Consider the following 57,671-nt stretch of genomic DNA (forward strand, 5'->3'; position numbering starts at 1 on the left):
GGCCTCGTCTATGCGAGCGCTCCGATGTCGCCGACCGACTGTGAGTCGGCGAGCGCGGACACGAGGCGGTCGTGCTCAGCCTGGGTGCCGATGGCGTCTCGGTGCTCAGGATGGTCGAGGTACCACCTGATGGCGGCCGCCACGAACCGTGGGTCGGCGTCCCAGCCTTCAGCTGGGTCGCGGTCGCGGGCGCGGTCGCGGTCGCGGCGCGACCGCTCGGGTTGTCGCGCCGCGGCTGAGGAGGAGGCCTCGGAGGTCGGCGGGAACTGCCGGCGCAACTGAGGCCAGGGTATTTCCCTGCTGCGCAGCAGGCTCAGTCGGACGCCGTTCGGGCGCAGCTCCAGCCTCGGCACGTCGCACCACATCATCGCGCCGAACATGCCGACGCCCGCGAGGATCAGCAGGCCGACGACCAAGCCGTAACGTGGTCCGCGGTCGAGCTGGTTGGCGATGGCGTGGACCTGAACGAGCACGAGGACGAAAGCCCACCTGCGCCAGGACCGGGACGAGGTGGTGAAGCCGTGACCTGTCACGGCGAACCTGGCGTCGCTTCCCGAGGGCCGCAGGTTCACGTACACCAACACCGCCAGGCCCACCACCGACGGTCCGAACCTCAGCGAATCCTCCAGGACCAACTGGCTCTCCGGCACGTTGACCGCGGCGACCTGGGATGCCGCCGCCGCCAGGGCGATCAGGACGAACAGCAGGGCGCGTCTGCGTGGCCGGGTGAGAAGCACGGGCCGGACCGTAGCAGCGTTGCGCCAATTTCGTGTGTTCGTCGGGGGCCGATCTCGGTGTGGCCGGAGCGGCTAACGTCTCGGGGCGCGCCGCGGTGGTGCGGTGCCCGCGATCGCGGCCAGGCGTCTGCGGTAATGGGTCGCGGTGCTCGCCAGCGTCTGGGCCAGCGGGCAGGGCAGTGCCCGGCCGCAGGTGCACACGCCGTTGACACGGGCGTGTTCGTGCAACAGGGCCGTGGCCGCGTCGATCCTGCCCCGAGCGTATGCGACGAACTGCTCGCGGTTGAGAACCCGGCCGGTTCCGGCCATCGATGTCGAGTCGTCATACATGACTGCCTCCCGACATCTGTATGCCTCAGGAGTGGGCCGAACTAACCAGGACGGCCGAGATGGGTGCCACCGGTTCGAGCCTGGAGGTGGAATGCCTTTGTCCTCGACCTGGCGTGCTGGTTAGCATCCACAAATGAGTGCAATCCGGAACAACGGCGTGCGCCTGCGGTTCTTCACCGAGCCCGGGGAGTTCCTCGCCTCCGTCGGAGACCATCTGGCCGCCGACCCGGTCGTCAGCACGGTCGTCACGACGGCTGCCCACCGAAGGCTGTCGCAGCTCGCCGCGGGGATGCCGACCCCCGACCGTGACTGGTGGCTGGCGGTGTACGACGACTCGGGCGCCGTGGTCGGGGCCGGTATGCGGGCGGCGCCCTCCGCGCCGTACCCGCTGTTCCTGCTGCCGATGCCGGACGAGGCGGCCGTGGCGCTGGCCCGGACGCTGCACGAGCGGGGCGAGGAGGTGCTTGCGGTCAACGGGGCACTGCCCGGCGTCGAGCTGTGCGCCGCCGAACTGGTGCGGCTCGGCGGTGGCCGGGTCGAGGTCGGTCGCCACACCCGCCTGCACGAACTCGGCGAGCTGGTGGGGCCAAGGCCCGTGCCCGGCCTGCTCGTCGCCGCCACCGGCGATGACCTGGATCTGGTGGCACGATGGTTCGACGCGTTCGTGGGTGACGCCGACGAGCAGGCGGGCCGCACGCGCGGCGACGGCGCGCACGAGATCCATGACCGCGCCGAGCTGCTGCGCCGGATCGAATCCGGCCGCCTGTGGTTCTGGGTCGACGATACCGGTGCGCCGGTGCACCTGACCGGCGCCAATCCGCCCTCGTTCGGGGTGGCCCGGATCGGTCCGGTGTACACGCCACCGGGGCAGCGGGGCCGGGGCTGGGCCGGCAACGCGGTCGCCGAGGTGTCCCGGCGGATCCAGGCGGAGGGCGCGCGGGCCTGCCTGTTCACCGACCAGGCCAACCCGACGTCGAACAAGATCTACGCCGCCCTCGGCTACCGGCCGGTGGTCGACATGGCCAACCTCGTGATCTCCCGCTGACCACCCGCACGGCCCCGCAGCTACCGGATGCCGGTCCGTGGGACGGACCCAGCCGCGCAGCCGGACCTGTCGGCCTTGGGCAGCCGGACCTGTCGGCCTTGGGCAGCCGGACCTGTCAGCCTTGGATAGCCGGACCTGTCAGCCTTGGATCGGGGCGGAGAAGATCAGACGGACCTCCGTCGTCCGGTATCCGGCCAGCTCGAACGCCTTCGCCATCGGACGGTTGCCCAGGTCGGTGGTGGCAGTGATCACCTCGGCTCCGGCCGCGGCGTGAAAACGTGTGATGGCGGCCAGGAGCTCCGTCACGTACCCGTGTCCACGCAGCTCCGGCACCACGCCGAGGTAGCCGACGTTGCGGTGGTAGGGCGTGGCGGACGGGATCGCGAGTCCGGCCAGGGCGCCGTCGCGGGTGTGTGCCAGCCGCCACCACTCCCGCTTGCCGGGCCGGTCGAGGTAGAACGCCAGCGCCTCGCGGGCAGTGGCCTCCGCCCCCTGCGCGGCCTCGCCCTCCCGGGTGTGCGCGTCGAGCGAGCCTTCGGCGACGCGCAGCATCGCCGCCAGGAACACCTCGTCGTCGGGTTCGGCTGTGAAGACCAGCCGCTCGGGCTGCTCGGGAACACCGGCTTGCGGCGTCCACTCGTACTGCAGCCGCTCCACCTCGACGGTCAACCCGGCCCGGCGGGCGGCCTCCTGCCGCCAGGTGACCGCGGTGACGTACGCCGAATCGTCGCGCCAACCGCCCGGCAGCCGCATCAGGTTGTACAGCGGCGGCTGCGGCGCGCCCGCCTCGCCGAACGCGTAGTGCGCAGCGTCGAGCAGCCCGGCCGCCAGCGCGGCCCGGTCGGCGGCGGGGACCTCGTCGGCTGTGGTCAGACAGTCCAGCGCCAGCGGGTGGGTGCTGTCGTGCTGCCCCCACCACAGGGCGCGGGCCAGAATCCGACCGTCGCGGTCCTGGGCGACCCAGGTCCACTCGGGACGGTACTGGCGCTGTGCGGCCTCGGCGCGGTAGCGGTCGGCGGGCAGCCGCCAGACCGGCTCGGCCGAGGTCAGTGCCAGGGCTTGGTCCAGGTCTGGTCCGGTGGTCGCGGTCCGGAACCGCACGGTCTGGGCTGCGTCGGGGCTCACGCGGGGTCCTCTCGGGGTACGTGTGACAGCCGGAGCCGTCATACGTTCGTCACCGACCTTCGGACCATCCAAGATCAGTTAGGCCCTCCAGTATCCGTGCCGTATCTCGCATGGGCAAACGGGTTCTACCGGTGTGCTCCGTAAGAAGGGCACCTTCTACTACGGGAAGCGATAAGAAGGTGCCCTTCCTTGCGGCGGAGCCGTGCGGCTGGGGGCTACGTTGTCGGGCGCGGCTGGCTTGTGCCGGGGGTGGGCCTGCGGCGTCGCGAGAGGATCAGCCCGGCCGCGCCGAGCAGTGGCAGCGCGATCAGCCACCACCAGGCGAACGCGTCGGGCGCGGACCGGGTGTCCGCGACCGGGGCGATGGGAGCCGGGGACGGCGAATCCTCGGTCGGCGCGGGGGTGGGCATGGGCGACGCGGAGGGCGACGACGTGGCTGCCGCAGGGGTCGTCGGCGGGGCGGCCTTCGGGCTTGCCGCCGAGCGGGGACGGCTGCTCGCGACAGGGGCCTTGGTGGTCGAACCGGTGCCGATCCGGAACTGCCGGTCGCTGCCCACGTGCGACCTGACGTCGTACTGCACCTGGTTGCCGTTGGCGTCCAAGGCGTTGCCGACCCCGGCTCCGGTGGGGGAGAGCTTGTAGGTGCCGGACCGGAACCCTTTCAGGCTGACCCGTACCGGCACCTGGAGTTGCTGGCCGGGAGACAGGAGCGGCTGATCCGGGTAGAACTCGACCGGGTACGTGTTGGCCTCGGCGGGCAGGGTCGTGTGCCAGGTGTGCGTCGTCGGGTCGAGGAAGCTGGCGGTGGTGCCGGTGGCGTCGTCCGGCGCGCACATGCAGGTGTTCCAGATCTGGAACGGCAGCTGGATCAGGTGGAGCCGGTATTTTGACTGCTGGCTGACGGTGAGCGTGAACGACAGCGTCGCGCCGGGAGTCACGCTGCTGGGCGCGCCGGTGATCGCCGCGTAGGTGTCGATCGGCGCAGGTGCCGCCGTCGCCGATGTGGCGGCCGTCAACGCCGCGACGCACGCGGTTACCGCGATACCGAGTCTGCGTGTCAGCCGCAGCACCATGTCGAGACCTCCCCAGGATCTGGTCCGGGCAGGGTAGCAAGGACCGACCCGGCAGGTGCCCCGGCCGCTGAGCCCGACTCCGTGGCGCTCTCCGTGGTGGGCACGGATGTGTCAGGTCGGCCGCTGCGTGAGGCTTGTCCTGTGGCCGGGAAAGGCCTCGGCAAGGACGAGAAAGGGTCGACGCGGCCCATGACCTCAGGAGTGACCATGAGCGGCACCACCACTGCGAAGAGCAAGAAGCACGACGGTTTCAGCGACGACGAGCGCGCCGCGATGAAGGAGCACGCCCGCGAGCTGAAGGCTGCCGCGCGGCGCGACCCGAGCACGGCCCGTGCCGAAGCCGAGGGCGAGGTGCTCGCGAAGATCGCCGAGATGCCGGAGCCGGATCGGGCCATGGCGCGGCAACTGCACGAGATCGTCACCTCCAGCGCCCCGGAGCTGGCCCCGAAGCTGTGGTACGGCATGCCCGCGTACGCGAAGAATGGCAAGATCGTGTGCTTCTTCCAGAACTCGCAGAAGTTCAAGACGCGGTACGCGACCCTCGGCTTCAACGACGCGGCGAACCTCGACGAGGACACCATGTGGCCGACCGCCTTCGCGCTGACCGAGCTGACCCCGGCCACCGAGGCCAGGATCGCCGAGCTCGTGACCCGCGCGGCCGACTGACCGGTCGCACCCGAACCTCATCGCGAACAGGAGCCCCGACCGCCATGACGACCTCGCCCCGTACCGCCGAGCAGCGCAAGCAGGACACCCTGCACCGGCTCGAACACGACGTCGACGCCTGGGTGGCCACTGCGGACCCCACGGGCACCCCGTACCTGGTGCCGCTGTCCTACCTGTGGGACGGCGAGACGCTGCTGATCTCGACGGCCGCCGCCAACCCGACCGCCCGCAACCTGCGCGCCAACGGGCGGGTCCGGCTGACGGTCGGGCCGACCCGCGACGTGGTGCTCATCGAGGGAGCCGCCGAGATCGTGGCGGAACTTCCGGCCGGGGTCGGGGACGAGTTCGCGGCCAAGACCGGGTTCGACCCCCGCAGGTCACGGAACTATCCGTACTTCCGCATCCGGCCGGAGCTGGTCCAGGCCTGGCGCGAGGCCGACGAACTGGCGGGCCGGGACCTGATGGTCGACGGTCGGTGGCGGGTGTGACGGCTGCCGACCGGCCCGCGCGGCCGGAGTATGGTGTGGCAGCATTCGCGCTCGCCGTTCGACTGGATTAGAGGTCGGTGTATGACCACCGTCAACCAGATCATGGTGTCCTTCCACGGTGAGGGGTCGGGCACCGGTGAGCTGTCCTGGGGGCAGCGGGAGATCTGGTCGGCGATGCGGCGGCAGCAGTCGGCCATTCCGGTCGGCGGCTGCCTGCCGCTGCCCCCGGGCACCACCTTGGACGACATGGTGGCCGAGCTTCGCTTCAACATGAGCCGCCACCAGTCGATGCGTACCCGGCTGCGGTTCGACGCCGACGGTCGGCCGCGGCAGGTGGTGTCGGCATCGGGCGAGATCGCCTTGGAGATCGTGGACTCCGATGGCGAGGACCCCGCCGAGGTCGGCGAGCGGGTGCGACAGCGCTACTGGACCACCGAGTACGACTACACCGCCGAGTGGCCGCTGCGGATGGGCGTGGTCATGCGCGGTGGCGTGGCGACGCATGTCGTGGTCGTCTTCCACCACCTGGTCAGCGACGGGTTCGGCAGCCTGGTGATCACGTCCGATCTGGCCGAACGCGATCCGGTCACCGGACAGGCCGGGTCACCGGCGGCGTTGATGCAGCCGCTGGAGCAGGCCAGATGGCAGGCGACTCCGGCGGGCGTGCGGCAGCACGAGATGGCGATGCGGCACTGGGAGGGGCTGCTTCGGGCCATCCCGGCGCGACGGTTCTCGGGGTCGGACGACCCCCGCGAGCCGCGCTACTGGGAGGGCGAGCTGACCTCGCCCGCGATGCACGCCGCGGTGCGGATGATCGCGGCGCGGACCGCGACCGACGCCGGCACCGTGCTGCTGGCCGCGTTCGCGGTGGTGCTGGCCCGGCTGACCGCGGTCAACCCGGCGGTGGTCCGGACCGTGGTGAGCAACCGGTTCCGGCCCGGCCTGGCCGATGTCGTCAGCCCGGTGAACCAGACCAGCCTGTGCGCGCTCGACGTCGCCGACGCCACGTTCGACGAGGTGGTCCGGCGCACCCGCCAGCGCTCGATGGCCGCCTACAAGTACGCCTACTACGACCCGGAGCAGTTGGCCGAACTGGTGGCGCGGGTGGAGTCGGAGCGGGGCGAACCGCTGGACATCTCGTGCTTCTTCAACGACCGGCGGGTCCGCCACCGGGACGCCCCCGGGCCGGAGCCGACGGCCGAACAGGTCCAGGCGGCCGCCGACCGCACCGCGTTCCGCTGGCTGCGCCGCCAGGACCGGCCGTTCGAGCGGCTGTTCGTGCACGTCGAGGACGAGCCGGACACGCTCGTGCTCACGGTCTGCGGCGATACGCACCACGTGTCGCCCGCGGACCTGCGGGCGTGTCTGACCGGCATGGCGGCGCTGACGACCGAGGCGGCGCTGGACCCGGCGACCCGGACCGGCGTCTGACCGGCCTCGTTCCGCTCAGCGCGACACCGGCGTCCCGGCTTCGAGAAAGGCGCCGACCGGCGCGACGATGCGCGGGTCGCCCAGGATCCGGCGGTGGCCGAGCCCGCGCGTGACCAGCAACCGCGACCCCGGGTACGCCGCGTGCAGGCGGCGGCCGTGGCCCACCTCGACGACGTCGTCGTCCTCGTCGTGCACGACCAGCAGCGGCACCGTCACGGCCGCGGGCTCGTAGGTGCTGGAGAACCGCGTCCACAGGTCGGGCACGCCGATGTCACGCACCGACTGGACGCGCAGGTGCTCCGACAGTGACGGCCGCAGGCGCAGCTGCCGGGTGAACTCGGTGACCAGGTGGTCGAACTCGGCGGGGCCGCTGACGGCGACCAGCCGGTCGGCGCGCAGCCCGTTGCGCAGGGCATGGAAGGCGCACGGGACCCCGAACGAGTGCGCGATGACCGCGGCGAAGTCGCCGTGCCGGTCCTGCAGCATCCGCATGATCCGCTCGTACTGCAGCAGGTTCGTCGAGGTGCCGCCGGAGGCGCCGTGGCCGGGGGCGTCGAAGGCGACCGGGCTGAAGCCACGATGGAGCAGGTCGGCGATCATCCCGGCGTACCGGGAGGCGCGCGAGCTCCAGCCGTGCACCAGCAGCACCGGCCGCTGCCCGTCGCCCCAGACGTAGGTGGCGACCGGCACCCCGTCCAGCTCGAGTTCGCCGACCGTGGCGGCCGCGTGGACGTCCTGCTCGCGGGGGTGAACCTTGGCGCGTCCGGTCGGGCGGAAGAACAGCTTGTACGCGACGGCCCGGCCGATGGGCGGGGCGACGGCGGCCGTGGCGTTCAGCAGCCGTCCGGTGAGGAGGATCGCAGCGTTCATGTCGGCAGGCTAGCAATAAATAAGAACGACCGGTCGGTTAGTTATCTCACAGCGTGCCGCGACGTCGGCGACCTCCATCGCGGACAGTCCGCCCGGGGCCGCGAACAGCCGCCGAGCTGCGCCGACAGCTCCGTGTCGTCGACGCGGCGCTATCCTCCCCCGATGACGCACGAACCCGAGCTGACCTCGCCGGTTGACCTGTGCCTGCCTGACGGTCGGCTCAACCCGGCGGCGGTCGGCTGGACCCGCCGCCCGCTGCACACCGCCAACCTGCGCGGCTGGGGCCGGGCCAAACGCTGGGAGTACTGGGGCGTCGTGACCCCCTCGCACATCATCGGACTGGTCGCATCCTCGCTGGACTACGCCGGTGTGCACAGCGTCTACGTGCTGGACCGGGCCACCGGCGAGGAGACCGCGACCGACGCGGTGGTGCCGCTGGCCCGCGCGGTGGTGCTGCCGCCGCGCGGTGGTGCGGGCGACGTGTCGGTACGCGGCGGAGGGCTGGAGATCAGGATCGGGCAGCGCCCCGACGGCACCACCATCCACGCGACCGGGCGCGGAGTGCGGCTGAACCTGGAGGTGCCGCTGCCGGAAGGGCACGAGTCGTTGGGCGTGGTCGTGCCGTGGAGCAGCAGGCGGTTCCAGTACACGGTCAAGGACGTCGGCCGTCCGGTCCACGGCACATTGGAGCTGCACGGGCGCAGTCATGAGATCGGCGGCCCGGACGCGTTCGCGGTGCTGGACCACGGCCGGGGCAAGTGGCCGTACGCCATGACCTGGAACTGGGCCGCCGCAGCGGCCCCCGGCCGGGCGATCCAGCTCGGCGGCAAGTGGACCGACGGCACCGGGAGCACCGAGAACGCCCTGTTCGTCGACGGCCGCCTACACAAGATCGGTGCCGAACTGCGGTGGAGCTACGACCGGTCCGACTGGCTGCGTCCCTGGCGGATCAGCGGCGACCGGGTCGAGGTCGAATTCCATCCGTTCCACGAGAAGGTCGCCCGGACGAACCTCGGCGTCGTCGCGAACGAGACCCACCAGTGCTTCGGCCACTTCACCGGCTGGGCCGCGACCGACGACGGAACCCGCACCAGCCTCGACGGGCTGGTCGGCTGGGCCGAGGAAGCCCGCAACCGCTGGTAGCGGTCACAAGCAAGGAAGGGCCCCTTGTTATCGCTTCGGGTAGAAGAAGGGGCCCTTGTTCACGTCTGGTGTCAGTGGGGTGGACGTTGGCCCAGGCCACCGGCGGCCTCGGCGGCCGTGCAGCTCATCTCGCCAGGTTGGAGGTACACCGAGTCAGGCCGCCAGACCTCGGGCTTGCCGCCCTGGCCGGTGTCGGTGCGGGCGAGGCGGCAGTCGAACGTGGCTCGTTCGGTGTCGACGGCCCGCAACGCCAGACCCACCGTGGTGCCCCGCGCGACCACGTCCACCGTGATGCGTGGCTCGAGGGCGAGCTTCGCCACCGCCGCCCGCGCGGTCGCCTCGTCGGTCACCCCGGCGAACACCTTGGCCACGGCGTCGACATCCGGCAGCACCGGCGCTGGAGGCAGCGGCGGGTAGGTGACCGCCGGACCGGCCGGGCAGTCCACGGGGTCGGGGTAGGCGGCGTCGTACAGCATGACCTTGATGGTGTAGCAGAAGTCGTAGGTCGCCGAGTCGCTGGTGCCGCCGAACATGTTCTGCTTCGCGCCGGTGCCGCTCACCTTGACGGTGAGCGTCACCCCGCCCGAGACGTCCTTGCCCGCCACCCCGAGCAGCGTCATGTCCTCGCGTCCGGCCGCTCGGCGCCCGATCTGCTCGGCCGTCCAGTTGGCGTTGCGCGTGCCGTGGATGTCGCGACCGATCCTGGCCGCCTTCTGGATCGCGTCCTCGGCCGCCAGGTCTGCCAGCGACGACGCGCAGCCGCCGAGCAGCAGTGCGGTCGCCACGCCCAGCGTGATCACTCCCCGTTTCATGCCGAGCAGCCTCTCAGACCTGCTCGGCAGGCGCATGCGGCGTGCTACTCAACTACGGCTGAGTAGGCCGACGGGCCCGAATGGGTGGGCACCGTCGCGACCGGAGGCGATGTGGGTCAGTCGCGCTGGATTGCCTCGCCCCAGACATTGATCGTCGTGGTGAAGGAGCCGGGTGTGTGCGCGGTGATGACCACCGCGACCGGGATGAAACTGTCCCCGGCGTACTCGGGCGTCGCCGTGTACTGGGTGACGGTGCCGTCGGCCACCAGTTGCCGGACGATGCCGAGGTCGATCTGCTGCTTGATCTGTCCGACGCCGACCGGGACGAACACGTAGTTCTGCGGGATGTCGTGGCCGCCGAACTCCAGCGGCAGCAGGAACAGCTTCTCCAGCATGCCCTGGGCGGCCAGCCGGGCCGCCTCCGCCTCGGAGGTGACGTGCGAGAAGTCAGGACCGAGTGGCTTCTTGCGGCGCAGACCGAACATGACGTCCCCTTCGTCGGGCGGGCATGATCGCGACAGCGTAACCGAGGCCGTCCATGCCGGGGGACCGGGTTAGTTTGGCGAGGCGCAAAAATTCGCGCACGCAGTGACCTATGGGCCATAGCTGTCGTGAATGGACGGGCGCTCCCGTGGGACCGTCACACGCCGAGGTGCGCCGGTGGCTGCGGGTGGCGGCCGGGGCCGGGCTGACCAACGCCCAGTGGGACCTGGCCCGCCTGATCGACTAGGTGGACGGTGTGGCGGCGACCAAGCCGTGGTTCGTCGCGGCGGCCGAGGGCGGGCACGCGGGTGCCAAGTACCTGCTGCGGCCCGGAGGGGCGTACGACACCCCGAGCTGACGCCCATCGCGTTCCGGCCGCCTGGCTGCTGGTTGGTGAAAGTGACCTCCGCCATGACCGGCTTCGGTATCCTTGACTCGGACAGAAAAGGTCCGAGTAATATCTCGGATATTGCAAGTCCGAGTTTGCGGAGGGTTCGACCATGAAGATCGTCATCATCGGCGGCACCGGCCTGATCGGCACCAAGCTCGCCGGGCTGCTGCGGGCCGACGGCCACGACGTCGTCGCCGCCTCGCCCAGCACCGGCGTCGACACCATCACCGGAGCCGGTCTGGCCGAGGCGGTGCGGGGGGCCGACGTCGTCGTCGACGTGGCCAACTCGCCGAACTTCGAGGACCAGGCGGTGCTGGAGTTCTTCCAGACCTCCGGCCACAACCTGCTCGCCGCCGAAGCCGCCGCGGGCGTACGCCACCACGTGGTGCTGTCGATCGTCAACGCCGAACGCAATCCCGGCAGCGGCTACATGCGCGCCAAGGTGGTACAGGAAGACCTGGTCAAGGCGGCTCCGATGCCGTACACGATCGTCCGGGCCACTCAGTTCCTGGAGTTCGCCGGTGCCATCGCCGCCACGGCCGCCCAGGGCGACACCATCGCACTGCCGCCCGCGGCGATGCAGCCCATCGCCGCCGACGACGTCGCCGCCGCGCTGGCCCGCGCGGTCCAGGAGCCGCCCGTCAACGGCAGCGTCGACATCGCGGGACCGGAGAAGCTGGGCCAGGACGAATTCGTACGGCGCTACCTGGCCGCCGTGCACGACAGCCGCCACGTGGTCACCGACCCGAACGCGCGCTACTTCGGCGCGGAGCTGGACGACGAGTCGCTGGTGCCGCTCGGCCAGGCGCGCCTGGGCAAGATCAGCCTCGCGGACTGGCTTGCCGCCCGTGACACCACCGCCTGACCGGGATTTGTCCAACGGGCCGGGAACGGCAGGGGCACGGGCCTACGCTCGGGGCTGTGAGCAGCGCCCCGGCGTACACCCATGGTGCCCGCGTGGCCGCCCGCGACCACTGCCTCAGCCTGGTGCGGGCGGTCGACCGGCCCACCGGAGCCGCCCGCTACGGACGCATGTTCGCGGACCTGGCGCCCCTGGGGACCTCCCCGCAGCTGCTGACCAAGGCCGGGGAGAGCGGCGGAATCTGCGACGCGGCCGCGTTCCTGGACCGCGTCGGCCCCGGCGGTGACGACGCCGCCGAGGCCGCGGGCTGGCCGTTCTTCGGACAGCTGATCGCGCACGACATCACCGCCGACCGCTCGCCGATCGGCGGTGAAGTCGATCCCGAGGCGCTACGCAACGCCCGCGCCCCCAAGCTGAACCTGGAGATGGTCTACTCCGACGGCCCGATCGGCTCGCCGTACCTGTTCGACCTGCGTGATCCGGCGAAGTTCCTGCTCGGCCCGGACGGCGCCGACGTGCCGCGCAACACCCAGGGCGTCGCCCTGATCGGCGACCCGCGCAACGACTCGCACCTGTTCGCCCTCACCCTGCACGTGGCCCTGCTGCACGCGCACAACCGCATCGTCGACCGGCTGCGCGCCGAGGGGGCGCGCGAAGCCGACGTGTACGACAAGGCGCGCATCACCCTCACCTGGCACTACCAGTGGATCGCGGTCCACGACTTCCTGCCCCGCCTGGTCGGGCCGGACCTGGTCGAGCAGGTGCTCGCCGAGGGCGGACGGTGGTTCGCGCCGACGGCGCCGCAGGCGTACATCCCGCTGGAGTTCGCCGACGCGGCCTTCCGCTACGGCCACGGCCAGATCCGCCACACCTACCGGCTGGTCGACGGCGGCCCGGCGGTGCCGCTCTTTCCCGACCTGGTCGGGTTCGGGCCGGTGCCGCCCGACCGTCGCCTGGACCTGACCCAGGTCTTCGACGTCCCCGGGCACCCGAGGGCCCAGCGCGCCAAACGCCTCGACGGGCGGCTCGCCGCCAGCCTCATCGGCCTGCCCGAGCAGGTCACCGGTGCGGTCGACACGCCCGCCTACCGGTCCCTGGCCGTACGCGACCTGCTACGCGGCGGCACCACCGGACTACCCAGCGGCGAAGCCGTCGCGCGGCTGCTCGGCGAGGTGCCGCTGACCGCCGACGAGCTGGACCAGCCCTGGCCGCACGGCACCCCGCTGTGGTTCTACGTCCTCAAAGAGGCCGAGCACCGCGGCGGCGGCGACCGGCTCGGCCCGGTCGGCGGCCGCATCGTCACGGAGGTGCTGATCGGCCTGCTGCGCGCCGACCCGGCGAGCTATCTCAGCCTCGAACCGGACTGGGAGGCGACCCTGCCCGCGGCCGACCAGGTCTTCGGTCTGGCGGACCTGCTCACCCTCGGGATCTGCGGCCGCCGGCCGACGGCCGCCTGATATCCGTGTTCGGCGACGAGGAGGTACCTTCCATGGCCGCGACTGACCGGCAGAGGCCGAGTTCGAACGCGTGGCAGACCGCGCTCACCACCCTGCAGGAGGCGATGCCGCCGTTCATCCCGGCGGGAGCACACGCGATGACCGTGATCGTGGAGTTCCCGCCGGGGGACCCCGGCACGCCCCCGCACCGGCACTCCGGTCCGGCCTTCGGCTACGTACTGGAAGGCGAGATGCTGTTCGAGCTCGAGGGCGAGCCAGAGCGGGTCATCCGTACCGGGGAGGCGTTCTGGGAACCCGGCGGCGACGTCATCCACTACCAGGACGGCAACAACCGTGACGACACGCGGCTGCGCTTCCTCGTCACCATGCTGTGCGAACCGGGCAAGCCGATGCTCGTCCTGGTGGACGAGGAAGAACTGGCCCAGCGCCGGGACAGGCGCGCCGGGAGCGACTCATGAGCGGCACAGCCGGTTCGCCGGGTCCATCCGGGCCGCGGTTGCCGGGGCAGACGGTGGTCGTGCTCGGCGGCAGCGCCGGGATCGGGTACGAGACCGCGCGGCTGGCCCGCGCCGAGGGCGCCGACGTCGTGCTGGTCGGCCGCGACCCCGAGCACCTGCGGCAGGCCGCCGTCGAGATCGGCGCGGTCAGCACCGCCGCGTTCGACGCGACCGATCCCGAACGCCTGCGCGAGTTCTTCGCCGAGCTGCCCGGCCCGGTCGACCACGTCCTGGTGACCGCCGGCGGCAACTACTACGCGCGCCTGGCCGACCTGGACTTCACCCGGGTGCAGGGTCTGGTGGACGAGCATCTGCTACTGCCGTTGCACCTCGCCCGTGCCGTCGTCGGCAGGATGCGGCCGTCGGGGGCGCTGCTGTTCATGGGCGGGACCGGCGGCCGCAGACCCGGCCTCGGCCAGGTCGTGTCCGGGGCGATGACCGCCGCGTTGCCCCCGCTCGTGGCGAATCTCGCGCTCGAACTCGCGCCGATCCGGGTCAACCTCATCGCCGCCGGGTTCGTCGACACACCGCTGTCGGCGCGACTGCTCGGCGACGAGCTTGAGAAACGTCGCGAACAGCTGCGCACCACACTGCCGATCGGCCGAGTCGTCGGCCCGGCCGACGTCGCCGCGCTGGCGGTCCACCTCATGGTGAACACGGCGCTGACCGGCGCCACCTACGACATAGACGGCGGCCAACAACTCACCTAACCCACGCCACAGGTAAGGAAGGGCACCTTCTTATCGCTTTGCGAGGTAGAAGGTGCCCTTCTTCACCCTGCCTGCGTCGAGCGGTGAATGCGCCGAAAAATTAGTCCGGAGATTTCCGATTTATCCTGTTTAGGGGGCATATAGGGCGGGTAGTGCCGCGTTGCGTCGAACTCGATGGAGGTACGCATGCAACGTCTCACGAAGAGACTCGCCCGGTCGCAGTCGCGACCGTTCACCGCCTACGGAGTGGCGGTGCTGACCTTCGGGGCGGCCCTGGTGGCGGGCACGGCCTTCGGCCAACAGGCTGCGCAGGCGGAGGCGAAGGCGAAGGTCAGCGTCGACCCGGCGAGCCTTGGCTTCACCGCCGCGGCCTTCCCGCGCCACGCCTGCCAGCTGGACTTCGGCGGCGGGCCCTACGTCGACCAGGATGTCTGGGTGTTCAAGCTGCCCGGTGAACACGCCGAGACCGGGGAGTTCATCAACGTCACGGCGGAGTTCGGCACCCCCGAGGGCGACACGACCATCGTGACGATCCCCGCTGATGGCGGCGGCACGCTGCTGCGCGCGAACACGGACAAGGCATGGGCCGCGCTGCCGCAGGGGCTGACCCTGGTCGGCGCCACCGCCGAGATCACCGGTACGGCCGACAGCTTCATCGTGGGCCGCACCTGCCCCGCTTCGGCCGAAGCGCCTTCGCCTTCGCCCTCGGCGTCGTCTGCCCCGTCGCCCACGGCCTCGCCCGCCCTGTTGCCCTCGGCCTCGCCGGCCCCGTCGCCCTCGGCGTCGACAGCGCCGCCGGTGGCGGCCGGTCCGCTGCCGTTGCCCAGTGGCTCGGCATCGCCGTCGGCGTCGACGTCGGCCGCACCCGGCCGACCGGGCGGCCCGTCGCCGCGGCCCAGCAGCTCGGTCTCGCCGTCGCCGCGGCCGAGTAGGTCGGTCTCGCCGTCGCCGCGGCCGGTTGGCCCGGTCTCGCCGTCGCCGCGGCCCAGCGGTTCGCCTTCGGCGGCGCCGATCGTGCTGCCGCCGTTCCAGCCCGCGCCGTCCGCGACCACGCAACCGGCTCCGCCCGCCCCGCCGCACGCTCGCGGATTCGCCGTCCACGCCGATGACAACGGGTCGCAGTGGGCGTCCGGGTTCACCGAGCTCTGGGCGCAGATCGCCAAGATCTTTGGCTGACGTGTGAAACGGCCGTGACGGCGTACGCCCCAGGCGTATGCCGTCACGGCCGCGCAGCCGAAGTCGAAGACCGAGTTCGTGCGGGTACCGGCCCAGGACGGGGCACCATCGCTACTGCGGGCGTGGGCTCAGCCAACGTTGCGCGCGGCGGAGTCGGTCTTCGTCGCCGGACTTCCTCGCCGCCGCGAGGAGACGCTCCCGCAGTCGGGGCGGGACCGTGGCGACGTCCTCGGCCTGATGATCGCGGGACGCCGAGCCGTACAGGTGCCGCACGCCACCGGCCACGACACGCTCGTCCATGCCGCAGGTCTCCAGCGCTGCGATGATGTGGGCGATCGGTGTCTGCGCGAGTGCCGGCGCCGGCAGGGATTCGTGCACCGGGTAGCCGCTGCAACGCCCTGATCCGGAGCCGTACCAGGCCAATGTCGCGGCCGTCCGTTCGACCGGATCGGGCAGTGCCTCGCCGAGACGCTGGATCGCCAGCCGCGTCAACTCCGCGGGAATCGCTCCGGTGGTGCCGCTGGCGGTCAAGGCGGCATCCAGGAGGTCGCGTACCGCGACGGGTGCGTCATCGCGCCAGCGCTGCTCCTCGAGCTGCTGCTCGCGGTATCTGCGCCGGCGCCGTTCGTGCTCCGCCAACGGACCGTCGACCCCCTGCTCGGCGAGCCATCGCAGCGCCGCGACGCCGTCGCGCAGCACGGCGAGGCCTTTCCACCCGGACCAGTGCAGGAAGCTCGCATGGTGGAAGCCGGCCGTGGCGACGAGGTCATTCTCCTGATCGAAGAACTTGAAGGAGAGGTCGCCGAAGCACATGCAGGTCCCGTCGGTCGTCTGCTCGACGGCCAGGGCCTGGATCAGGCGACGAACAGCAGCCTGCTCGGTCACCGCCAACACCAGGCCGCCCTTCGGCACATCGCCGCCGGGTGCTCTGGGCGCGGTCACCCGAACCTGGGCGGCAGCGCGAAGCACCGCATCGAGGGCGGTCGGTTCCGAGGTCATCTCGCCACTCTAGGGATGGCGAGCTGGACCCGCCCGCTATTCGTCCCTTGGCGAACGAATCAGCGCGCTCCGGAGCCGGGCAGGTCGGTCTCGTCGAGATCGGCGGTCAGTTCATCGGGAGCCCGCATGCGCCACGCGTCGAGGACAAGTTCGCTCAGCCGGTCGACGTCGACCTTCGCCAGCCGAAGCATGACCAGGGGCAGGCCGTCGTAGCCGGGCGTGGTGAAGAAGCGTTCGGGCTCGCCGAGCAGCAGCGCCTGCTTCTCCGCCTCGTCGCCGACGTAGAGGACGGCGATGTCGGTCCGGATGACGCGCGGACTGCCCGGAGTCCGCTCCGGGTAGGACCAGACGAAGCCCTTGTTCGCGACCCGGAAGTCGAAGCCCTCGCTGTCGATCTCGACCACGTGCGGCAGAGCCAGCGCCAGTCGGCGTACGTCGTCGGCGTCAGCCATCAGGATCCCCCGCACCTCGGCTCCGGCATCGCCACAGCCTAGCGCCGGCGGGCCGGGCAGTCTCGGCGCCTCGGGACGGGAAGAACTCGGCGAACCTGGCGTCACCCGCTTCGGCAGGATCCACCGCGCCCTCGAACGCGTCTTCCGAGTGGCTCGGGTCAGAGCGCGATGGCGGCGCGCAGGCCCAGGCGCGGCGAGGATACGACCGGGATCGAGACCGCCGCCTGCTTGGCGGCGGGCGCCATCGAGGCCTGGGCCAGGACGATCACGTCGGCGTCGGTGACCTCGGTCAGCGCCTCGACCACCAGGTCCAGATAGCCGGTGACGGCACCGGCTTCGAAGAGGTCCCAGGCTCCGGGGATCGCCCGCGCGGACACGGACACGCTCCGGCCCGCCCGCGCGGCCTCCTCCTCGATCAGCTGCGTGGTCGGCACGAGTGTGCTGGTCAGCGCCGCCAGCACGGTGATCCGGGCGCCCGTCGCGACGGCCGCGGCGGCCATCGGCCGGTCGACCCGCAGCACCGGGATGCCCGCCTGATCGGCGGCCTGCTCGGCGAGCCCGCCGATGGTGGAGCAGGTGCACAGCAGCGCTCGCGCGCCGATCTCGGCGGCCCGCTCGACCTCCCGGGTGACCTGCGCGGCGACGGACGCGGTGCCGTTGCGCCGAGCCTCGTCGAGCAGGTGCTCGGCCACGATGTGGTACAGCGTGCGCGACGGCGCCACCTCGTCACGGAGGCGGTCGAAGGTCGGCACGTGGACCTGGGAGGTGTGCAGCAGAGCCAGCATCGTCGATCGTTCCCGGTACGGGCGGATTTTCGGGCGGGTCAAATTAACACCACCGCACCCGCCGCCGCTGTCCCGTGGGATCGCCGTCACAGACCTCATCCCGGTATGCGGTAACCCCGCAGGTCAGGCTGTCTGTCGCAGCGGTACGGTCGGGTTGCGTATATGGTCTCGACCCGTGTACTTCGTACCCGGACAGACCGTGCTGCGCCGCTGCTGGCGTGGCGGGCAGATTACGTTCCTGCAGGCGACCCGCGTGATCGAGGACGGTGCGCGGGGCCTGCTGCTGTGGCTGCCCGCCGGCGCGACGTACTGGCGGATCATGACCGAGGACGGTCGTACCCATCACGACGGCACGGTCGAGGAGCTCGGCCCGGACGCCGTGCTGCGTCCGCTCACCTGGACCGGCACTGACCTGCTGATGTGGCAGCGCCCCGGCGAGCCCTGGTCGGTGTGGTGGTTCTTCCGCGACGGACGGTTCGTCAACTGGTACGGCAACCTGGAGGACCCGTTCGTCCGCTGGCGCGACGGCGACGTCAGCGGCGTCGACTTCGCCGACAACGCGCTGGACGTGCTGGTGGATCCCGATCGGAGCTGGCGCTGGAAGGACGAGGCGGAGCTGGCGGCCAGGACGGGACACCGGCACTACTGGGACGCGGCCGGGGCGGCGGCGATCCGGGCCGACGGGCAGCGCCTGATCGAGGTCGCGCAGGCGGGTGCGTTCCCGTTCGACGGCACCTGGTGCGACTTCCGTCCCGACGCGACGTGGCCGCTGCCGCAACGCCCGGAAGGCTGGGATCGCCCGCGCGCGGTTGCACCATTTGTACCGTAGGCGCCGGTATGCTGGCGGCTCGTGACCGCTGCCCCATCCGAGCATCCGTCCGCCGCAGGGGACCGTGGTCGCCGCCGGCGATGGGATGCCGCCGCTGCCGTGGTGATGGCGCTCGGCGCGTTGACCGTGGTCTGGAACCTGTGCCGCGACGTCGCCGGCACGATGAACGTCAACTTCGGCGACCAGCACCAGTTCGAGTTCTTCCTCGCCCACGGCGCCGCCGTCGTGCGCGAGGGGCGCAACCCGTTCCACACCACGGCGATGAACTTTCCCGACGGTGTGAACACGATGGCCAACACCTCGGTGCTCGGCCTGTCGCTGCCACTGTCCCCGCTGACCATGACCATCGGTCCGCACGCCACGTTCCTGGTGCTGCTCGGCCTCATGTTCGCGCTCACCGGCGCCGCCTGGTACGCGCTGCTGTCCCGGGTCGTGGTCACCACCCCCGCCGCGGCACTGGTCGGGGCGGCCTGGTGCGCGTTCGCCCCGGGCATGGTGTCGCACGGCAACGCCCATCCGAACATCGTCGGGCAGTTCCTCGTACCCCTCATCGTCTGGCAGGTGATCCGGGCCGCGAGCCGCCGACGGCCCTGGCGCGACGGCGCGGCCCTGGCGTTGCTCGTGGTCTGGCAGGCGTTCATCAACGAGGAACTCCTGCTGTTCACCGCGGTCGCGCTCGCGTTGTTCACCGGTCTGGCCGCCGCCATGCGGCCCGAGCTGCGCCGCCAGGCCCGGCCACTGGTCGCCGCGCTGGCCGTGACCGCGCTGCTCGCCGGTGTCGCGCTGGCCTACCCGCTGTGGTGGCAGTTCGCCGGGCCGCAGGCCTACCACGGCCTGGGCACCCACATCCCGACCTACGGCAACGACCTCGGGTCGCTGCTCACCTACTCGACCCAGTCGCTGGCCAGCGCGGTGCTGCCCGATCACCTGGCCACCCCGGCGCCCGCGCCGAACCAGACCGAGGAGACCACCTACTTCGGGCTGCCGCTGGTGCTTTTGCTGGCCGGGCTGGTGTGGTGGTCGCGCCGCGACCGGATCGTGCTCGCGCTGGCCGCCGTGGCGGTCGTGTTCGGGGTGCTGTCCTGCGGCACCTCGATCAGCTGGTGGGATCGACCGCTGCTGGCCGGGCCCTGGCAGGCCGCGGCACGGCTGCCGATCCTGGACTCGGTCGTGCCCGCGCGGCTGGCACTGGTGACCATCGCGGTGCTCGGGGTGCTGCTGGCGCTCGGCGCGGACCGGGCCCTGCGGACGGCGCCGCGTCCGGCGGCCGTCGCGCTGCTGACCGCGTACGCGGTGGCGCTGCTGCCGACGGTGCCGACCCCGCTGGAGGCGCTGCCCCGCCACCGCACGCCCGCGGTGCTGGTCAACGGCGTCCTGGACGCGCATGTCGAACCCGGACACGCCATCATGTTCATCCCGCCGACGCGGGTGACCGTGCCCGAGCCCATGGGCTGGCTGGCCGAGGGTGGACTCAAGTACCGCATGACCAGCGGATACTTCCTCGGGCCGGGAGGCGAGCAGGGGCGGGGCGTGTCCAGCCCACCGTCCAGGTTCTTCGACGCCTGGCTGTACGGGATCCGCCGCACCGGCCACGTGCCGCCCATCACCGCGCAGCAACGGGCGCTGGCCGTGGCCGACCTGCGCCACTGGCAGGTCGACGCCCTGGTGATGGGGCCGACCCAGCGGTCCGGTCGGCTGCGCGGCGCGGTCACCAGGCTGCTGGGCGTCACGCCCCAGTACTGCGGCGGCGAGGACTGGGTCTGGGACGTCCGCCTGCTCGTGTGGGGCCGGACCGGCGCGGCAGGGCCGCGACCGTAACGATTGGTCGATCGATGAGTACCGGACAGTTCCCCCGCGACGGCGACGCCGCGCGGATGGCGCGGTGCCGCGGTGCGGACGCCACAACCGGCTCAGTCGCCGGACGATGCGGAAGATGTGGTTAGCACCCGATACCTCATCGACCGCCCCCGTCTGGCTGTCTCCGCACGCGCAGCCGAGTCTGCCAGCCGATCCTTGCCACAACCTTGCCCCCGGTCCGCCACCGTCGGTAGGATCACGAATTGCTACAAATCGCGGCGGAGGTCGGCGTGCTGGATATCCGGCTCCTCGGAACCGTCGCGGTGAGCCACGACGGTGTGGACGTCGCGCTCGGCAAACGACACGAGCGCTGCCTGGTCGGCATCCTGGCGATCGAGGCCGGACGGTCCATCAGCACCGAACGACTCCTGCGCCTGCTGTGGCCGGAGGAGCCGCCCGCCTCGGCCCGGCCCACGCTGCACACGTACGTCGCCCGGCTGCGCGGCCGACTCGCCCGATGCGGCGTGTCCATCGTGACCAGGGACTCCGGCTATCTCATGCAGGTGTGCCCGTCCGATGTCGACGTCCACCGGTTCACGGGACTGCTCAGCCAGGCGATCGACGAACCCGCGGCGGCACCGCGGTTCACGCTGCTCACACAGGCACTGGAGCTGTGGGGCGGCGAGCTGATGGCGGGCACCGCCGACGACCGGCTGCGCGAGGTGCTCGACGCGAGCCTACGGCAGCGGTTCCTGCTGGCGCACGAACTGCTGGCCGAGACCGGGCTGGAACTCGGCCACGTCGAGCACACCCTGTCCTACCTGCCGGAACTCGTGCGCCGACATCCGGCCCGGGAGCGGCTCGCCGCCGCGCTGATCCGCGCGTACCACCAGTGCGGCGACGCCGCGAGCGCGCTGTCCGTCTACGAGACCGTCCGCCGACACCTGGCCGACGAGCTGGGACTGGACCCCGGCAGCAACCTGTCCAGCCTGTACGTGTCGCTGCTGCATCGCCGCGACGACGATCCGCCGATCAGCTCAGCCCCGCCGGTGGTTCCGGCCCAGCTGCCGCCCGCCACCCGCGTGTTCGCCGCCCGCGCCGCCGAACTGGCCGAGCTCGACGCCCTGCTGGCCGAGGACACCAGCGCCGTGGTGATCTCGGCGATCGCGGGCAGTCCCGGGGTCGGCAAGACGACGCTGGCCGTGCACTGGGCCCACTCGCTGGCCGACCGCTACCCCGACGGTGCCCTCTACACGAACCTGCGTGGCTTCGACCCCAACGGGCAGGCCGCCAGCCCCGACGAGGTGATCTGCGGATTCCTCGAGGCGTTGCACGTGGCGCCCGGCCAGATGCCGACGACGCTTGCGGCCAAGACCGGGCTCTACCGCAGCCTGCTGGCCACCCGGCGCATGCTGATCGTGCTGGACAACGCCCGCGACGCCGCCCAGGTGCGGCCGCTGCTGCCCGGCACCCGTGGCTGCCTGGTCGTCGTCACCAGCCGTACGCAGCTGGGCGGGCTGGTGACCGTCGAAGGCGCCGTACCGATGACGCTGGGGCTGATGGCGCCACCGGACGCCCTCGAACTGCTCAGCCGTCGCATCGGCCCGGGGCGGGTGGCCGCCGAACCCGACGCCGCCGTCGACATCGTGCACCGGTGCGCCGGGCTTCCGCTGGCCCTGGCCCTGGTCGCCGCGCGGGCGGTGGCGCGGCCCAACGTCACACTGACCAGGCTCGCCGAGGAGCTGGCGGCCTCCCCGAGCCCGCTCGACGCGCTGTCCAGCGAGGACCGGGCGACCGACATGCGGGCCGTGTTCTCGTGGTCGTATCAGGCCCTGTCGGCTCCGGCCGCCGAACTGTTCCGGCTGCTCGGCCTGCACCCGGGCCCGGTCGTCACCACGCTGTCGGCCGCGGCCCTGTCCGGCACCGACCCGGCCCGGGCCCGCGCTCTGCTCGGCGAACTCGAACGCGCCCACCTCGTCGCCGAGGACGCCGAGGACCGCTACTCGATCCACGACCTGCTCCACGCGTACGCCGCCGACCTGGCCCGCGGGTCCGCCGAGACCGAGCCCGGCGCCGCTGCCCAGGCGCGGGCCGTCGAACGGCTGCTCGACCACTTCCTCGGCTCGGCGTACCGGTGCGACTCGCTGCTCGACCCGCACCGGGACCGGGCCGCGCCCGAGCACTGCTCGCCGGACGCGCACCCGTTCCAGGCGCGCGACCATGACGAGGCGCTGGCGTGGTTCACCGCCAACCATGCCGCCGCGCTGGCCGTGACCAGGCTCTGCGAGTCCGCCGGCCAGGACCGGCACCTGTGGCAGCTGGCCTGGTGCCTGGGCAACTTCTTCGAGCGACAGGGCCACTGGCACCACTGGATGGAGAGCCAGACCCTCGCCCTGGACGCCGCGGTCCGGCTCGGCGACGAACCGGCCCAGGCGCGCTGCCACCGGGGCCTGTCGCGGGTGCGGGCCCGCCTGGGCGACCGGGCGGCCTCGTTCCGGCACCTCACCACGGCGCTGGGCATCTACGAGGCGCACCGGGACCCGGTCGGGCGAGCCTGGACCCACCTGAACATCAACGTCTGCCATGAGAACGCGGGCGCCTACGAGCTGGCCCTCACGCACGCGCACCAGGCGTTCTCGCTGTTCGAACAGACCGAGCACGTCGCCGGGAAGGCGCTGTCGCTCAACGCCATCGGCTGGAGCCACGCCAACTTGGGCGACCACCACAAGGCGCTGCGGTACTGCGAGCAGGCGCTGAGCCAGCACCGCCAGATCAACCACCGGTCCGGGGAAGCCGACACGCTCGACAGCATCGGGCTGGCCTACCTCGGGTTGCAGGACCCGGTGCGGGCGGCGGGCGCCTACGAGGCCGCGCTGCGGCTGTTCGAGCAGCTGGGGGACCGGTACAACCAGGCGTTGTCGCACCTGCGGATCGGGGACGTGCACGACCGGCTCGCCCAGCCCGAGCGGGCGCGCGAGAGCTGGACCGCCGCTTGGCGGATCCTGCGGGAACTGGGCCACCCGGACGCGGCCGCGGTGGGCCGCCGTCTGGGCGTCACCGACGACAGGCCGGTCGAAACCGCCTCCTGACACGGCGCGCCCGGTGGGGGCGTGCGTACGCCCTGATTGCGGCTGCAAGTTCAGGAAAGCGGCTGCAGTTTCAGGGAAAGTGCTGGAATTCGGCCCAAGATTCGTGCAGTTTCCCCGAAACCGCAGCCCGATCATGCCCGGGGTCGCGCGCGGCGCGCGCGGCGTGGGGGTGTGTGGCGTGGGTGGCGTGGGTGGCGTGGGTGGCCCCTCGGGGCACCCTTGCGTCCCCCGTGTGGCACCATCCGTTGTACAACGAACGTAGTGGAACGGGGTTGTCATGAAGGTGCTGATCGTCGGGGGTGGGGTGGGCGGGTTGGCCCTGGCTCGGGGGCTCGCCGGGTCCAGGCACGAGGTCCGGGTCTTCGAGCAGGCCTCGCGGCTGCGGACCGGCGGTGCCGCCGTGACGATCTTCAGCAACGGAGCGGCCGCGCTGGCCGGACTCGGCGCGCCGCTCGCCGGCTTCGGCGGACGGTTGGACGCGCTGCGGTTCGACACCGCCGACGGCCGGACGATGGTCACCGCCGACCTGACCGTGCTCGCCGGGAAGACCGGATTCCCGGTGACGTCGGTGCCGCGTGACCGACTCGTCGAACATCTGGCCCGGGGCGTGCCGGTGGAGTTCTCGCGGGAGATCGTCGACGTCGAGGTCCACCCCGATGGTGTGGTCGCGGTCGAGGCGACCGGCGCTCGATACGAGGCCGATGTCGTGGTGGGCGCGGACGGCCACCGGTCCGCCGTACGCCGGGCGGTCCTGGACCCGGCACCCGCCGCCGAGAACGAGTGGACCACCTGGCAGGGGCTGACGCCGGTGTTGCCGGAGCTGGTCGGCGGCACCACGGGTGTCTGCGTCGTCGGCGACGCCGGGTTGGTCGGGCTGCTGCCGTCGGGTGACGGGCTGCTCATGTGGTGGTTCGACGTGCGACGGCCGCTGGAAGGCACGCCCGCCGCCGCGCTCGCCGCGCGGTTCGCCGGATACGGCCCGCTGGTCGACCGTCTGCTGGCGCAGCTGCGAGACGAGGACGTGGAACCGTTCCGGCACGTCACACACCGCATCCCGGATCGGTGGGGCAGCGGCGGCGCGACGCTGCTCGGCGACGCCGCGCACGCCTTCCCGCCCACCCAGGCGCAGGGCGCCAACCAGGCACTCGAAGACGCGTGGCTGCTCAGCCGCGCGCTACGCGCCGATCCCGCCGACGTGGCGGGTGCGCTGCGGCGATACGAGGCGCTGCGCACGCGCCGGGTGCGCAAGGTGTCGCGGCGCGCCGTCAGCGAGCGGACCAACAAACCCATTCCCGCACCGGTACGGATACTGCTGGGCATGATGCCGTCGGCCCTCATCGGCAGGGCATATGTAGCGCAACTTCGCGGCGTCAGCAGTGTCCTGCACGAGGAGGCGGTCTGAGGTGCATCGAACCTTGCTGGTGCGTACCACGTGGCATCGATGACGGTAACCGCATCTCTCGCTGCTGTGTCGCCTGGCCGACCGGCGGCGGAGACTCTGCGGCCGACCAGACGTGTGGCCATGTCGGGTGGCACCGGACGAATGCCTTGTCGGCCCTTCTCTTCCGTACGCGAAATGAGCTCCTGACGTACAAAGTGTCCTGCACATGTATTGCGGTGACGCGCCTGGACGAGCCGAAAGGTTGACCTCGCGCCAGTCGCGCACGTGTCGGTATTCTGCCGTGGAATGAACTCGCGTGCTGGTGGCTGCGCGACAACGAGGGCGTGATCCGGGGAGGTGGTCAATGTTCAACGCGGATGACAACGGCGGCTGGCTCGGACAACGGTCGGTCGCGTTCTGGACTGTCGTGGCCGGGATTGCCGCCCTCGTTACGTTATGCATATCCCCCTTTCGGTTCGGGGATGGCGACAACGCTCCTTCCGGCGTGAGCGAAACGGCAGGCGTGAGTCCGAATCAGTCTGTTCCGGCCGGGCGTCCCTCCGACACCGAGCCCAGCCCTCCTGCTTCCGCCACCGGTGGCGCCTACCTGGCGGACCTGCCAATCGTCGGTGGCTGCTGTGGAGGTCGGGCGGCCGTTACCTTGTCCGGAGTCGAATATCCAACCAGCTTTGTCATCAATACCGGATATTCGCGGCTGGATGGCTCTGACGCGGAGTTCAATCTCGGCGGCAAAGGTAGCAGGCTGATCGCCATGGTGGGGGTGGATGACTCTGAGAATGCTCGCGGAATCAAGGTGGACCTGACATTTTACGGCGACGACCGAACCCTGAAGGCGGTGACCGTATCGCTGACCCACCCCGTCAAGGTGAACATCAATGTCAGTGGAGTCATCCGCCTGAGGGTCTTCCTGAAGCCGCGACAGACCGTATTCGACGGACGAGACTTCTTTGTGAGTTTGGGTGATGCGAGAGTCGAGGGTGCCTGATCGAAGCATCGTGGCTGTGGCCGCGCTGCTGCTGTTGGGGCGGTCCGCGCCGCGCTACCTCGACGGGCGCGACCGGTTCGGCCATTGGGAGCGGGTGCGACTTATCTGATTTCGTCGTGTCGTCCAGCGCTGCTGTCTACGATCGGAGCGTGTCCGGCTCGGCGGACCGGACGGTCGTGCGGCTGCGCGCCGGGATTGGACTGGTGATCCTCTCCTGGCTGCCGATCGCGCAGGTCGTCATCTGGACGACTGGGTTGAGCGGGGGCACCGCCGAGGAGTTCCGGCTGTCGGTCTGGGTCGTCCAGGTGCTCATCGGTTTCGTCGGACTTGCCCTGGCCGGGGTCGCCGCGAAGGCGGCCGTCAAGGCCGCCGGCTGGCGCCGGCTGCCCCGTACGCTCTGGCGGATGTTCTGGACCGGCCGCCTGGCGTGAGCTGTGGCCGGGCAGCTCCCGCCGCGTCGCTGGGACGGCCCGCCGGCGCCTGGCGGGACGTCTCACAGCCGTACGGCTGCTACTGGGCGGCCAGCTCAGGCTGCTCCGCCGGGGCCGGGCCGACCGGCGCCACCGGCGGGGAACCGGCCGCCCGCCACGCCGCGCACACCGCGTCGGCTGCCGTCCTGCCCTGAGCGGCGTTCAGGCCCGGTGCGCTGACCGAGCAGGTGCCGTCGGCGACGGTCAGGGTGAGCTCGCCGCCGGCGGCCAGCGGGAGGGTCAGCGATCCGTCGGCCTGCCAGCCCAGGTCCATCGGCAGCTCCGCCAGCGACACTCCGGCGGGCAGCGCCTCGGACACCGCGTCGACGGCGCTGCCCAGCGGGAAGCCGGTCGCCAGCTGCGATCCGGCGTTCGGGTCCGCCAACTGCGGAGACGCCGAAGGCTGGGCCAGCGGCCGCGGCGCCGGGGTCGAGGTCGGCCAAGCCGCCACGGCCACCGCACCGGCCAGCAGCGGCACCGCCACCAGTGCGCCGATCGTGGCGAAGCGGCGGTTGCGGCGGCGGATGCCGCGCTGCTCGATGTCGGCGGTGCCGCCGGGCAGGTCGGGTTCGTCGGCGACGAGCGCGGCCAACGCGGCACGCACCTCGTCCTCGTGGTCTGTCATGCGCGATCTCCTTCCAGGGCGCCGGAGCGTGCCAGCGCCGCGCGTAGGTGCACCAGGCCACGGGCGGCCTGGCTCTTGACGTTGCCTTCGCTGCACCCCAGGGCCGCCGCGGTCTGCTCGACCGACAGGTCCTCCCAGTAGCGCAGGACCACTACCGCGCGCTGCGACGGGTGCAGTTGCGCCAGCGCACGCAGCAGCACGTCGCGGGTGCCGTCGTCAGCGGGCCCGGCCACAGCGGTCTCCGGCAGGTCGGCGACGGCGACCTCGCGCCGCCAGCCGCGCCGGTGCGTGGCCAGGTATCCGTTGACGAGCATGCGGCGCACGTACGGGTCGACGTCGCCACCGGCGCGCACTCGCCGCCAGCGCACGAACAGTCCGGCCAGCGCGTCCTGCACCAGGTCGTCGGCGAGATGCCAGTCCCCGCACAGCAGGTACGCGGTGCGGCGCAGGGCGGCCCGCCGGTCGGCGGCGTACTCGCGGAATCCCGTGTCGGTCATGCGTTCTCCCGCCCGACCCGTTCATGGCACATGCTCATGCCTCCTCCATGCAGCCGACCCCCGCGCGGGTTGCATGGACCGCGCGGAACATCCAAGATCGCGCAAGTTGCCAGGCGACCGGGCGTATCTTGATCACTGTTGTGCCCGATTGCCCGGCAAATTGAGCGGGGCCGCGTCGTGGCCCAGTGCGTCCACATCCGCAGGAACAGCCAGTAGGAGGCGTCGGGCGCGGCGCCGGGCTGTTCCGGCTCCTGTTCGGCGGACTGATCCGCCGCTCGATCACCCTGGAGAACGAGGGCTTCCGGGCGGCCGCGCGGAAAGTCGAGAAAGGACGACTCTGACGCGCTGTCGGCCGCGCCCGCGCTGTGCCGCCGGAGCTCGCCGCACTAAAATAGCGGTCTATCTGTCGACCGAACGCACAGTCAGGCCGCGAGCATGGACGTCAGCGCACTACCGCCGAACATCGCCGCCGCCTGGGGTCTGCGGGAGCGGCCGGGCAAGGGACCGAAACCGGCGCTCAGCCTCGATCTGGTCGTGGCGGCGGGCATCCGGGTGGCCAAGGCCGACGGCATCGGCGCGGTGTCGATGAACCGGGTCGCCACCGAGGCGGGCGTGTCGACCATGGCTCTCTACCGGTACGTACGCGCCAAGGACGAACTGCTGGAACTCATGGTCGACGCGGCCATCGGCGCCCCGCCGCAGCACGATCCCGAGTTGGACTGGCGCGCCGGACTGGCCCGCTGGTCCTGGGGGGTGCGGGCGAGCTACCAGCGCAATCCGTGGGTGCTGCGGGTGCCGATCAGCGGACCGCCGGCCACGCCGAACCAGCTCGGCTGGCTGGACGCCGGGCTGCGCTACCTGACCGACACCGGGCTCACCCCGGCGCAGCAGATGTCGGTGATCCTGCTGCTGAGCGGGTACGTCCGCAACGAGGCGTCGCTGGGGGTGGACCTGCAGGCCGGGGTCCTCGGCGAGGCCGAGACCACGGCGGAGGACCCGATGGCCGGGTACGGCCGGATGCTGCGGCTGCTGGTCGACCCGGTCCGTTTCCCCTCGCTGAGCCAGGTCGTCGCGACCGGGGTGCTGGACCAGTCCGACGGCCTCGACGACGAGTTCGTCTTCGGGCTCGATCGGATCCTCGACGGCATCGCCGTGCTCACGTTCGCCTGGCGGTGACCGGCCGGGACGCCGGACGCCGGTCCCGCCGCACCGCCTCGGCCGCGGCCAGGTAGGCCCGGCCCAGCGCGGGGTGCCCGAACCGCAGCAGGTAGAGGCCGGAGGCGACCCGTTCGGTGCGCGCCCACGCCCAGACCGCCTCCGGGTCGACCCCGCAGCTCGCGGCCAGCCGGGCGCAGTCGGCGCGGACCAGGTCGGCCGGGGCGGGCGCGGCCAGGACCCGGTGCGGGTCCGTTCGGGCGACGGCGACACCGAGGTCGTACGCGGGTTCGGCGACGACACCGGCGGGATCGACCAGTACGTACCCGGTGTGCGCCCCGGGGCGGGGCGACGCGACGGCCAGCGCATTGCCGGGGTGCGGGTCGCCGTGGCACACCACGCTGCCCTCCGGCCGGTGCGCGGCCGCCCGGTCGGCCGCGGCGGACAGCGCTTCGGCGATCAGCTCGGGCGAGCACGGCTCACCCAGCCGCGCCCACAGGCTCTGGAGCAGGTGCGACAGCTGTTCGGCCTTGCCCGGTCCAGGCTCGGCCCGGACCGGGACCTGCCACGCCTCGTGCAGGGTCTCGGCCAGCACGTCGAGCCGGCGCGGCACCGGCAGCCGTGTCGCCGCGAGCGCGGATCCGAGCGGTTCCAGCAGGGCCGCGTGTTCGGACAGGTCGTAGGCGTGCAGGCGGACGTAGCCGCGACCCCGGGCGGCGGCGAGGGTGCGCAGTTGGCGGCCGAAGCCGGTGCCCGGCGCGGCGAGTTTCAGGACCGCCGGGCGGTCGGCGGTACGGACCCGCAGCACCAGGGCGGCGGTGCCGTTGCCGTACACCTCGTCGAAGGACAGCGCCCACCGGTCCCGCAGCCGGTCGAGCCGTTCGGGTAGGCCCGCCAGCCAGGCCCGCCCGGCCTCGCCGCGCTCCAACGCGGTCCGGCGTACGCCGTCCGGGATCACCACCGCCACCGCGCGGTCAGTCCGTCGACGCGCCGAGCCGCCGGGTGAAGCCGGGCGGGATGACGAGATCCTCCGGAACCAGCTCGGCGACGCTCGCACGGCCCAGCCCGAGCAGGGCCGAGTCGATGCCCGCCCGCATCAGGTCCAGCACGTTCTCCACCCCGCGCTGCCCGTTGGCGGCCAGCCCCCACAGGTACGCCCGACCGATCATGACGGCGCGGGCGCCGAGCGCCAGCGCCTTCACCACGTCGCCACCGCGCCGCACCCCGCCGTCGAGCAGCACCTCGATCTGGCCGCCGACCGTCTCGGCGATCGCGGGCAGGCAGCGGATCGCGGCCGGGGTGCCGTCCAGGTTGTTGCCGCCGTGATTGGAGACCGAGATCGCCGACACGCCCGCGTCCACCGCCCGCCGGGCGTCGTCGACCCGGGTGACCCCCTTGAGCAGGAACGGACCACCCCACTCGCGCCGCAGCCAGGCGATGTCGTCCCAGCTGGGCGGGGACGTGCCCAGCCAGGCGCCGTACGCGCCGAAGAAGGTAGGCGCGGGCTGGCCCTCGTCGGCCATGTTCGGCACGGTCAGGTCGGGCAGCCGCCCCGGTCGCAGGAAACCGCGCAGCCAGCGCGGATGCGTCAGCGCCTGGGGGGCGAACCGCACCATCTCACGTGCCGTGACGCGCTGCGGGATGCGTGGGCTGCCCCAGTCGCGGCTGTGCGAGAACGACCAGTCGGTGGTGACGATGAGCCCCACCGCCCCGGCCGCGCGGGCCCGTTCCATCCGGGCCGCCATGTGTTTGCGGCTGCCGATCCAGTACAGCTGGAAGAACGTCTTCGGGTTGGCGGCCACCACCGCCTCGACCGGCTTGCTCGCGAACGAACTGAGGCCGATCGCGGTGCCGCGCGCGGCGGCCGCGCGGGCCACCGCCACCTCCCCGTCGGGGTGCACCGCCTGCACCCCGGTGGGGGAGATGAGCACCGGCAGCGCCAGCGGCACCCCGAGCACCGTCGTGGCCAGGTCGCGCTTGGGCGAGTGCCCCACCACGTGCGGGGCGAAGCCCAGTTCGTCGAAGGCGGCGAGGTTGTCCTGTACGGTCAGCCCCTTCTCGGCCCCGGCCAGCAGTGCGCCGTACACCGAGGGGGGCAGGCGGCGGCGGGCCCGCCGCTGGGCCTCCGCGACCGTCTCGAACCATCCACTGCCCATGGCGTGCCTCCTAGCGTCGCGTCGTTCGGGCCCGCGCCGACCGGCGCAGCGCGGGGATCAGGGCGGCGGGGGTGCGTCGGCGCACGCTGGCGTGCCACACCCCGGCGCCGTAGGCGGCGCTGTCGGCCAGTGCCGCCAGCGTGTGGCGTGCCGGGTCCAGGGACGAGGAACGGGTCGCCCAGGCGTGCAGGCCCGGCGCGACGAGCAGGGCCGCGGCGGTGGTGCGAGCCAACTGGCGGCCGCGCCCGCGTCCCCCCGCGAGCAGGGCCGCGACCAGCGCGGGCACGGCGAACTGGGCGCCGTAGCGGCCCAGCCCGAGCCAGGTCTGGCCCAGGCCGCGGCTGACCGCGCCGACCACACCACCGGGCGCGACCTGGCCGCGTCGCCGGGCCCGGTCGGCGCGGACCACGGCGGCGGCCACGGCGGCCACGGCCAGCGCCGGTCGGCGCAGCAGCAGGGCCGCCACGGCGGCCACCGGCAGCGGGTCCACGACCAGCGGCGGAACGGCGCCGGGGTGGCGTACCGCCAGGTCCGGTGCGGAGGTGCCGTAGCGGAAGCGGCGGGACAGCAGCTCGGCCCAGCTGCGCGGCTGCCGGTGCGGCACGCGCACCGACGGGTCGTAGCGGATGCGCCACCCGGCCGCGTGCAGCCGCCACACCAGGTCGACGTCCTCGCCGTAGCGCAGCGCGGGGTCGAACACCGCGCCGTCGCGGGCGACCTCGGCCAGCGCGGCGCGGCGCAGCACCAGCGCGGCCGTCGGCACGTACGCGACGGGGGTGCGCGGGACCACCTGGGCCTCGTACCAGCCGAGGTCGAGGCTGCCCGCGGCGGCGTGGTATCGCTGCAGTGCCGTCAGGCGGCTGCCCGGTGGCAGGGGGCGAGGCTGTGCCACCACCCGTGGCGCGGCCACCGCCACCAGCGGGTCGGCCAGGTGGGCGGCCAGCCGCCGGATCCAGCCGGGCGGTGGCGCGCAGTCGCTGTCGACCAGCACCACGAGCTCGCTGTCCACGCGGGACAGACCCGTGTCGCGGGCCGCTCCGGGACCGCCGCAGCGGTCGCGCCGGAGCAGCGTCGCGCCGTGCGCCGCGGCCACCATGGCGATCGGCTGGGGTGCCCGGGAACCGTCGTCGACGACGAGCACCGGATAGTCCCGGCCGAGCGCGCCCAGGCACCGGTCGAGCGAGGCGGCGTCGTCCTTGACCGGGACGATCACGGTGGCGTCGAGGCGGCCGGTGACCTGCGGCGGCCGCGGATGTGCCAACCCCGCGTCGCACAGCAGCCGGGCGAGCACGCCGCCGGCGCGACTGCGCACCCGCCCGGTCCGCAGCTCCGCCAGGGCGCGGCACCCGGCGGGCGACAGCCGCAGCAGCCGGGCGGGGGCACCGCCGGTGAGGGCGGCCGGGCCGACCTGCCGGGTGTGCCGGTCGAAGACGAGGCCGAACCCGGTCGGCAGCGGCGGCGGCCTCACAGCGCCAGCCCGCCGTCGACCGGCACCACGGCGCCGGTCAGCCCGGAGGCGCGCGCCGAGACCAGGAACACGATCGCCGCGGCGACCTCGGCCGGGTCGAGCAGTCGGCCGACCGGTTGCTGCCGGGCGAACGCGCCCGCGTCGGGCAGCCCGTACAGGCGGGCGCTCTCGGCCAGGATCGGGGTGTCGGTGGAGCCGGGGCTGACCGCGTTGGCGGTGACGCCGGTGCGGCCCAGCTCGACGGCCAAGGCCCGGACCAGCCCGGCCACGCCCGCCTTGGCGGCGCAGTACGCCGCCAGCATCGGCAGCCCCCGGGTGGCGGCGGCCGAGGCGACCGCCACGAAGCGGCCCTGGCGTGGCTCGGGGCGGGCCAGCAGCGCGGGCACGGCGGCGCGGGCCAGGTTGAGCACGCCGCCGAGGTTGACGTCGAGCACCGCCTGCTGCGCCGCCACGGGCACCTGCCACAGCGGCGCCCCGCCCGCGATCACCCCGGCGCAGGCCACCGCGGCGTCCAGGCCACCCCAGTGTCGCCGGGCGTGGGCCACCGCCGCGTCCAGGGCGGCGGGGTCGCGTACGTCGGCGACGAAACCGTGCACCCGCTCGTCCAATGTGGCGACCAGCGTGTCCAGCTCGTCGCGGGAGCCGAGCCGGTACGGCAGCGCCGGATCGTCGGCGGCGGCGTCCACGGCCAGCACCGACCAGCCGTCGGCGTGCAGCGCCCGCACCGTCGCCGCGCCGATGCCCCGGGCCGCGCCGGTGACCAGCGCCACCGGACTCATCGGTGCGCGCCGGCGGGCTGCGGCCACCAGCGGGCGACGTCGGCCAGCAGTGCGGCGGTCAGCACCCGCCACAACTCGCGTCCGGCCGCGACGGTCGCGGTGGTGGGGTCGCCGAGCACGCCCGATGGGCTCACGGCACGGACCCCGCTGGCGCGCAGCAGCGGCATCAGCTCGACCAGCGGGCGCGGGTCACCGGGGGCGGCTAGGTCCATCCGTACCCGCTCGGGTTCCAGCGCCAGCTGCAGCGATGTCTCGACGTGCCCGGCGTGCGGGTCCTCGTGCCAGCGTGGCTCGTGCACGCGCACCTCGCGTCCCTCGGCCCGCAGCCGGGCCACCGCCTGCCCGACCGACTCGGCGTTGCCGCCGTGCGCCGAGACCAGCAGCACCCGCCCGAACGTGGCGCAGGCCGACCGCGCCAGCTTGACCACCACCAGCTCCATCGCCTCGCGGCCGATGGACAGCGTGCCGGCGAAACCGGCGTGCTCGTCGCTGGCGCCGTACGGCAGCGCCGGGGCGACCAGCACGTCCGGGCGGGCGCCGGCCAGCGCCCGGCACAGGCCGACCGCCACGTCGGTGTCGGTGGACAGCGGCAGGTGCGGGCCGTGCTGCTCGGTGGAGCCCAGCGGGATCGCCAGGATCGCGTCCGGGGCGCACCGCCCGGCCTCGGGCCAGGTCATCGCGGCCACGAGTCGGCTCGTGGACGTCATCGGACTTCCTTCGTGGATACCCCCGCCTTCAGGCGGGGAGGAAACGATCAACGGGACCCCTCCCGTACGGGGCGATCGGCAGTGAAACAGGAAAACCCGAGGGTGACCAAGGGAATCTCCCGCCTTTAGGCGGGAGAGGAAGTCAACGCTCTTCCGTGGTGAACATCAGACCCGCCTCGCAGAAGACGCTCACCCAGCGGTCGAGTTCCACCGTCGCCTCGGCCGTGCCGGTGCCCCAGGACTCGGCGAGCACGTCGGCGGCGTTACGGCAGCGGCCGTCGCCCTGGCGCAGCGCGATCCAGACGGCGGCACCCGAGGGATCGAACCGCAGGCTCTCCCCGTGAGCCTGGGAGTAGAGCTCCAGGCCGCCGTCCTTATGGATGTACGCCACCACGCCAGGGGCTGGGGTTACTCGCAAGGGTGCCCTCCTGCGGGGTCGAGGCGGTCCGGGGACGGCCGGGAAGCGGTAGGGGAGGGACCCCTAGCGCGGGTTGCCTACTCGTGGCAGGTGAGCAGTTGTCGGTCCACGTGCGCGGCGACCAGGTCCAGGACCGCGGGGACGTGGTCGGCGAGGAAGAAGTGCGCCCCGGGATAGACGCGCAGGTCGAATGGGCCGGTGGTGTGCCGTTCCCAGGCCTGGGCCTCGGTCAGGTCGACGTACGGGTCGCGGTCGCCGGTCAGGGCCACCACGGGGCACGTCAGCGATTCGCCCGGCCGGTAGCGGTAGGTCTCGGCGGCCCGGTAGTCGTTGCGGACCGCGGGCAGGATCATCCGGAGCACCTCCTCGTCGTGCAGCATGTCGCCGTACGTGCCGCCGACGCGGGACAACTCCGCCACCACCGCCGCGTCGTCGGCCTGGTGCACCCGCTCGTCGCGGTGACACGACGGCGCCCGGCGGCCCGAGGCGAACAGGCCCAGCAGCGGCACCCCGCGCCGCTGCAGCAGCAGCGCGACCTCGAACGCGATCGTCGCGCCCATGCTGTGGCCCAGCAACGTCACCGGCTTGTCCAGCGCACCGTCCAGTTCGGCCACGACCAGTTCGGCAAGCTGGTGGATGTCGTCGACGAACGGCTCGTGCCGTCGGTCCTGCCGCCCCGGGTACTGGATCGCCAGCACCTCGATGCGCGGCGTCAGCGTCCGCGACACCGGGAAGAAGAAGGTCGCCGACCCGCCGGCGTGCGGGAAGCAGAGCAGGCGGGTGGGAGCGTCCGGTGCGGGATGGAACCGCCGGACCCAACCTGCGGGGCGGGGGGATGCGTCAACCATGAACTGGTCCCTCGGGTCGCGGAGCGGCGCCGCGCGGGCGGCGGGCACGTGCGCCTATTCAAGCCCGTCCGCGTACGGCCCACCCACCCCCGAAAGTCGCCTGGACCCCCCTAGAGTCCCGGCGTCAGGTCCGGCGTCAGGTCACTGCGCCCGGCCACGTTGAGTTTGCGGTACACCCGGGTCAGGTGCTGCTCGACGGTGCTGACGGTGAGGAACAGCTTCCCGGCGATCTCCCGGTTGGTGTGGCCCTGGGCCGCCAGCGCGGCCACCCGCCGCTCGGCGCTGCTCAACTCGCCGGAGTTGAGCTTGAGCTGAGGGTCGGGCTCGGCCGCGGGCCGGGGCCGCTCCGGCATGGTCGGCCGCACCGCCGTGGTCTCGGTCTGCGGGGTGAGGGTGGGCAGCAGGCTGAGCGCGTTGCACTGTCGGGCGATGTACTGCGCGCTGCGCAGCCGTCCCCGCGCCTCGTGTGGCTCACCGAGGGCGTAGAGCGCCTTGCCGAGATCGGCGTAGGCGTGGGCCAGCTCCAGTTGGTCCCCGCACTGCTCCAGCGCCTGGATGGCCTCCTTGAGCAGGGCCGGACGCTTCTTGACGTCGCTGGCGGCGGCGATGGTGCGCAGGGTGCCGCCGCGCACCCGCTGGTGCTGCGGACGCGACTCCTGCAACCGCTGCAGCTGCTCGTGCAGCAGGTGCAGGGCCCGGCGCTGGTCGCCCAGGCGCAGGTAGGCGCGGGCGCTGTCGGTGCGCCAGGGCACCAGCGCGGGGGTGTCCAGCTCCCAGCTCGTCGCCTGCTGCTGGCAGGTGCGGAAGTCGTTGAGCGCGCTGCGGTAGCGGCGGGTGGACAGGTAGTGGTAGCCGCGGGCGCGTACGTACAGCAGGCCGGGCAGGCTGTCGAACATGGCCGGCGGCACCGGTGTGCTCAGGTGCGTGGCCGCCACGTCGTGTTTTCCGGCGGCGGTGGTGCTGAACAGCAAGGTGGACAGCGGGATGCCGATCATGATGCCCCAGCCGTTGACCGACAGCATCCGCAGCGCGGCCTCGGCCTCCGCCTCGGCGGCCAGCAGGTTGCCCTGGCGGAAGGCGATCTCGGCCCCCAACGCGGTGACCAGCGCCAGCCACGTCCGGGCCTCGCACTTGGCCGCCGACGCGGCCAGTCGTCGCACCCAGGACAACGCCAGCTCCAGCTGGTTGGCGATGGTGAGGGTGGCCAGCGCCGCCGCCGTGGTGTCGATCGGGTCACCCGGCTGGTGCTGCTGCAGCGTCTGCTCGGCCCCGGCGATGGTGTCGGCGGTGATCTCGCCCTTGCGGATGGCGCGCAGCAGCACGGACACGTCCGTCCGGTGGCCGAAGACGCGGCCGTGTGCGGTCTCGTCATCCGGCGCGATCAGGTGGTTCAGACGGTGGGCCTGCCCGGGGCAGACGAAGGCGAGCCACAGGCACGTGCTGCGGAACTCGCCGGCGGTCTGCGGATCGGTGCTCAGCGAGGTCTTGGCCGCCAACCGCTCGGCGAGGTCGAACGCCTGCTCGGTGCGGCCGTGCCAGAGCAGGTACTGCATCTGCGCCAGCGAGCCGGCCGGATCCAGCAGCCCGTCGCAGGCCGCTTCGGTCAGCGTGTCCAGGTGCCTGATCGCCGCGGCCGGGTCGCGCCGCCATTCGATGCGGACCAGGTCGGCCTGGACCCGCGCCTCGGTCGAGTCCGGGTCGGCGGTCTGCGCGGCGCGCAGGAAGGACACCGCGACGTCCGTGTCGCCCCGCGACAGGGCCTGCTGACCCGCCTCGCGCAGCAGCTGCACCGCCCACGGCGGGCGCACCGCGCCGTCGACGAGCTGCCGGGCCACGTCGACCGCGGGCGCGCCCTCCTGGTAGAGCAGGTGCGCCGCGCGGTCGTGCAGTTCCCGCAGCAGGCACAGGCCCATGCTGTCCAGGATCGCCCGGGTGGCCTGCGGGTGCGGCTTGCCCTGGCCGTCGGCGAGGCCGGTGCGGTGCAGGCTGAGCGCGGCCCGTTCGGCCGCGTCGGTCGGCAGCCGCGACAGCTGCGCCCGCACCGACGAGGAACCGGCGCCGTCGAGCACGGCCAGCGCCTGGGCGTACTGCAGGTTCGCGGGTTCGCCGCGGTAGAGGCAGGCCATGACCGCGCGGCCGAACGCCTCACCCGGGGTGACCTCGGTGGCGGCCGTGTCGCGCAGGTCGTCCAGCAGCGCCTTCACCAGCAGCGGGTTGCCCGCACCGGCCGCGTGGACACTGTCGGCCAGGGCGGCCGACTCGATCCCGGGCAGGTGGCGTTCCAGCACGGTGTGCACCCCGGCCAGGGAGAGCGGATGCAGCTGCACGCGGCGGCTGTGCGGCTGGTGCACCAGCTCCAGGTACTGCTCGGGGTGTGCGTAGCGGACCGAGGTGCACTCGGTCAGCACGATCAGGATGGGCGTGGCGGTGATCCGGCGTACCACGTAGGCCAGGCACTGCAGCGAGGCGGCGTCGGCGTAGTGCACGTCGTCGACCATGATCACCAGTGGGCCGGACGCGGCCAGGTCGGTCATGACCTTGGACAGCTGGTAGAGCACCGCCGGGGGCACCCGGGGGTCGGCGCCGTCGGTGGTGGTCGCGAGCTCGGGCAACTGGGTCGGGGTCTCGCCGGCGCTGTACAGCAGCTGGCCGACGACGCCAAACGGAAGGTCCTGCTCGGCGCGGGAGGCCATCGCCGCGACGACGCGCGCACCGGTCTCGGCGGCGCGGCGGGCGAACTCGGCCAGCAGCGCGGTCTTCCCGATGGCGATGGCGCTGCGGATGACCGCCACCCGCCCGAGACCCTGGCCGCAGTCGGCCAGCAGGCTCTCCAGGACGCGCAGTTCGTCGTCGCGCTCGGCAAGAAACATCGTGTCGATACCCCGCAGGACTGAGAACGAGACGGCCCCGACGAGGCGTCTGTGTTTCGTCCACGTTATGGCCGTGAATTGCGATGTCCATAAGAGCATCACATTCGCGTGTCCACAGTGGAGATACGTCTCTCAGCCCCGAGCCGGGTTCATTCTTCGTACGGCGGTCTCGGGTTGTCAAGGGTCGATGAGATGACCTTCGTGAATGTGTCAGCCTGCCGTCACTACGACAATAATGAGATGCCAATCTATTTATTGGCGACTGCGGCGCGATGCTGGGCGCCCCGGTCCCCGCGCGGGTCGCGCCATCCGGTCCGTGCCTGCGTGACGGGCGCCACCGGGGGTCGCCGGGCGTCATATCGGTGCTCACATGCGCGATTGTCCGGACGCCGGGTGGGATCACTTGACCGAAGGGGCCATCAGGCCTCGGTCGTTCGTCGCCGTGCACCCGCGAATGAAGGAGGATTGGGGCTCGAACGGCTCATCCGAACGGCCCCCGGAGTCTGTCGCGGATCGCGCCGTGGACGGCGATGATCGTGAATGTATCGGCGTGCCGCCGGGCGATGCCGATACACCATCGGCGGTCTCCGTGGTCGTTGACAACCACTATTCGGGATATTGCTCACGGGTAATTGAATTATGAACGATAAAAGCCGACAGATGAAAGTGGACACACCCGGCGCGGCCGACGTCGGCCGGAGAGTAGGGGCGGCTAAGGGGTGCCCGCGCCACCCCGCGGTCGTAGCGTGACCCGGACGACCGCCGGGGTCGACAAGCCACTGAAGGGAGCACCGCCGTGTGGGATGAGCAGTTCGAGGGTCTGCTGCGGCCGCACCTGCCATATCTGCCCGCGCAGGCCCCGCTCGACGGCGACGCCGACCTGCGGCACCTGGGGCTGGACTCGATGAGCATGGTGGAACTGCTGGCCACGATGGAGCGGCACTACCAGGTGCGCTTCGTCGACGACGCGCTGACCATGGACACCTTCGCCACGCCCGCGTCGCTGTGGCAGCGGCTGAGCACGGTGGTCGCCGGCCGCTGACAGCCCGACACCAGCGGCGACGCGCCCGTACCCGGAGATCGGGCACGGGCGCGCCGCGTTCGTGGCTCAGCGGCCCGCGTTCACCACGGCACCCGCGTCGACCTTGAGCTGCAGACCGGTCACGAAACGCGACTCGTCCGAGACGAGGTACGTCACCGCGTGCGAGATCTCGATCGGGTCCAGGTAGGGGATCGGCATCGCGTGGAAGTCCTGGAAGGACGGCGCGACCTCCTCGCGGGTGGCGTTGGTGAGGTCGGGCCGGAAGATCCGGTACATCGCCGGGTTGTGGATCATCGGGGTGTCCACGTTCGCGGGGTGAATGACGTTCACCCGGATGCCCTTGGGCGCCAGCTGCGGGGCCAGCCAGTTGGCGTACAGGGCGATGGCCTGCTTGGCGAAGACGTAGCCGGCGCCACCGGGGCCCATCGGCCCCGCGCCGTAGCTGGACAGCAGGCCCGCCGCCGAGCCGATCAGCACGATCGAACCACCCTCGCCCAGGTACGGCAGCGCGGCGTGCGCGGTGTGCAGCGCGCCGTTGAGGTTGGTGTCGACGGTGTCGCCGAACGCGGTGGCCGGGCGGTTCGCGCCGACCGGGCTGATGCCCGCGTTGGCCACGACCGCGTCGAGCCGACCGAGCTCGGCCACGCCGGCGTCGATCGCCTGCTGCATCGCGTTGCGGTCGCGCACGTCGGTCTGCGACACGAACACCCGGCGGCCGGTCTTCTCGACCAGTCGGGCGGTCTCGGCCAGGTCCTCCGGGGTCGCCATCGGGTAATCCACCACCGGGATGTCCTGGCAGATGTCGATCGCGATGATGTCGGCGCCCTCCTCGGCGAGCCGGACGGCGTGGCTTCGGCCCTGCCCGCGCCCGGCCCCGGTGACGACGACGACCTTGTTCTCCACACGGCCCACGGGGGGACCTCCTCAGTCAGGGGATTTCCGCCGGAACGGTGCGATCGGCGGCAACAGTCTTTGTACCGCCGACCCGGCAGTGGTTCGACCGAGCCGGACCCCTAACGGCGGCCGCCGCCTCGACTTAGGGGAAACCCTTAACGAGGAGGACCGCGACCGGCCCCCGCCGCGTCGACAGACCCCTGTCTTTGCCCGCACAGGTCCCCACAACCGCCCCGACCTGCTTGCCCGGCCACGTCGACGGCCCGAATACTCCAAACCCGACCCGGCCGGTCGCGCAGCCGTCCCGCACCCGGGCCACCCTTCGACGATGAGGTGAAGCGATGCGATTCGGTCTGCTGTACCACCACCAAGTGCCCCGGCCCTGGTCGGCCGAGAGCGAAGAACGAACGCTGATGGAGTCGCTGGAGCAGATCGAACTGGCCGACAAGCTCGGCTTCGACTGCGCCTGGGCCACCGAGCACCACTTCCTCGACGAGTACTCGCACAGCTCCGCCCCCGAGGTGTTCCTCGGCGCCGCGGCCGCCCGCACCAGCCGGATCCGCCTGGGCCACGGCATCGTGTCGCTGCCGCCCGCGATGAACCACCCGGCGCGGGTGGCCGAGCGGATCGCCACGCTCGACCTGATCTCGGGTGGCCGGGTCGAGTTCGGCACCGGCCAGGGCAGCTCGCAGATGGAGGTGGAGGCCTTCGGCGTGGCCAAGGCCACCAAGCGCGACCAGTGGACCGAGGCGATCAAGGTGATCACCCGGATGATGACCGAGGTGCCGTTCACCGGGCACCAGGGCACCTGGGTCGACATGCCGCCGCGCAACGTGCTGCCCAAGCCGAAGCAGAAGCCGCACCCCCCGCTGTGGGTGGCCTGCAGCAACCCGACCACGGTCGAGTTCGCGGCCCGCAACGGCCTGGGCGCGCTGGCCCTGGCGTTCGTGTCGATCGAGGAGGCGCGCGAGTACGCCGACGCCTACTACCGCGCGATCGCCTCGTCCGACTGCGTGCCGATCGGCTTCGACGTCAACCCGAACCTGGCCGTGGTGATGCCGTTCATGTGCGCCCCCGACGACGAGACCGCGCTGGACCGGGGCCTGGACGGCGCGCACTTCTTCGCCTACGCCTTCATGCACTACTACTTCATCGGCGAGCACGCCCCCGGCACCACCAACATCTCCGACCTGTTCGAGCAGGGCCGCGAGATGTTCGCCATGGTGCGCGAGCCGAACCCCGAGGTGCTGGCAGCGATGGCGGCGATGGACCCGACGCTGGAGAAGCGGCTGGACGCGCTGCGCCGGGGCATGGGCTCGCCGGAGAAGCTGCGGCCGATGATCCGGGCGTACGAGGACGCCGGCATCGACCAGATCATCTTCCAGGTGCAGCTCGGCCACGTGCGGCACGAGCACATCATGGAGTCGCTGGAGCTGTTCGCCCGCGAGGTGATGCCGGAGTTCGCGCAGCGGCGCGAGGCCCGCGACGCCGCGAAGAACGCCCGGCTCAAGGACGCGATCGAGGCGGCGCTGGCGCGCATCGAGCGCAAGGAGGTCGACGTCTCCGACTACACCGTGGACGCCGACATGGGCGTCATCCAGTACACCGCTCCCGGCTCCACCGCCGCCTGAGCACCACCACGTGACCACCGCGTACCGGGCCGAGCGCGGCCCGGTACGCGGTGCGTGACTGGGGCACCGCGCCGCCAACTAGGGGTACTGATGCCTGCGGGACCTGGCTAGTCTTTCGCCGATTGATCGGCCTCCCTGTATTCGCAGGAAAGAGGCGGTCCACGAGACCAGAGGTAAGCATGACTCTCCTGGCTCCCACTCTTTCCGCGACGGAGCGGTTCCGTGCTCTCGGGTCGCACCATCTGCGCGAGATCGCCGACAAGTACGGCCTGTCCGCGCAGCTGCGCGAGGCGGTCGAGGTCGTCTCCCTGGTGCTGCCGTTCCGGGTGAACGACTATGTCCTGTCCCACCTCGTCGACTGGGCGTCGGTCCCCGACGACCCGATCTTCCAGCTGGTCTTCCCGCAGCGCGGCATGCTGCCCGCGCACGAGGAGCAGCGCCTGGCCGACCTGCTCCGCCAGGATGCGCCCGCCGCGCAGGTCAAGGCCGAGGTCAACCGCATCCGCCGGGCGCTCAACCCGCACCCGTCGGGCCAGATGCAGCACAACGTGCCCCAGCACAACGGCACGGAACTGCCCGGCCTGCAGCACAAGTACCGCGAGACGGTGCTCTACTTCCCGGGCCACGGGCAGACCTGCCACGCCTACTGCACGTACTGCTTCCGGTGGGCGCAGTTCGTCGGCGACGCGGATCTGCGCTTCGCCGCGAGCCGCCCGGACCAGCTGGTGGCCTACCTCGGGGACCATCCCGAGGTGCACGACGTGCTGTTCACCGGCGGCGACCCGATGATCATGTCGACCGAGCGGCTGCGCGGGCACCTGGAGCCGCTGCTGGAGATCGAGAGCGTGCGCACCGTCCGCATCGGCACCAAGGCCGTGGCGTACTGGCCGTACCGCTTCCTCACCGACCCCGACGCCGACAGCCTGCTGCGGCTGTTCGAGCAGGTCGTCGCGGGCGGCCGCAACCTGGCCGTGATGGCCCACTTCAGCCACCCGCGAGAGCTGGAGAGCGAGGTCACCCGCCGGGCGCTGGCCCGCATCCGGTCGACCGGCGCGCTCGTCTACGGCCAGGCCCCGCTGATCGCGAAGGTCAACGACGACCCGGCCACCTGGGCGCGGATGTGGCGCGCCGAACTGGCCGCGGGCGTGGTGCCCTACTACCTGTTCGTCGAGCGTGACACCGGCCCGTACGAATACTTCAAGGTGCCGCTGGCCCGCGCGGTGGAGATCTTCCACGCCGCCTACCGAGCCCTGCCGGGCCTGGCCCGCACCGTACGCGGCCCGATCATGTCCGCGACCCCGGGAAAGATCGCCGTGGACGGGGTGGAGCACACCCCGCAGGGCGACTTCTTCCAGCTGCGGATGCTGCAGGCACGCGACTCGGAGCTGGTCGGACGCCCGTTCCGGGCCGAGTTCTCGCCGACCGCGGCCTGGATCGACGGCCTGCGCCTGGACGCGTCGGCACCGGCCGACATCGCCGCCGCGCTGCGCCCCTACACCGCCTGAGCGCACCACTCCGACCCGTGAAGGAGCCGACGATGGCCGCCCGCACCATGTCCCCGAATCTGGCGCTGAACCAGCTGGTCGCCGAGCGCCAGGCGGCGGGCGAGCAGATCGTCCACCTGGCCTTCGGCGAGGCCCGGCTGCCGGTCCTGCCGGAGATGGCGCAGCAGCTCGCGCTCGGCGCGAGCGAGAACGCGTACGGCCCGGTCGCGGGCGGGCCCGCCGTGCGCGAAGCCGCCGCGGGCTACTTCACCCGGCGGGGCCTGCCCACCGACCCGGACCAGGTCGTGCTCGCCCCGGGCTCCAAGGCGCTGCTGCTGGCGCTGCAGCTGGTCTACCCCGGCGACGTGCTGCTGCCGCGCCCGGCCTGGAACTCGTACGCGCCGCAGGCCCGGTACGCGGGCAAGCAGGTGTTCGGGGTGCCCATCCCGGCCGAGTGCGGCGGGGTGCCCGATCCCGCGGCGCTGCGCGAGACCGTCGCGCGGGCGCGGGCGGCCGGGCACGACCCCCGCATCCTGATCCTGACCCTGCCCGACAACCCGACGGGCACCCTGGCCACGCCGGAGCTGGTGCGCCAGCTGGCCGCGTACGCCCAGGAAGAAGATCTGCTCATCGTCTCCGACGAGATCTACCGCGACCTGCTGCACGACCCGGCCACGCCGTACCTCAGCCCGGCGGAGGTGGCGCCGGAGCGGACCGTGGTCACCAACGGGTTGAGCAAGAGCTTCGGGCTCGGCGGCTGGCGCAGCGGCGTGGCCCGGTTCCCCGCCAACGAACTGGGTGAGCGGCTGCGCACCGACGTGGTCACCTTCGCCAGCGAGTCGTGGTCGGCGCTGGCGGCGCCGATGCAGGTCGCGACCGCGTTCGCGCTGTCGGAGCCGCCGGTGATCCGGCAGCGGCTGGCGGCCAGCGCCCGGCTGCACGGGGCCGTGGCCCGCGCGGTGTACGAGGTCTTCGTCGACGCCGGCGCCGACTGCCGCCCGCCGACCGGCGGCTTCTACGTGTACCCCGACTTCGAACCGATGCGCGACGTGCTGGCCCAGCACGGCATCACCGACTCCGACACGCTGCAGCGGCACCTGTTCGCCGAGTTCGGGGTGGCGGTGCTGGCCGGACACCTGCTCGGCGACGACCCGGGCGCGCTGCGCTTCAAGGCCGCCACCAGCCTGCTCTACGGCCACAGCCGGGCCGAGCAGCAGGCGGCGCTGGACTCCGCCGACCCGGTGCGGCTGCCGCACCTCGCCCAGGTGCTGGGCGTGCTGGCGGAGTCGTTCGGCAAGCTCTGCGGCTCGCGCCGCTGACCGGACAGGGGACCGCTGTGAGCAGTGCGCTGGAGACCGCCTTCGTCTTCCCCGGCATGGGCCCGTCCCAGTTCCGCGACGTCGCCAGGTTCATGCTCGTCAACCCGTACGCGCGTGAGCTGCTGGCCGAGGCCGACGAGGTGCTGGGCTACCCGCTGTTCGACCGCTACCGTGACGCCGCGTCCGACTACTCCGAATACTCCCAGGTGGCGTTCTTCGTCAACTGCGTGGCGTCGGCGCGCTGGGCCCAGGACCGGTACGGTCGACCCGCGGTGGTGGCCGGGCCGAGCTTCGGCAGCAAGGCGGCCGCCGTGTTCGCGGGCAGCCTGGGCTTCGCCGACACGGTACGGCTGACCGCCGAGCTGGCCCGGCTCGAGGACGCCTACTTCGACCGCCCCGAGCACCGCGAGCTGGTGACCCACTCGTTCGCGCGCACCCCCGCCGACGTGCTCGCCGAGATCCGCGCCGAACTGGACGCCGCCGGCGTCTGGCAGGAGATGTCCTGCTACATCGACGAGGACCTGCACATGCTGTCGTTGGACGGCGCCCGGGTGCCGTGGCTGGAGCAGCGGCTGCGCTCGGCGGGCGCGATGCCGCTCTACACCATGCGCCCCCCGATGCACTGCGCCGCTTTCCTGGAGCTGCGGGACATCGTGGAGCGGGAGGCGTTCGCCCGGCTGCGCTTCGCCGACCCCGACCTGCCGGTGGTGGCCGATCAGGACGGTGCCGTGCTGACCACCGGGGCGGGGGTGCGCACCATGATGCTGGACGGCTACGTCAAGCCGGTGCGCTGGCCCGCCGTCGTGGCGAGCCTGCGCGCGGCCGGGATCGGCCGCGTGGTCGTCGCCGGGCCGGACACCCTCTTCGGTCGGGTGCCGGTCACCACCGCCAACTTCGAGGTCGTCGCGGCCAATCCGCGCACCGCGATGCTGCCCGTGCCGCAGGGAGACCTGGTGTGAGCGCGCTGTACGAACGGTTCCTGCGCGGACTGGCCCGCGCGCCCCGGCGGCCCGCGATCCGCATCGGCGGGCAGTCGCTGAGCTTCGAACAGGTGCACGAGCGGGCGCTGCGCCACGCCGGAGCGGTGTGCGCGGACCCGGCGCCCCGGGTGGTCGCCGCGCTGGTCGGCAAGGGCTTCGAGGCGTACGTCGCGGTGCTGGCGGGCCTCTACACCGGCGCGACCGTGGTGCCGCTGAGCCCGGCTTTCCCGGCCGCGCGTACCCGCCGGATGCTGCAGCTGTCGGGTGCGCGGGCGATCCTGGCCGACGTCGACGGGCTGGCCGCCTTGCGCGACCTGCCCGACCTGGACCTGCCGGTGCACCCGGTGCTGCCCGGCGACGAGGGCTTCGACGGCATCGCCCTGGACCAGCCGCGCGCGGTACGGGCGCAGGACGCCGCGTACATCCTGTTCACCTCGGGATCCACCGGCACCCCCAAGGGTGTGCCGATCACCCACGCCAGCACCCGGCACTTCTTCGAGCTGGCCGACAAGCGCTACGACTTCCACGAGGAGGACGTCTTCTCGCAGACGTTCGACCTCAACTTCGACTGCGCCATGTTCGACATGTTCTGCGCCTGGGGCGCCGGGGCGTCCATCAGCCCGCTGCCGCCGCACGCGTTCCGGGACCTGCCCGCCGCCCTGGCCGAGCAGCGGCTGACCGTCTGGTTCTCCGTGCCGAGCACGATCGGGCTGGTCGAGCGGATGGGCGGGCTGACCCCCGGCGCGCTGCCGACGCTGCGCTGGAGCCTGTTCGCCGGGGAGGCGCTGCGTGGCGCCGACGCGGCGGCCTGGCAGGCCGCGGCACCCCGGTCGACGGTGGAGAACCTGTACGGCCCCACCGAGCTGACCATCACCGTCACCGCGTACCGCTGGCTGCCCGAGGTGTCGGCGGACCGGTGCGTCAACGGCCTCACTCCGATCGGGACCGTGCACGAGGGCCACGACCACCTGCTGCTCGACACCGACGGCGCGCCCGGCGCGGACGAGGGCGAGCTGTGCGTCACCGGCCCGCAGCTGACCGCCGGATACCTCGACCCGGCCGACGACGAGGGCCGTTTCCTGGACCACGACGGCCGTCGCTGGTACCGCACCGGCGACCGGGTCCGGCGATTGAGTGGCGACGAGCTGGTCTACCTCGGTCGCCGCGATGGGCAGGTGCAGGTGCAGGGGTGGCGGGTCGAGCTGGCCGAGGTGGACCACGCGGTCGCCTCGTGCGCCGGGGTGACCGCCGCGGTGACCGTGACCCGGCCCGGCCCCAAGGGCCTGGAGCTGGTCGTCTACTACACCGGGACGCCCGTCGCCCCCGGTGACCTGGCCCGGGAGCTGCGCGAGCTGCTGCCCGCCGGGATGATGCCGCGCTGGTTCCACCACGTCGAGGAGTTCCCGCTCAACGCCAACCGCAAAGTGGACCGGGGCGTGCTGGCCGCCCGCGCGGCGGTGGCTTAGGGCGACGCCGCCCGGATGGGCCCCTTCCCCAGGGCCCATCCGGGCGGGTGCGGATCAGGCGGCCGCGCGCGCTGCCAGGGCGGCGCGGTCGGTCTTGCCGTTGTGGTTGACCGGCAGTTCGGGCAGCACGTGCACCTCGCCGGGCACCATGTAGTCCGGCAGCGACTCGCGGCAGAAGACGCTCACCGTACGCTCGTCGAAGTCCGCCGCCGTCGGTGACATCACCACGAACGCGCCCAGGCTGTCTTCCCGACCCGGCCGCTTGAGCAGCAGCACGGCCGCCTCCACCACGCCGGGGCACTCGCGCAGGGTGCGCTCGATCTCGCCCAGCTCGACCCGGTTGCCGCGGATCTTCACCTGTGAGTCGGAGCGCCCGACGAAGTACAGCTCGCCGTCGGGTCCCCGGTAGGCCAGGTCGTGCGACCGGTACACCAGTTGGCCGGTGCGGGGGTCGAGGGGGTCGGGCACCAGGGCACCCCTGGTCGCCTCGGGGTCACCCCAGTACCCGGAGAACAGCGAGGGGGCCCGTACGAATATCTCGCCGACGACGCCCACCTCGTCGACCGGCCGCCCGTCGTCGTCGATCAGCAACAGCTCGGCGCCCCGGTAGCCGTTGCCGATGGACAGCCGCTCCAGGTCGTCCGGGATCGGGTCGGGCACGTCCGCCAGCGACATCGCCATCGTCTCGGTCGGACCGAAGCAGTTCACCACCCGTAGGCCGGGCAGCAGCTTGCGCAGCTGTCGCAGCTCGGTCAGGGGGAAGGCCTCGCCGGAGAAGAGGATGCCGCGCACCCCGGTCAGTTCGGCGACCAGATCGGGCTCGTGCCGCAGCGCGTGTCGCCAGATCGACGGCACGCCGTTGACGTGGGTGGTCCCGGTGTCGGTCAGGCAGCGCAGGAACCGTCGGGGAAAGCGCAGCGCGCCGCGCGGCACCGGCACCAGCGCGGCGCCGTTGCTCAGCGCCAGCCCGATGTCCAGCAGCGAGAAGTCGAACTGCAGCGGCGAGGTGGACGCGACCCGGTCGGCGGAGGTGACGATCCCGTGCGCGAGCATGCCCCGGTAGAAGGCGAGCACGCCGCGATGCGACATGACCACGCCCTTCGGTCGTCCGGTGGTGCCGGACGTGAAGATCATGTATGCGGTGTCGGTGGTCACCGCCGTCAACCGGTGCCGCACCCTGGGCACGGGCGCCCGCTCGACCGTCAGCCCGGTCGCGTCGAACCGGGCGGTCGGCAGCGAGCCGGGCAGGCAACCGCGCCGCTGCTCGGCCAAGCGCGTGTGCAGCGCGGGCTCGGCCGCGTCCAGCACCGACAGCAGCCGCTGGTCCGGGGTGTCCGGGCTGACCGGCACGAAGGTGAACCCGCCCATCGAGCAGGCCAGCATCATCGCGACCGCCGGGCCGCAGTTGTCGGACTCGACCACCACCCGGTCGCCCAGCTCCAGCCCGAGCCCGCGCAGTTCGGCGGCGTAACCCGTGGCCAGCGCCTCCAACTGTCCGTACGAGAGCACGCGCAGCTCGCCGGTGTCGGTGTAGTCGATGACGGCGGGCCGCAGCGGGGTCACCCGGGCGGCCGCCAGCAGCAGCTCGTGCAGCCGTTCCGCCGGGTGCGGCGCGGGCGTGAAGACGCTTGGTAACTGACTCACGGGGGCACTCCAGGCACTTGAGGCGCGGCGCGGGCCCGTCGGATCGGGCCAGGCATGCTCGTCGGCGCCAGACGGCGCGCGGGCCGAGTGTGGCCACCGTATGCGGGCCGTGACAGCGGCGGCAACGCGTGCCGACCCCACATCGGACGATGACCCCGCCGCGTCGCCCCGACTAGGGGTGCGTAGGGGTTAGCCAGCGCATTTGCCTGTCGTACGGTGCCGTTCTATGGCCGGCGCGCCGGCTTCCGCGCGCGGTTGGAATCCGACGATGTGGAGTGTGCGTCGATGCCCGAGCCCAGCCTCGCCGGGGCCCCGCTGCCCGGAGACAGCACCGGACCGGCCCGCCGCCTCGCCGAGCTCACCGAGCCCCAGCGGGAGCGCTTCCTGCTGGACCTCGTCAGCGGCGAGATCCGGTCGGTGCTGCGGCGGGTGCGTCCCGACCTCGACGGTGACGTCGCCGCCGACCGGCCGTTCCGTGACCTCGGCCTGGACTCCCTCGGCCTGGTCGAGCTGCACGCGGCGCTGACCGCCGCCACCGGGCTGGCGCTGCCGATCCCGGTGCTGTTCGACCACCCCACGCCCGCGTCGCTGGCCCGGCGGCTGGGTGCCGAACTGCTCGGCGATCGGGACACCGCCGCCGCGCCGCCGCCGCTCGCGCTCGCCGCCGACGACCCGATCGTCATCGTCGGCGCGGGCTGCCGCTTCCCCGGCGGTGTCGCCTCCCCGGACGACCTGTGGCGCGTGGTCGCCGAGGGCAGGTCGGTGGTCGGCGGCTTCCCGACCGACCGGGGCTGGGACCTCGACGCGCTCTTCGACGACGACCCGGACGCCCTGGGCCGCACCTACGCCCGCACCGGCGGCTTCCTGTACGACGCCGCCGAGTTCGACGCCGAGTTCTTCGGCATCGCCCCCCGCGAGGCGCTGGCGATGGACCCGCAGCAGCGGCTGGTGCTGGAGACGGCGTGGGAGGCGCTGGAGCGGGCCGGGATCGACCCGACCTCGCTGCGCGACTCGCGCACCGGCGTCTTCCTCGGCGCGGGCCTGCACGAGTACGGCGTACGCATGGCCGACGCGCCTGCGGGCGTGGACGGCTACGTGCTGACCGGCACGGCGCTCAGCATCGTGTCCGGCCGCACCGCGTACACCCTCGGGCTGCGTGGACCGGCGCTGACCGTGGACACCGCCTGCTCCGGCTCGCTGGTATCGCTGCACCTGGCCGCCCAGTCGCTGCGGCGCGGCGAGTCCACCCTGGCGCTGGCCGGTGGCGTCAGCGTGATGGCCAGCCCCGGCCTGTTCACCGAGTTCAGCCGTCAGCGCGGGCTCGCCCCGGACGGTTTGATCAAGGCGTTCGCGGCTGCCGCCGACGGCACCGGCTTCGCCGAGGGCGCCGGGGTGCTGGTGCTGGAGCGGCTGTCCGACGCGCGCCGCCACGGCCACCCGGTGCTGGCGGTAGTACGCGCCTCGGCGATCAACCAGGACGGTGCCAGCAACGGCCTCACCGCCCCCAGCGGCGCCGCGCAGCGGCAGCTGATCCGCGATACCCTGGCCCTGGCCGGGCTGCGCGCCGACGAGGTCGACGCCGCCGACGCGCACGGCACCGGCACCATCCTGGGTGACCCGATCGAGGCGCAGGCGATCCTGGCCACGTACGGGCAGGGGCGGGCGGACGGTCGGCCGATGCGGATCGGCTCGGTGAAGTCGAACATCGGGCACACCCAGGCCGCCGCCGGAGTCGCCGGGATCATAAAGATGATCATGGGCATGCGACACGAAGAACTGCCCCGTACGCTGCACGTGGACGCGCCCAGCCCCAATGTGGACTGGAGTGCCGGGCAGGTCGAGCTGCTGACCGAGCCGGTGCCGTGGCCCCGGGGCGAGCGCCCGCGCCGGGCGGCGGTCTCCGCGTTCGGCATCAGCGGCACCAACGCGCACGTCATCCTGGAGGAACCCGAGGCCGAGCCGGTGGCGGGCAGCGGGATGGGGGAGCGGGGCGATTCGCCGTACCCGCCGGTGCTGCTGTCGGCGCGCGGCGCCGACGCCCTGCGCGCCCAGGCCGGGCGCCTGGCCGACCTGGCCGAACGGCGGCCCGACCTCACCCCGGCCGACCTCGGCCACTCGCTGGCCACCACCCGCGCGACGCTGCCCGACCGCGTCGCACTGGTCGCCACCGACCGCGACGAACTGCTGCGCGGCCTGCGCGCGATCAGCCAGGGCGAGGCGCACCCGACCGCCGTGCCCGGCACGCCCGCCGGAGCGCTCGCGGTCCTGTTCACCGGCCAGGGTAGCCAGCGCGCCGAGATGGGACGGCAGCTGTACCGCCGCTACCCGGCTTTCGCTACCGCCTTCGACGCGGCCGCGGGCTACCTGGACCTGCAGCTGGACCGGCCGCTGCGGGAGGTGCTGTTCGCCGCCGACGAGCCGCTGCTGCACCAGACCGCCTACGCCCAGTCCGCGCTGTTCGCGGTCGAGACGGCGCTCTACCGGCTGCTGGAGTCGTGGGGGCTGCGCCCGGACCACCTGGCCGGGCACTCCCTCGGCGAGCTGGTCGCCGCACACGTCGCCGGGGTGCTGTCGCTGGAGGACGCGGCGCTGCTGGTCGGCGCGCGCGGACGGCTCATGCAGCAGCTGCCGACCGGCGGCGCCATGCTGGCGGTCGCCGCAGCCGAGGCCGACGTGGCGCCGCTGCTGGCCGAGTGGGCCGGACGGCTGTCGCTCGCGGCGGTCAACGGACCCGCTGCCGTGGTCGTCTCCGGCACCGCCGAAGCAGTGTCCGAGCTGGACGAACGGCTGCGCGCGGCGGGGCGGCGCACCAAGGCCCTGCGGGTCAGCCACGCGTTCCACTCACTGCTGATGGAACCGATGCTCGCCGAGTTCGAACGCGTCGCGAGCATCCTCGACTACCGCGCCCCGAAGATCCCGATCGTCTCCAACGTCACCGGGCAGACCCTCACCGCCGAGCAGGCCTGCTCCCCGGCGTACTGGGTGCGGCACGTGCGGGAGGCGGTCCGGTTCCACGACGGGCTGAACCACCTGGCCGAGCAGGGCGTCACCACATTCGTCGAGATCGGACCCGACCCGGTGCTGTCGGCGATGGGCCGCGACTGCCGCACCGATCCGGGTACGGCGTTCGTCAGCGTGCTGCGCCGCGACACCGACGAGGCGCGCCAGGTGCACACCGCCCTGGCCACGGCCTGGGTGCGGGGGGCGGCGCCGGACCCGGCGCGGCTGTACCCCGGGGCCCGGCGGGTCGAACTGCCCACATACGCGTTCCAGCGGCGGCGGTTCTGGCTCGCCCCGGCGCCCGCCGACGGCGACCCGGCGCGGCTGGGGCAGGCCAGGGGCGGGCACGCCATGCTCGGTGCCCTGGTCGGCGTGGCCGACGGCGGTGCCGTGCTGACCGGGCGGATCAGCCTGCGTACGCATCCGTGGCTGGCCGACCACACCGTGGCCGGGGTGACCCTGCTGCCCGGCACGGCCCTGCTCGACCTGGCCCTGCACGCCGGAGCCCAGACCGACTGCCCCCGCGTCGAGGAGCTGGCGGTCGAGGCGGCGCTGCCGCTGTCCGACCACGACGTCGACCTGCAGGTCGTCGTCACCGCGCCGGACTCCGGTGGGCGCCGGGGTGTCGAGGTGCACTCGCGCCGCGCGGGCGCGACCGAGCAGCCGTGGCGGCGCCACGCGGGCGGCACCCTGGCCCCGGCCGCCATCGAACCGGGGGTCGACCTCACCGCCTGGCCGCCGCCGCAGGCCGAGCCCGTCGACGTGACCGACTTCTACCCCGACCTCACCGCCCAGGGCTACGGCTACGGACCCGCCTTCCACGGGCTGCGGTCGGCGTGGCGGCACGGCGCCGAGGTGCTCGCCGAGGTCGTGCTGCCGCTGCCGTCCACCGAGGCCACCGGGTACGGCGTGCACCCGGCGCTGCTCGACGCGGCCCTGCACGCGGCCGACTTCGCCCCCGGCCTGGACGCCACCGGGGTCCGGGTGCCGTTCGTGTGGCGCGGCGTGACCCTGCACGCCGTCGGCGCGACCGCCGTCCGCGCCCGGATCACCGCGACCACCACCGGTGACGTGCGCCTGACCGTCACCGACGCGGCCGGGGCACCGGTCGCCACGGTCGAGGCGGTCGTGCTCCGCCCGGCCACCACCGAGCAGCTGCGCACCCCCGGTGACGACGCGCGCGGCTCGCTGCTGCGCCAGACCTGGCAGCCGTTGGAACTGGTGCCGGTCCCGCTGGTCCCCGAGGTCGTGTGGGCGCCGTTGCCGCAGGTGCTCGCCGCCGGCGGCGACCTGCCCACCATCGTGCGTACGCTGCTGGAACGTACCCGGCAGCAGCTGCTGTCCGCGCTCGCGGGCACCGACTCCACGGCGGTGCCCGTGGTGGTCCGCACCAGCGGCGCCGTCGCGGTCGGCGGTCTCGTCGACCCGGCCCAGGCCGCCGTCTGGGGCCTGGGCCGCTCGGCCCAGGCCGAGCACCCGGGCCGCGTCCTGCTGCTCGACGCCGCCCCCGACCTCGACGGGGACCTCGTCGACGCGGCCGTCGCGACCGCGCTGGCGGCCGGGGAGACCGAGGTCGTGCTGCACGGCGGCGTCGCGTACGTGCCGCGCCTGGCGGGGCCGAGCGCCCCGGCCGAGGACGTCCGTCCGGCGTGGCCGGTCGACGGGACCGTCCTGGTCACCGGCGGCGCCGGCGGTGTGGGCGCGGCGGTGGTGCGGCACCTCATCGGCGTACACGGGCAGCGCGGCGTGCTGGTCGCCAGCCGTCGCGGCAGTGCGGCCCCCGAGGCGGCGCAACTGCTGGCGTACGCCGCCGAGCACGGTGCCGACCTGCGCATCGAAGCCTGTGACCTGGCCGACCGGGCGGCCGTCGCCGCCCTGCTCGCCACCGTCCCGGCCGACCGGCCGCTGTCGGCCGTACTGCACGCCGCGGGCGTGATCGCCGACGGGCTGATCGGCTCGCTCACTCCCGAGCGGTTCGAGGTGGTGCTGCGGCCCAAGGTCGACGCCGCGTGGCACCTGCACGAGCTGACCCGCGACCTCGACCTGTCCGCGTTCGTGCTGTTCTCGTCGGCCGCGGCCGCCCTCGACGCGCCCGGCCAGGGCAACTACGCGGCCGCCAACGCCTTCCTCGACGCCCTGGCGCAGCGGCGCCGAGCCGAAGGACTGAACGCTGTCTCGGTCCGCTGGGGCCTGTGGACCGGCGTCGGCGGCATGGGCGACCGTCTCGACGCCACCGCGCTGCGGCGTATCGAACGCTCCGGCTTCACCACCCTGTCCGCCGCCGACAATCTGGCCCTGCTCGACCAGGCCGCCACCGGCGCCGAGCCGGTCGTGCTGCCCGCCCTGCTGGACGCCCGCGCGGTCCGGGCCCGGCCCGACGGCGTCCCGCCGCTGCTGCGCGGACTCGTCCGCCCCGGCGTACGCCGCGCCGCCGACGGACCGGCCGCCGCGGCCGTGCCCGACAGCGAGGAGACGCTGCTCGAACTGGTCCGCACCCACGTCGCCGAGGTGCTCGGGCACGACGGGTCGGCGGCGGTCAGCCCCACCCGGGCGTTCAGCGAGATCGGCTTCGACTCGCTGGCCGCCGTCGAGCTGCGCAACCGCCTCGGCAAGGCCACCGGGCTGCGCCTGAGCGCCACGCTGACCTTCGACTACCCGACCCCCGGCGAACTGGCCCGGCACCTGCGGGCCACCGCCGCCGGACAGGCGGCACCGGCCCGGCCCGCCCCGCCGGTGCGCGCCGTCGCCGCCGACGAGCCGATCGCGATCGTCGGCATGGCCTGCCGCTACCCCGGCGGCGTCGGCTCGCCCGAGGACCTGTGGCGGCTGGTCGCCGCGGGCGGTGACGCCATCGGCGGCTTCCCCGACGACCGCGGCTGGGACCCCGCGATCTTCGACCCCGAACCCGGCCGACCGGGTAAGACATACTCCCGCGAGGGCGGGTTCCTCTACGACGCCGCCGACTTCGACGCCGACTTCTTCGGCATCAGTCCGCGCGAGGCGCAGGCCATGGACCCGCAGCAGCGGCTGCTGCTGGAGACGGCGTGGGAGGCGTTCGAGCGGGCGGGCATCGACGCCCAGTCGGTGCGTGGCTCGGACACCGGCGTCTTCGCGGGCGTGATGTACCACGACTGGGCCACCCGGATGGGTCGCGTGCCCGAGGAGGTCGCCGGATACCTCGGCAACGGCAGCCTCGCCAGCGTCGTCTCCGGCCGGGTCGCGTACGCGCTGGGCCTGGTCGGACCGGCCGTCACCGTCGACACCGCGTGCTCGTCGTCGCTGGTCGCGATGCACTGGGCCATGCGCGCGCTGCGCCAGGGCGAGTGCTCGCTCGCGCTGGCGGGCGGCGTCACCGTGATGTCCACTCCGGACACGTTCATCGACATGAGCCGCCAGCGCGGCTTGGCCCCCGACGGCCGCTGCAAGTCGTTCGGCGCCGGCGCCGACGGCACCGGCTGGGGCGAGGGCGTGGGCGTACTGCTGCTGGAGCGGCTGTCCGACGCCCGCCGCAACGGCCACCGGGTGCTGGCGCTGCTGCGCGGCTCCGCTGTCAACTCCGACGGCGCCTCCAACGGCCTCACCGCCCCGAACGGCCCGTCCCAGCAGCGCGTCATCGCGCAGGCACTGGCGGGCAGCGGCCTGCGCGCCGCCGACGTCGACGCGGTCGAGGGCCACGGCACCGGCACCACGCTGGGTGACCCGATCGAGGCGCAGGCGCTGCTGGCGACGTACGGGCAGGACCGGCACGGGGATGAGCCGCTGTGGTTGGGTTCGGTGAAGTCGAACCTGGGCCACACGCAGGCGGCCGCCGGGGTCGCCGGTGTGATCAAGATGGTGCAGGCGATGCACCACGAGGTGCTGCCCCGCACGCTGTACGCCGACGAGCCGTCGCCGCAGGTCGACTGGGACGCGGGCGCGGTCCGGCTGCTGTCGGAGCCGGTGGCGTGGCCCCGACGGGACCGCCCCCGGCGCGCCGGGGTGTCGTCGTTCGGCATCAGCGGCACGAACGCCCACGTCATCGTCGAGGAGCCGCCGGTGACAGCGCCCGCTCCGGCCGTCGCAACCGCTCTCGGGGCTCCGCGTCCCGGCGCGGCCGCCTCGGTGACGGCCGCCACTGCCGCGGCTCGTGCGGTGCCGCCTGTGCCCGCACGGCCTCGGCCGGTGCCGCTGGTGGTCAGCGGCCGCAGCGTCGCCGCGCTGCGCGGCCAGGCCGCTCGACTGCGAGATCATCTGTCCGCCGTGTCACCGGCCGGTCTCACCGCCGGTGGGCTCGTCTCGGCCGACCTGACGGCGACCGCGCTGGCTCTCGCCGTCACCCGCGCCCCGCTGGAGCACCGTGCGGTGGTCGTTGGCGCGGACACCCCCGAACTGGTCACCGCACTGGACGCCCTGGTGCGGGACTCCGGCACCACCGACAGCGTCCGCGAGGGCCGCTTCGCGGCGGTCTTCACCGGTCAGGGCGCCCAACGCCTGGGCATGGCCCGCGAGCTGTACGACGCCTATCCGGTGTTCGCGGCGCGTTTCGATGAGGTCTGTGCCGAGCTGGACCGTTGGTTGGATCGTCCGATCCGGGATGTGATCTGGGGTGGGGACGAAGACCTGGTCAATCAGACCGTCTCCGCGCAGGCTGGTCTGTTCGCGGTTGAGGTGGCGCTGTTCGAGTTGTTGGCGTTCTGGGGTGTGCGGCCGCAGTACTTGGCCGGGCATTCGATCGGTGAGCTGTCGGCCGCGTGTGTGGCCGGGGTGTGGTCGTTGGCTGATGCGGCGAGGCTGGTGGCGGCGCGTGGCCGGTTGATGCAGGCCCTGCCCACGGGTGGGGTGATGGTCGCGGTCGAAGCCACTGAGGCTGAGGTGTTGCCGCTGCTGGTGGACGGGGTCGACATCGCGGCGGTCAACGGTCCGCGCGCGGTGGTGGTGTCCGGGGTGGAGTCTGCGGTCGAGCAGGTCGTGGCGCAGCTGTCGGCCGAGGGTCGGCGGACGTCACGGCTTCGGGTGTCGCACGCGTTCCACTCGGTGCTGATGGAACCGATGCTGGCCGAGTACGGCCGGGTCGCGGCGGAACTCGTCTACAACGAGCCGAGCATCCCGCTGGTCTCCACGGTCACCGGTCGGCTGGTCACCGCCGGTCAGCTGACCGATCCACGGTACTGGGTGGGTCAGGTCCGGGGCGCGGTGCGGTTCGCCGACGCGGTGGGCACGCTGCTGGCCGAGGGTGTGGTCACGGTGCTGGAGATCGGCCCGGACGCGCCGCTGTCGGCGGCCGGACCGGCCAACCTGGACGCCGATTCGACCGTGGTGTTCGTGGCCGCGCAGCGGCGCAACCGCGCCGAGGCGGCGGAACTGGTCACGGCCGTCGGGCGCATGCACGCCCGGGGCGTCGCGGTGGACTGGCCCGCTCTGCTCGGCGCCACCGCCGACGTGCGCGACCTGCCGGAGCTGCCGACGTACGCGTTCCAGCGGCAGCGGTACTGGCTGGACGCGGAGTCCGGCGACGTCGCCGCCGCGATGGGGCTGGCCGGAATCGAGGCCATTGAGCACCCGCTGCTGCGGGCGGCGGTGGCCGCGCCGCAGGACGGCGGGCTGGTGCTCACCGGTCGGCTCGCGGTCTCGGCCCAGCCCTGGCTGGCCGACCACGACGTGCTGGGGCGGCTCATCCTGCCCGGGACCGCGTTCGTGGAGCTGGCGATCTCGGCAGGCGACCGGGTCGGCTGCGGCCGGGTCGAGGAGCTGGCCCTGGCGGTGCCGCTGATCCTGCCCGACCGGGGCGGGGTCGCGGTGCAGGTCGTGGTCGGCGCGGCCGACGCGGCGGGCACCCGGCAGGTCACCGTCCACTCCCGCCGCCAGGACGGCGACGCCGTCTGGACCAGGCACGCCACCGGGGTGCTGGCTCCGACCGTGGCGACCGCGCCGTTCGACCTCACCGCGTGGCCGCCCGCCGGCGCGGCGCCGATCCCGGTGACCAACGCGTACGAGCACATCGCCGACCGTGGCTACGGCTACGGTCCCACCTTCCAGGGCCTGCGCGCCGCGTGGCGCCGGGGCGACGACGTCTTCGCCGAGGTGGCGCTGCCCGAGCAGGCGCACGCCGACGCGGCCCGGTTCGGGCTGCACCCGGCCCTGCTCGACGCGGCCATGCACGCCGACCTGCTCGACGAGCGCGGCGGTGCCTCCGGTGACACCCTGCTGCCGTTCGTATGGAACGGGGTCACCCTGCACTCGGCCGGGGCCACCTCGGTACGGGTGCACCTGCGCCGCCTGCGCGGCGAGGAGGAGTCGGCGATGTGGATCGCCGACGCGACGGGCCGTCCGGTCGCGACGGTCGAGGCGTTGGTGACCCGCGCGGTCACCGACCGCCAACTCGCCACCGCACCCGGCGGCGGCGCCGGTTCGCTGCTGCGGGTGAGCTGGGCCGAAGCACCACTGCCCGCCGAGGCCGCCGCGCTGGCGGCGCCGGGCGAGGGCCCGGCGCGGTTCGTGCGGCATGACGTCGTACCCGCTGAAGGTCTGATCCCCGCCGCGACCAGCGCGACCGCCCACGCGGTGCTCGGCACCGTGCGGCAGTGGCTGACCGACCCCGCACGCGC

At 72.8% G+C, this 57,671-nt stretch carries 46 protein-coding genes (1 of these 46 only partly in view); 24 read left to right on the forward strand and 22 right to left on the reverse strand.

Going from position 1 to position 57,671, the window contains the following annotated elements; translation table 11 throughout:
* Nucleotides 1-8: 8 nt before the first annotated feature.
* Nucleotides 9-737, reverse strand: coding sequence for a hypothetical protein (locus KUA19_RS33600; protein WP_217402677.1), 729 nt, complete (start codon nt 735-737; stop codon nt 9-11).
* 72 nt (nt 738-809) lie between these two features.
* Complete coding sequence (locus KUA19_RS33605) at nt 810-1,067, reverse strand: hypothetical protein (protein ID WP_217402679.1); 258 nt, start codon at nt 1,065-1,067, stop codon at nt 810-812.
* A 133-nt stretch (nt 1,068-1,200) separates the two neighbouring features.
* Between KUA19_RS33605 and KUA19_RS33610 the strand changes: the two genes are divergently transcribed.
* Entirely contained in the window at nt 1,201-2,112 is a 912-nt protein-coding gene (locus KUA19_RS33610; RefSeq protein WP_217402681.1) for a GNAT family N-acetyltransferase, read from the forward strand.
* A 138-nt stretch (nt 2,113-2,250) separates the two neighbouring features.
* Here KUA19_RS33610 and KUA19_RS33615 read toward each other — a convergent pair whose 3' ends face one another.
* Both KUA19_RS33615 and KUA19_RS33620 read right to left on the reverse strand, forming a co-directional pair.
* The gene (locus tag KUA19_RS33615; RefSeq protein WP_308167803.1) at nt 2,251-3,237 is read right to left on the reverse strand and encodes a GNAT family N-acetyltransferase; all 987 of its coding nucleotides are present in this window, start codon (nt 3,235-3,237) and stop codon (nt 2,251-2,253) included.
* A 215-nt stretch (nt 3,238-3,452) separates the two neighbouring features.
* The gene (locus KUA19_RS33620; protein ID WP_217402684.1) at nt 3,453-4,310 is read right to left on the reverse strand and encodes a hypothetical protein; all 858 of its coding nucleotides are present in this window, start codon (nt 4,308-4,310) and stop codon (nt 3,453-3,455) included.
* Between the two features lie 207 nt (nt 4,311-4,517).
* Between KUA19_RS33620 and KUA19_RS33625 the strand changes: the two genes are divergently transcribed.
* The 3 genes from KUA19_RS33625 to KUA19_RS33635 all read left to right on the forward strand — a co-directional run bounded on the left by KUA19_RS33625 (nt 4,518) and on the right by KUA19_RS33635 (nt 6,895).
* Nucleotides 4,518-4,976: an iron chaperone gene (locus KUA19_RS33625; RefSeq protein ID WP_254550516.1), complete on the forward strand. Its 459-nt coding sequence runs from the start codon at nt 4,518-4,520 to the stop codon at nt 4,974-4,976.
* Nucleotides 4,977-5,020: 44 nt separating this feature from the next.
* Nucleotides 5,021-5,464 (forward strand): pyridoxamine 5'-phosphate oxidase family protein, encoded by a 444-nt coding sequence (locus KUA19_RS33630; RefSeq protein ID WP_217402686.1) that lies wholly within the window; start codon nt 5,021-5,023, stop codon nt 5,462-5,464.
* Nucleotides 5,465-5,545: 81 nt separating this feature from the next.
* The gene (locus KUA19_RS33635) at nt 5,546-6,895 is read left to right on the forward strand and encodes a condensation domain-containing protein (protein WP_217402687.1); all 1,350 of its coding nucleotides are present in this window, start codon (nt 5,546-5,548) and stop codon (nt 6,893-6,895) included.
* A 15-nt stretch (nt 6,896-6,910) separates the two neighbouring features.
* Here KUA19_RS33635 and KUA19_RS33640 read toward each other — a convergent pair whose 3' ends face one another.
* Nucleotides 6,911-7,765 carry an alpha/beta fold hydrolase gene (locus KUA19_RS33640; RefSeq protein ID WP_217402688.1) on the reverse strand — a complete coding sequence of 285 codons (855 nt, stop codon included), beginning with the start codon at nt 7,763-7,765 and terminating at the stop codon, nt 6,911-6,913.
* Nucleotides 7,766-7,927: 162 nt separating this feature from the next.
* Between KUA19_RS33640 and KUA19_RS33645 the strand changes: the two genes are divergently transcribed.
* Nucleotides 7,928-8,908 (forward strand): DUF2804 domain-containing protein, encoded by a 981-nt coding sequence (locus tag KUA19_RS33645; RefSeq protein ID WP_217402689.1) that lies wholly within the window; start codon nt 7,928-7,930, stop codon nt 8,906-8,908.
* A gap of 71 nt (nt 8,909-8,979) precedes the next feature.
* Here KUA19_RS33645 and KUA19_RS33650 read toward each other — a convergent pair whose 3' ends face one another.
* Nucleotides 8,980-9,720: a hypothetical protein gene (locus KUA19_RS33650; protein WP_217402690.1), complete on the reverse strand. Its 741-nt coding sequence runs from the start codon at nt 9,718-9,720 to the stop codon at nt 8,980-8,982.
* A 116-nt stretch (nt 9,721-9,836) separates the two neighbouring features.
* Complete coding sequence (locus tag KUA19_RS33655) at nt 9,837-10,205, reverse strand: protein kinase family protein (protein ID WP_217402691.1); 369 nt, start codon at nt 10,203-10,205, stop codon at nt 9,837-9,839.
* 498 nt (nt 10,206-10,703) lie between these two features.
* Here KUA19_RS33655 and KUA19_RS33660 point away from each other — a divergent pair, with 498 nt between their 5' ends.
* From KUA19_RS33660 to KUA19_RS33680, 5 genes are all read left to right on the forward strand, one after another.
* On the forward strand, nt 10,704-11,459 hold the full coding sequence (locus tag KUA19_RS33660; RefSeq protein WP_217402692.1) for an SDR family oxidoreductase: 756 nt from the start codon (nt 10,704-10,706) through the stop codon (nt 11,457-11,459).
* A 56-nt stretch (nt 11,460-11,515) separates the two neighbouring features.
* Nucleotides 11,516-12,913 (forward strand): peroxidase family protein, encoded by a 1,398-nt coding sequence (locus KUA19_RS33665; protein WP_217402693.1) that lies wholly within the window; start codon nt 11,516-11,518, stop codon nt 12,911-12,913.
* A gap of 32 nt (nt 12,914-12,945) precedes the next feature.
* Nucleotides 12,946-13,371 carry a cupin domain-containing protein gene (locus tag KUA19_RS33670; protein WP_217402696.1) on the forward strand — a complete coding sequence of 142 codons (426 nt, stop codon included), beginning with the start codon at nt 12,946-12,948 and terminating at the stop codon, nt 13,369-13,371.
* Nucleotides 13,368-14,120 carry an SDR family oxidoreductase gene (locus KUA19_RS33675; RefSeq protein ID WP_217402698.1) on the forward strand — a complete coding sequence of 251 codons (753 nt, stop codon included), beginning with the start codon at nt 13,368-13,370 and terminating at the stop codon, nt 14,118-14,120. Before KUA19_RS33670 ends, KUA19_RS33675 begins: the two co-directional genes overlap by 4 nt.
* Before the next feature lie 186 nt (nt 14,121-14,306).
* Entirely contained in the window at nt 14,307-15,296 is a 990-nt protein-coding gene (locus tag KUA19_RS33680; RefSeq protein WP_217402700.1) for a hypothetical protein, read from the forward strand.
* A 111-nt stretch (nt 15,297-15,407) separates the two neighbouring features.
* Here the strand turns inward: KUA19_RS33680 and KUA19_RS33685 are convergent, their stop codons facing one another.
* The 3 genes from KUA19_RS33685 to KUA19_RS33695 form a co-directional block, all read right to left on the reverse strand.
* A complete protein-coding gene (locus tag KUA19_RS33685) occupies nt 15,408-16,295 on the reverse strand; it encodes a hypothetical protein (RefSeq protein ID WP_217402702.1) in 888 nt (295 codons plus the stop codon).
* 59 nt (nt 16,296-16,354) lie between these two features.
* Nucleotides 16,355-16,747, reverse strand: coding sequence for an MmcQ/YjbR family DNA-binding protein (locus KUA19_RS33690; protein WP_217402704.1), 393 nt, complete (start codon nt 16,745-16,747; stop codon nt 16,355-16,357).
* Between the two features lie 158 nt (nt 16,748-16,905).
* Nucleotides 16,906-17,532: an aspartate/glutamate racemase family protein gene (locus KUA19_RS33695; protein WP_217402706.1), complete on the reverse strand. Its 627-nt coding sequence runs from the start codon at nt 17,530-17,532 to the stop codon at nt 16,906-16,908.
* Between the two features lie 175 nt (nt 17,533-17,707).
* On the opposite strand from KUA19_RS33695, the gene KUA19_RS33700 reads away from it, so the two are divergent.
* The 6 genes from KUA19_RS33700 (at nt 17,708) to KUA19_RS33725 (ending at nt 26,065) form a co-directional block, all read left to right on the forward strand.
* The gene (locus KUA19_RS33700; protein ID WP_217402708.1) at nt 17,708-18,361 is read left to right on the forward strand and encodes a DUF402 domain-containing protein; all 654 of its coding nucleotides are present in this window, start codon (nt 17,708-17,710) and stop codon (nt 18,359-18,361) included.
* A gap of 21 nt (nt 18,362-18,382) precedes the next feature.
* On the forward strand, nt 18,383-20,179 hold the full coding sequence (locus KUA19_RS33705) for a DUF6541 family protein (RefSeq protein ID WP_217402716.1): 1,797 nt from the start codon (nt 18,383-18,385) through the stop codon (nt 20,177-20,179).
* Between the two features lie 242 nt (nt 20,180-20,421).
* Nucleotides 20,422-23,247 (forward strand): AfsR/SARP family transcriptional regulator, encoded by a 2,826-nt coding sequence (locus tag KUA19_RS33710; RefSeq protein WP_217402718.1) that lies wholly within the window; start codon nt 20,422-20,424, stop codon nt 23,245-23,247.
* A 277-nt stretch (nt 23,248-23,524) separates the two neighbouring features.
* Nucleotides 23,525-24,649 carry an FAD-dependent oxidoreductase gene (locus KUA19_RS33715; RefSeq protein ID WP_217402719.1) on the forward strand — a complete coding sequence of 375 codons (1,125 nt, stop codon included), beginning with the start codon at nt 23,525-23,527 and terminating at the stop codon, nt 24,647-24,649.
* A gap of 343 nt (nt 24,650-24,992) precedes the next feature.
* Nucleotides 24,993-25,634, forward strand: coding sequence for an NPCBM/NEW2 domain-containing protein (locus KUA19_RS33720; RefSeq protein WP_217402720.1), 642 nt, complete (start codon nt 24,993-24,995; stop codon nt 25,632-25,634).
* A 149-nt stretch (nt 25,635-25,783) separates the two neighbouring features.
* Complete coding sequence (locus tag KUA19_RS33725) at nt 25,784-26,065, forward strand: hypothetical protein (protein WP_217402721.1); 282 nt, start codon at nt 25,784-25,786, stop codon at nt 26,063-26,065.
* Nucleotides 26,066-26,144: 79 nt separating this feature from the next.
* Here KUA19_RS33725 and KUA19_RS33730 read toward each other — a convergent pair whose 3' ends face one another.
* Together KUA19_RS33730 and KUA19_RS33735 are read right to left on the reverse strand one after the other, a co-directional pair.
* Nucleotides 26,145-26,729, reverse strand: coding sequence for a hypothetical protein (locus KUA19_RS33730; protein WP_217402722.1), 585 nt, complete (start codon nt 26,727-26,729; stop codon nt 26,145-26,147).
* Nucleotides 26,726-27,226 carry a SigE family RNA polymerase sigma factor gene (locus tag KUA19_RS33735; RefSeq protein ID WP_217402723.1) on the reverse strand — a complete coding sequence of 167 codons (501 nt, stop codon included), beginning with the start codon at nt 27,224-27,226 and terminating at the stop codon, nt 26,726-26,728. Before KUA19_RS33735 ends, KUA19_RS33730 begins: the two co-directional genes overlap by 4 nt.
* Nucleotides 27,227-27,661: 435 nt before the next feature.
* Here KUA19_RS33735 and KUA19_RS33740 point away from each other — a divergent pair, with 435 nt between their 5' ends.
* Nucleotides 27,662-28,402, forward strand: a complete 741-nt coding sequence (locus tag KUA19_RS33740) for a TetR/AcrR family transcriptional regulator (protein WP_217402725.1) — start codon at nt 27,662-27,664, stop codon at nt 28,400-28,402.
* On the opposite strand, the gene KUA19_RS33745 is transcribed toward KUA19_RS33740, so the two are convergent.
* The 8 genes from KUA19_RS33745 to KUA19_RS33780 all read right to left on the reverse strand — a co-directional run bounded on the left by KUA19_RS33745 (nt 28,383) and on the right by KUA19_RS33780 (nt 37,627).
* Nucleotides 28,383-29,348 carry an aminoglycoside phosphotransferase family protein gene (locus tag KUA19_RS33745; RefSeq protein WP_217402727.1) on the reverse strand — a complete coding sequence of 322 codons (966 nt, stop codon included), beginning with the start codon at nt 29,346-29,348 and terminating at the stop codon, nt 28,383-28,385. The genes KUA19_RS33740 and KUA19_RS33745 overlap by 20 nt on opposite strands.
* A 7-nt stretch (nt 29,349-29,355) precedes the next feature.
* Nucleotides 29,356-30,537, reverse strand: coding sequence for a pre-mycofactocin synthase MftD (gene mftD, locus KUA19_RS33750; RefSeq protein WP_217402729.1), 1,182 nt, complete (start codon nt 30,535-30,537; stop codon nt 29,356-29,358).
* A gap of 10 nt (nt 30,538-30,547) precedes the next feature.
* A complete protein-coding gene (gene mftF / locus KUA19_RS33755) occupies nt 30,548-32,005 on the reverse strand; it encodes a mycofactocin biosynthesis glycosyltransferase MftF (RefSeq protein WP_217402731.1) in 1,458 nt (485 codons plus the stop codon).
* Complete coding sequence (locus KUA19_RS33760) at nt 32,002-32,784, reverse strand: mycofactocin-coupled SDR family oxidoreductase (RefSeq protein WP_217402733.1); 783 nt, start codon at nt 32,782-32,784, stop codon at nt 32,002-32,004. Before KUA19_RS33760 ends, mftF begins: the two co-directional genes overlap by 4 nt.
* Nucleotides 32,781-33,491, reverse strand: coding sequence for a mycofactocin biosynthesis peptidyl-dipeptidase MftE (gene mftE, locus KUA19_RS33765; protein WP_217402735.1), 711 nt, complete (start codon nt 33,489-33,491; stop codon nt 32,781-32,783). Before mftE ends, KUA19_RS33760 begins: the two co-directional genes overlap by 4 nt.
* 142 nt (nt 33,492-33,633) lie before the next feature.
* Complete coding sequence (locus KUA19_RS33770; RefSeq protein WP_217402737.1) at nt 33,634-33,882, reverse strand: hypothetical protein; 249 nt, start codon at nt 33,880-33,882, stop codon at nt 33,634-33,636.
* Between the two features lie 104 nt (nt 33,883-33,986).
* Nucleotides 33,987-34,757 (reverse strand): thioesterase II family protein, encoded by a 771-nt coding sequence (locus KUA19_RS33775; RefSeq protein ID WP_217402739.1) that lies wholly within the window; start codon nt 34,755-34,757, stop codon nt 33,987-33,989.
* Nucleotides 34,758-34,867: 110 nt separating this feature from the next.
* Nucleotides 34,868-37,627, reverse strand: coding sequence for a helix-turn-helix transcriptional regulator (locus KUA19_RS33780; protein WP_217402741.1), 2,760 nt, complete (start codon nt 37,625-37,627; stop codon nt 34,868-34,870).
* A 796-nt stretch (nt 37,628-38,423) separates the two neighbouring features.
* Here KUA19_RS33780 and KUA19_RS33785 point away from each other — a divergent pair.
* The gene (locus tag KUA19_RS33785) at nt 38,424-38,669 is read left to right on the forward strand and encodes an acyl carrier protein (RefSeq protein WP_217402743.1); all 246 of its coding nucleotides are present in this window, start codon (nt 38,424-38,426) and stop codon (nt 38,667-38,669) included.
* Nucleotides 38,670-38,735: 66 nt separating this feature from the next.
* On the opposite strand, the gene KUA19_RS33790 is transcribed toward KUA19_RS33785, so the two are convergent.
* Nucleotides 38,736-39,581, reverse strand: coding sequence for a mycofactocin-coupled SDR family oxidoreductase (locus tag KUA19_RS33790; RefSeq protein ID WP_217402745.1), 846 nt, complete (start codon nt 39,579-39,581; stop codon nt 38,736-38,738).
* Between the two features lie 323 nt (nt 39,582-39,904).
* On the opposite strand from KUA19_RS33790, the gene KUA19_RS33795 reads away from it, so the two are divergent.
* The 5 genes from KUA19_RS33795 to KUA19_RS33815 all read left to right on the forward strand — a co-directional run bounded on the left by KUA19_RS33795 (nt 39,905) and on the right by KUA19_RS33815 (nt 46,443).
* The gene (locus KUA19_RS33795; protein WP_217402746.1) at nt 39,905-41,194 is read left to right on the forward strand and encodes an LLM class flavin-dependent oxidoreductase; all 1,290 of its coding nucleotides are present in this window, start codon (nt 39,905-39,907) and stop codon (nt 41,192-41,194) included.
* Between the two features lie 179 nt (nt 41,195-41,373).
* Nucleotides 41,374-42,699 carry a KamA family radical SAM protein gene (locus tag KUA19_RS33800; protein WP_217402748.1) on the forward strand — a complete coding sequence of 442 codons (1,326 nt, stop codon included), beginning with the start codon at nt 41,374-41,376 and terminating at the stop codon, nt 42,697-42,699.
* A 32-nt stretch (nt 42,700-42,731) separates the two neighbouring features.
* Nucleotides 42,732-43,997, forward strand: coding sequence for a pyridoxal phosphate-dependent aminotransferase (locus KUA19_RS33805; RefSeq protein WP_217402749.1), 1,266 nt, complete (start codon nt 42,732-42,734; stop codon nt 43,995-43,997).
* Nucleotides 43,998-44,014: 17 nt separating this feature from the next.
* The gene (locus KUA19_RS33810) at nt 44,015-44,956 is read left to right on the forward strand and encodes an ACP S-malonyltransferase (RefSeq protein ID WP_308167804.1); all 942 of its coding nucleotides are present in this window, start codon (nt 44,015-44,017) and stop codon (nt 44,954-44,956) included.
* Entirely contained in the window at nt 44,953-46,443 is a 1,491-nt protein-coding gene (locus KUA19_RS33815) for an AMP-binding protein (protein WP_217402750.1), read from the forward strand. Before KUA19_RS33810 ends, KUA19_RS33815 begins: the two co-directional genes overlap by 4 nt.
* Before the next feature lie 54 nt (nt 46,444-46,497).
* Here KUA19_RS33815 and KUA19_RS33820 read toward each other — a convergent pair whose 3' ends face one another.
* Nucleotides 46,498-48,087 (reverse strand): AMP-binding protein, encoded by a 1,590-nt coding sequence (locus KUA19_RS33820; RefSeq protein ID WP_217402753.1) that lies wholly within the window; start codon nt 48,085-48,087, stop codon nt 46,498-46,500.
* A gap of 285 nt (nt 48,088-48,372) precedes the next feature.
* On the opposite strand from KUA19_RS33820, the gene KUA19_RS33825 reads away from it, so the two are divergent.
* Nucleotides 48,373-57,671 carry the 5' portion of a type I polyketide synthase gene (locus KUA19_RS33825; RefSeq protein ID WP_217402755.1) on the forward strand. The gene runs 6,880 nt beyond the window's last position, so only the first 9,299 of its 16,179 coding nucleotides appear in the window; its start codon is at nt 48,373-48,375; its stop codon lies beyond the right edge, outside the window.

Origin of the sequence: Catellatospora tritici, assembly GCF_019083965.1 — a bacterium.
Lineage (GTDB): Bacteria > Actinomycetota > Actinomycetes > Mycobacteriales > Micromonosporaceae > Catellatospora > Catellatospora tritici.

Coding starts and splice junctions, on each gene's coding strand:
- KUA19_RS33675 (WP_217402698.1), top strand. CDS start 13,368: ATGAGCGGCACAGCCGGTTCGCCGGGTCCATCCGGGCCGCGGTTGCCG.
- mftD (WP_217402729.1), bottom strand. CDS start 30,537: ATGGGCAGTGGATGGTTCGAGACGGTCGCGGAGGCCCAGCGGCGGGCC.
- KUA19_RS33775 (WP_217402739.1), bottom strand. CDS start 34,757: ATGGTTGACGCATCCCCCCGCCCCGCAGGTTGGGTCCGGCGGTTCCAT.
- KUA19_RS33760 (WP_217402733.1), bottom strand. CDS start 32,784: ATGAGTCCGGTGGCGCTGGTCACCGGCGCGGCCCGGGGCATCGGCGCG.
- KUA19_RS33630 (WP_217402686.1), top strand. CDS start 5,021: ATGACGACCTCGCCCCGTACCGCCGAGCAGCGCAAGCAGGACACCCTG.
- KUA19_RS33610 (WP_217402681.1), top strand. CDS start 1,201: ATGAGTGCAATCCGGAACAACGGCGTGCGCCTGCGGTTCTTCACCGAG.
- KUA19_RS33645 (WP_217402689.1), top strand. CDS start 7,928: ATGACGCACGAACCCGAGCTGACCTCGCCGGTTGACCTGTGCCTGCCT.
- KUA19_RS33655 (WP_217402691.1), bottom strand. CDS start 10,205: ATGTTCGGTCTGCGCCGCAAGAAGCCACTCGGTCCTGACTTCTCGCAC.
- KUA19_RS33720 (WP_217402720.1), top strand. CDS start 24,993: ATGTTCAACGCGGATGACAACGGCGGCTGGCTCGGACAACGGTCGGTC.
- KUA19_RS33670 (WP_217402696.1), top strand. CDS start 12,946: ATGGCCGCGACTGACCGGCAGAGGCCGAGTTCGAACGCGTGGCAGACC.
- KUA19_RS33740 (WP_217402725.1), top strand. CDS start 27,662: ATGGACGTCAGCGCACTACCGCCGAACATCGCCGCCGCCTGGGGTCTG.
- KUA19_RS33735 (WP_217402723.1), bottom strand. CDS start 27,226: ATGACCGACACGGGATTCCGCGAGTACGCCGCCGACCGGCGGGCCGCC.
- mftE (WP_217402735.1), bottom strand. CDS start 33,491: ATGACGTCCACGAGCCGACTCGTGGCCGCGATGACCTGGCCCGAGGCC.
- KUA19_RS33660 (WP_217402692.1), top strand. CDS start 10,704: ATGAAGATCGTCATCATCGGCGGCACCGGCCTGATCGGCACCAAGCTC.
- KUA19_RS33625 (WP_254550516.1), top strand. CDS start 4,518: ATGAGCGGCACCACCACTGCGAAGAGCAAGAAGCACGACGGTTTCAGC.
- KUA19_RS33730 (WP_217402722.1), bottom strand. CDS start 26,729: ATGACAGACCACGAGGACGAGGTGCGTGCCGCGTTGGCCGCGCTCGTC.
- KUA19_RS33640 (WP_217402688.1), bottom strand. CDS start 7,765: ATGAACGCTGCGATCCTCCTCACCGGACGGCTGCTGAACGCCACGGCC.
- KUA19_RS33650 (WP_217402690.1), bottom strand. CDS start 9,720: ATGAAACGGGGAGTGATCACGCTGGGCGTGGCGACCGCACTGCTGCTC.
- KUA19_RS33795 (WP_217402746.1), top strand. CDS start 39,905: ATGCGATTCGGTCTGCTGTACCACCACCAAGTGCCCCGGCCCTGGTCG.
- KUA19_RS33695 (WP_217402706.1), bottom strand. CDS start 17,532: ATGCTGGCTCTGCTGCACACCTCCCAGGTCCACGTGCCGACCTTCGAC.
- KUA19_RS33635 (WP_217402687.1), top strand. CDS start 5,546: ATGACCACCGTCAACCAGATCATGGTGTCCTTCCACGGTGAGGGGTCG.
- KUA19_RS33680 (WP_217402700.1), top strand. CDS start 14,307: ATGCAACGTCTCACGAAGAGACTCGCCCGGTCGCAGTCGCGACCGTTC.
- KUA19_RS33620 (WP_217402684.1), bottom strand. CDS start 4,310: ATGGTGCTGCGGCTGACACGCAGACTCGGTATCGCGGTAACCGCGTGC.
- KUA19_RS33805 (WP_217402749.1), top strand. CDS start 42,732: ATGGCCGCCCGCACCATGTCCCCGAATCTGGCGCTGAACCAGCTGGTC.
- KUA19_RS33685 (WP_217402702.1), bottom strand. CDS start 16,295: ATGACCTCGGAACCGACCGCCCTCGATGCGGTGCTTCGCGCTGCCGCC.
- KUA19_RS33780 (WP_217402741.1), bottom strand. CDS start 37,627: ATGTTTCTTGCCGAGCGCGACGACGAACTGCGCGTCCTGGAGAGCCTG.
- KUA19_RS33715 (WP_217402719.1), top strand. CDS start 23,525: ATGAAGGTGCTGATCGTCGGGGGTGGGGTGGGCGGGTTGGCCCTGGCT.
- KUA19_RS33605 (WP_217402679.1), bottom strand. CDS start 1,067: ATGTATGACGACTCGACATCGATGGCCGGAACCGGCCGGGTTCTCAAC.
- KUA19_RS33690 (WP_217402704.1), bottom strand. CDS start 16,747: ATGGCTGACGCCGACGACGTACGCCGACTGGCGCTGGCTCTGCCGCAC.
- KUA19_RS33800 (WP_217402748.1), top strand. CDS start 41,374: ATGACTCTCCTGGCTCCCACTCTTTCCGCGACGGAGCGGTTCCGTGCT.